This is a genomic window from Streptomyces sp. NPDC001002 (assembly GCF_053599215.1).
Map to the genome: position 1 here is coordinate 1 of NZ_JBSFLV010000020.1, position 57671 is coordinate 57671.

The 57671-nt window shown below is 71.0% G+C and carries 43 protein-coding genes, 1 tRNA gene, 1 rRNA gene and 1 pseudogene (1 of these 46 running past the window's edge); 27 read left to right on the forward strand and 19 right to left on the reverse strand.

The window, feature by feature from the left end:
- The 3 genes from rrf to ACWDR3_RS12090 form a co-directional block, all read left to right on the forward strand.
- Positions 1 to 105: ribosomal RNA gene (rrf, locus tag ACWDR3_RS12080) — 5S ribosomal RNA — on the forward strand; the annotation flags it as partial.
- 114 nt (positions 106 to 219) lie between these two features.
- Positions 220 to 882, forward strand: coding sequence for a DegT/DnrJ/EryC1/StrS family aminotransferase (locus ACWDR3_RS12085; protein ID WP_401722375.1), 663 nt, complete (start codon positions 220 to 222; stop codon positions 880 to 882).
- 94 nt (positions 883 to 976) lie between these two features.
- Positions 977 to 1049 (forward strand) — tRNA-Thr (locus tag ACWDR3_RS12090).
- A 53-nt stretch (positions 1050 to 1102) separates the two neighbouring features.
- On the opposite strand, the gene ACWDR3_RS12095 is transcribed toward ACWDR3_RS12090, so the two are convergent.
- Complete coding sequence (locus ACWDR3_RS12095; RefSeq protein WP_450352374.1) at positions 1103 to 3856, reverse strand: SpoIIE family protein phosphatase; 2754 nt, start codon at positions 3854 to 3856, stop codon at positions 1103 to 1105.
- Between the two features lie 379 nt (positions 3857 to 4235).
- Here ACWDR3_RS12095 and ACWDR3_RS12100 point away from each other — a divergent pair, with 379 nt between their 5' ends.
- The 9 genes from ACWDR3_RS12100 (at position 4236) to ACWDR3_RS12140 (ending at position 18534) form a co-directional block, all read left to right on the forward strand.
- A complete protein-coding gene (locus ACWDR3_RS12100; protein ID WP_450352375.1) occupies positions 4236 to 9692 on the forward strand; it encodes a HAMP domain-containing protein in 5457 nt (1818 codons plus the stop codon).
- Between the two features lie 244 nt (positions 9693 to 9936).
- Positions 9937 to 10620 carry a response regulator gene (locus ACWDR3_RS12105; RefSeq protein WP_402365000.1) on the forward strand — a complete coding sequence of 228 codons (684 nt, stop codon included), beginning with the start codon at positions 9937 to 9939 and terminating at the stop codon, positions 10618 to 10620.
- 124 nt (positions 10621 to 10744) lie between these two features.
- A complete protein-coding gene (locus ACWDR3_RS12110) occupies positions 10745 to 13444 on the forward strand; it encodes a DNA translocase FtsK (RefSeq protein WP_450352376.1) in 2700 nt (899 codons plus the stop codon).
- A 257-nt stretch (positions 13445 to 13701) separates the two neighbouring features.
- Entirely contained in the window at positions 13702 to 14541 is an 840-nt protein-coding gene (locus tag ACWDR3_RS12115) for a helix-turn-helix domain-containing protein (protein ID WP_450352377.1), read from the forward strand.
- Between the two features lie 111 nt (positions 14542 to 14652).
- Complete coding sequence (gene rimO, locus ACWDR3_RS12120) at positions 14653 to 16140, forward strand: 30S ribosomal protein S12 methylthiotransferase RimO (RefSeq protein WP_450352378.1); 1488 nt, start codon at positions 14653 to 14655, stop codon at positions 16138 to 16140.
- Positions 16137 to 16970, forward strand: a complete 834-nt coding sequence (gene pgsA, locus ACWDR3_RS12125; protein WP_450352379.1) for a CDP-diacylglycerol--glycerol-3-phosphate 3-phosphatidyltransferase — start codon at positions 16137 to 16139, stop codon at positions 16968 to 16970. Before rimO ends, pgsA begins: the two co-directional genes overlap by 4 nt.
- Positions 16967 to 17512 carry a CinA family protein gene (locus ACWDR3_RS12130; protein WP_450352380.1) on the forward strand — a complete coding sequence of 182 codons (546 nt, stop codon included), beginning with the start codon at positions 16967 to 16969 and terminating at the stop codon, positions 17510 to 17512. Before pgsA ends, ACWDR3_RS12130 begins: the two co-directional genes overlap by 4 nt.
- Positions 17513 to 17621: 109 nt before the next feature.
- Positions 17622 to 17996, forward strand: a complete 375-nt coding sequence (locus ACWDR3_RS12135) for a helix-turn-helix domain-containing protein (RefSeq protein ID WP_123997328.1) — start codon at positions 17622 to 17624, stop codon at positions 17994 to 17996.
- A gap of 259 nt (positions 17997 to 18255) precedes the next feature.
- The gene (locus tag ACWDR3_RS12140; RefSeq protein ID WP_450352381.1) at positions 18256 to 18534 is read left to right on the forward strand and encodes a hypothetical protein; all 279 of its coding nucleotides are present in this window, start codon (positions 18256 to 18258) and stop codon (positions 18532 to 18534) included.
- On the opposite strand, the gene ACWDR3_RS12145 is transcribed toward ACWDR3_RS12140, so the two are convergent.
- The 3 genes from ACWDR3_RS12145 to ACWDR3_RS12155 form a co-directional block, all read right to left on the reverse strand.
- Positions 18482 to 19246, reverse strand: a complete 765-nt coding sequence (locus tag ACWDR3_RS12145; protein ID WP_450352382.1) for an SDR family NAD(P)-dependent oxidoreductase — start codon at positions 19244 to 19246, stop codon at positions 18482 to 18484. The two genes, ACWDR3_RS12140 and ACWDR3_RS12145, sit on opposite strands and share 53 nt — an antisense overlap.
- 32 nt (positions 19247 to 19278) lie before the next feature.
- Entirely contained in the window at positions 19279 to 20115 is an 837-nt protein-coding gene (locus ACWDR3_RS12150; protein WP_450352383.1) for an Fpg/Nei family DNA glycosylase, read from the reverse strand.
- A 110-nt stretch (positions 20116 to 20225) separates the two neighbouring features.
- The gene (locus ACWDR3_RS12155; RefSeq protein ID WP_450352384.1) at positions 20226 to 25271 is read right to left on the reverse strand and encodes an ATP-dependent helicase; all 5046 of its coding nucleotides are present in this window, start codon (positions 25269 to 25271) and stop codon (positions 20226 to 20228) included.
- Between the two features lie 93 nt (positions 25272 to 25364).
- Between ACWDR3_RS12155 and ACWDR3_RS12160 the strand changes: the two are divergent.
- From ACWDR3_RS12160 to ACWDR3_RS12170, 3 genes and pseudogenes are all read left to right on the forward strand, one after another.
- A pseudogene (locus tag ACWDR3_RS12160) lies at positions 25365 to 26219 on the forward strand (AraC family transcriptional regulator); the annotation flags it as partial.
- A gap of 8 nt (positions 26220 to 26227) precedes the next feature.
- Entirely contained in the window at positions 26228 to 27001 is a 774-nt protein-coding gene (locus ACWDR3_RS12165) for an AzlC family ABC transporter permease (protein WP_450352385.1), read from the forward strand.
- Complete coding sequence (locus ACWDR3_RS12170; protein ID WP_450352386.1) at positions 26998 to 27306, forward strand: AzlD domain-containing protein; 309 nt, start codon at positions 26998 to 27000, stop codon at positions 27304 to 27306. The genes ACWDR3_RS12165 and ACWDR3_RS12170 overlap by 4 nt, the downstream gene beginning before the upstream one ends.
- A gap of 11 nt (positions 27307 to 27317) precedes the next feature.
- Here ACWDR3_RS12170 and ACWDR3_RS12175 read toward each other — a convergent pair whose 3' ends face one another.
- Positions 27318 to 28262 (reverse strand): hypothetical protein, encoded by a 945-nt coding sequence (locus tag ACWDR3_RS12175; RefSeq protein WP_450352388.1) that lies wholly within the window; start codon positions 28260 to 28262, stop codon positions 27318 to 27320.
- An 80-nt stretch (positions 28263 to 28342) separates the two neighbouring features.
- Between ACWDR3_RS12175 and ACWDR3_RS12180 the strand changes: the two genes are divergently transcribed.
- Positions 28343 to 28537, forward strand: coding sequence for a DUF3046 domain-containing protein (locus ACWDR3_RS12180; protein ID WP_123997319.1), 195 nt, complete (start codon positions 28343 to 28345; stop codon positions 28535 to 28537).
- 60 nt (positions 28538 to 28597) lie between these two features.
- The gene (locus ACWDR3_RS12185; protein ID WP_450352389.1) at positions 28598 to 29896 is read left to right on the forward strand and encodes an AI-2E family transporter; all 1299 of its coding nucleotides are present in this window, start codon (positions 28598 to 28600) and stop codon (positions 29894 to 29896) included.
- 54 nt (positions 29897 to 29950) lie between these two features.
- Here ACWDR3_RS12185 and ACWDR3_RS12190 read toward each other — a convergent pair whose 3' ends face one another.
- The gene (locus ACWDR3_RS12190) at positions 29951 to 30766 is read right to left on the reverse strand and encodes a hypothetical protein (RefSeq protein WP_450352390.1); all 816 of its coding nucleotides are present in this window, start codon (positions 30764 to 30766) and stop codon (positions 29951 to 29953) included.
- Between the two features lie 481 nt (positions 30767 to 31247).
- On the opposite strand from ACWDR3_RS12190, the gene recA reads away from it, so the two are divergent.
- From recA to ACWDR3_RS12205, 3 genes are all read left to right on the forward strand, one after another.
- On the forward strand, positions 31248 to 32387 hold the full coding sequence (recA, locus tag ACWDR3_RS12195; RefSeq protein ID WP_123997316.1) for a recombinase RecA: 1140 nt from the start codon (positions 31248 to 31250) through the stop codon (positions 32385 to 32387).
- An 8-nt stretch (positions 32388 to 32395) separates the two neighbouring features.
- The gene (gene recX, locus ACWDR3_RS12200) at positions 32396 to 33430 is read left to right on the forward strand and encodes a recombination regulator RecX (RefSeq protein ID WP_450352391.1); all 1035 of its coding nucleotides are present in this window, start codon (positions 32396 to 32398) and stop codon (positions 33428 to 33430) included.
- A 570-nt stretch (positions 33431 to 34000) separates the two neighbouring features.
- A complete protein-coding gene (locus ACWDR3_RS12205; RefSeq protein WP_450352392.1) occupies positions 34001 to 34975 on the forward strand; it encodes a sugar ABC transporter substrate-binding protein in 975 nt (324 codons plus the stop codon).
- Between the two features lie 19 nt (positions 34976 to 34994).
- On the opposite strand, the gene ACWDR3_RS12210 is transcribed toward ACWDR3_RS12205, so the two are convergent.
- The 8 genes from ACWDR3_RS12210 to ACWDR3_RS12245 form a co-directional block, all read right to left on the reverse strand.
- Positions 34995 to 35396 carry a rhodanese-like domain-containing protein gene (locus ACWDR3_RS12210; protein ID WP_450352393.1) on the reverse strand — a complete coding sequence of 134 codons (402 nt, stop codon included), beginning with the start codon at positions 35394 to 35396 and terminating at the stop codon, positions 34995 to 34997.
- Positions 35393 to 35920: a cysteine dioxygenase gene (locus ACWDR3_RS12215; RefSeq protein WP_450352394.1), complete on the reverse strand. Its 528-nt coding sequence runs from the start codon at positions 35918 to 35920 to the stop codon at positions 35393 to 35395. Before ACWDR3_RS12215 ends, ACWDR3_RS12210 begins: the two co-directional genes overlap by 4 nt.
- Positions 35921 to 35998: 78 nt before the next feature.
- A complete protein-coding gene (locus ACWDR3_RS12220) occupies positions 35999 to 36085 on the reverse strand; it encodes a putative leader peptide (RefSeq protein WP_310875732.1) in 87 nt (28 codons plus the stop codon).
- Positions 36086 to 36187: 102 nt separating this feature from the next.
- Positions 36188 to 37861: an FAD-dependent monooxygenase gene (locus ACWDR3_RS12225; RefSeq protein ID WP_450352395.1), complete on the reverse strand. Its 1674-nt coding sequence runs from the start codon at positions 37859 to 37861 to the stop codon at positions 36188 to 36190.
- A 175-nt stretch (positions 37862 to 38036) separates the two neighbouring features.
- Positions 38037 to 38942, reverse strand: coding sequence for an amino acid ABC transporter permease (locus tag ACWDR3_RS12230; protein ID WP_450352396.1), 906 nt, complete (start codon positions 38940 to 38942; stop codon positions 38037 to 38039).
- Positions 38939 to 39607 carry an amino acid ABC transporter permease gene (locus ACWDR3_RS12235; RefSeq protein ID WP_450352397.1) on the reverse strand — a complete coding sequence of 223 codons (669 nt, stop codon included), beginning with the start codon at positions 39605 to 39607 and terminating at the stop codon, positions 38939 to 38941. The genes ACWDR3_RS12230 and ACWDR3_RS12235 overlap by 4 nt, the downstream gene beginning before the upstream one ends.
- Before the next feature lie 119 nt (positions 39608 to 39726).
- On the reverse strand, positions 39727 to 40584 hold the full coding sequence (locus ACWDR3_RS12240) for a glutamate ABC transporter substrate-binding protein (protein WP_450352398.1): 858 nt from the start codon (positions 40582 to 40584) through the stop codon (positions 39727 to 39729).
- A gap of 93 nt (positions 40585 to 40677) precedes the next feature.
- Positions 40678 to 41454: an amino acid ABC transporter ATP-binding protein gene (locus ACWDR3_RS12245; protein ID WP_450352399.1), complete on the reverse strand. Its 777-nt coding sequence runs from the start codon at positions 41452 to 41454 to the stop codon at positions 40678 to 40680.
- A gap of 299 nt (positions 41455 to 41753) precedes the next feature.
- Between ACWDR3_RS12245 and ACWDR3_RS12250 the strand changes: the two genes are divergently transcribed.
- Complete coding sequence (locus tag ACWDR3_RS12250; protein WP_450352400.1) at positions 41754 to 42440, forward strand: response regulator transcription factor; 687 nt, start codon at positions 41754 to 41756, stop codon at positions 42438 to 42440.
- Positions 42441 to 42449: 9 nt separating this feature from the next.
- On the forward strand, positions 42450 to 43853 hold the full coding sequence (locus tag ACWDR3_RS12255; protein ID WP_450352401.1) for a sensor histidine kinase: 1404 nt from the start codon (positions 42450 to 42452) through the stop codon (positions 43851 to 43853).
- Between the two features lie 10 nt (positions 43854 to 43863).
- On the opposite strand, the gene ACWDR3_RS12260 is transcribed toward ACWDR3_RS12255, so the two are convergent.
- Entirely contained in the window at positions 43864 to 44862 is a 999-nt protein-coding gene (locus tag ACWDR3_RS12260; RefSeq protein WP_450352403.1) for a TAXI family TRAP transporter solute-binding subunit, read from the reverse strand.
- 100 nt (positions 44863 to 44962) lie between these two features.
- On the opposite strand from ACWDR3_RS12260, the gene ACWDR3_RS12265 reads away from it, so the two are divergent.
- Entirely contained in the window at positions 44963 to 45367 is a 405-nt protein-coding gene (locus tag ACWDR3_RS12265) for a pyrophosphohydrolase domain-containing protein (protein ID WP_450352404.1), read from the forward strand.
- 12 nt (positions 45368 to 45379) lie between these two features.
- Here the strand turns inward: ACWDR3_RS12265 and ACWDR3_RS12270 are convergent, their stop codons facing one another.
- The 3 genes from ACWDR3_RS12270 to ACWDR3_RS12280 all read right to left on the reverse strand — a co-directional run bounded on the left by ACWDR3_RS12270 (position 45380) and on the right by ACWDR3_RS12280 (position 48699).
- Positions 45380 to 46771: a hypothetical protein gene (locus ACWDR3_RS12270; RefSeq protein ID WP_450352405.1), complete on the reverse strand. Its 1392-nt coding sequence runs from the start codon at positions 46769 to 46771 to the stop codon at positions 45380 to 45382.
- Positions 46772 to 46997: 226 nt separating this feature from the next.
- A complete protein-coding gene (locus ACWDR3_RS12275; protein WP_450352406.1) occupies positions 46998 to 48209 on the reverse strand; it encodes a cation:proton antiporter in 1212 nt (403 codons plus the stop codon).
- A gap of 4 nt (positions 48210 to 48213) precedes the next feature.
- Positions 48214 to 48699, reverse strand: coding sequence for a cation:proton antiporter regulatory subunit (locus ACWDR3_RS12280; RefSeq protein WP_450352407.1), 486 nt, complete (start codon positions 48697 to 48699; stop codon positions 48214 to 48216).
- A 217-nt stretch (positions 48700 to 48916) separates the two neighbouring features.
- Here ACWDR3_RS12280 and ACWDR3_RS12285 point away from each other — a divergent pair, with 217 nt between their 5' ends.
- Positions 48917 to 49870, forward strand: coding sequence for a sensor histidine kinase (locus ACWDR3_RS12285; protein WP_450352408.1), 954 nt, complete (start codon positions 48917 to 48919; stop codon positions 49868 to 49870).
- On the forward strand, positions 49870 to 50523 hold the full coding sequence (locus tag ACWDR3_RS12290; RefSeq protein WP_401722243.1) for a response regulator: 654 nt from the start codon (positions 49870 to 49872) through the stop codon (positions 50521 to 50523). The genes ACWDR3_RS12285 and ACWDR3_RS12290 overlap by 1 nt, the downstream gene beginning before the upstream one ends.
- Before the next feature lie 12 nt (positions 50524 to 50535).
- Here ACWDR3_RS12290 and ACWDR3_RS12295 read toward each other — a convergent pair whose 3' ends face one another.
- On the reverse strand, positions 50536 to 52515 hold the full coding sequence (locus tag ACWDR3_RS12295; protein WP_450352409.1) for a protein kinase domain-containing protein: 1980 nt from the start codon (positions 52513 to 52515) through the stop codon (positions 50536 to 50538).
- 326 nt (positions 52516 to 52841) lie between these two features.
- On the opposite strand from ACWDR3_RS12295, the gene ACWDR3_RS12300 reads away from it, so the two are divergent.
- Together ACWDR3_RS12300 and ACWDR3_RS12305 are read left to right on the forward strand one after the other, a co-directional pair.
- A complete protein-coding gene (locus ACWDR3_RS12300; protein WP_450352410.1) occupies positions 52842 to 53675 on the forward strand; it encodes an IclR family transcriptional regulator in 834 nt (277 codons plus the stop codon).
- Positions 53676 to 53743: 68 nt separating this feature from the next.
- A protein-coding gene (locus ACWDR3_RS12305) for a SpvB/TcaC N-terminal domain-containing protein (protein WP_450352411.1) crosses the window boundary here: on the forward strand, positions 53744 to 57671 show its 5' portion. Its footprint extends 3296 nt past the window's final position; the window shows 3928 of its 7224 coding nt (coding positions 1-3928); the start codon lies at positions 53744 to 53746; its stop codon lies off the right edge, out of view.

The following is a 57671-nucleotide window of genomic DNA, read 5'->3' on the forward strand; positions in this document are numbered from 1 at the left end:
AGCGTGAGGGAAACGCCCGGTTACATTCCGAACCCGGAAGCTAAGCCTTACAGCGCCGATGGTACTGCAGGGGGGACCCTGTGGGAGAGTAGGACACCGCCGAACGATTATTCAAAGGGTTGGACCCGGAACTTTGGTTCCGGGTCCAACCCTTTTTTGTTGTGCGTAACTTGAAGTTCACGTTCCGCAACAACCATCCAAAGCATGGGTACTGCTGCAATGCTCAGGGCCGCCGGCGTCGGACTCGGTGACGAGGTCGTGGTGCCGGCCTTCGGGAACGTCGAGGTCGCCGAGGCCGTTGCGATGGCCGGAGCGCTGCCGGTGTTCGCCGACATACATCCGGTGACGTACTGCCTCGATGCGTCCGCTGTGGAGGCGGCCGTCACCTCGCGTACGGCGGCGATCGTCGTCGTACACCGCTTCGGGCGGCCGGCCGACATCGCGCGGCTGCATGGGATCGGGCAGCGGCACGGGCTGTTGGTGCTGGAGCAGGGGGAGTCCGAGGCGCCGTACGACGAGATCGCTCAGCGGCGGGAGCGGGCTTCCTATCTCGATGCGAAGCTGCGGGGGGTGCGTACCCCTGATGGTGGGGACGGGCACACCTATCAGCAGTATGTCGTGCGGGTGCCGGGGAACGGGCGGCCGGATCGGGACGCCTTCGCTCGGGCCGTGCGGGGCAGGGGAGTCGAGTGCCGGGTGCCGGTGAAGACGCCTGTGCATCGGCTGCCGGAGTTCCGGCGGTGTGTGGCTCTGCCGGAGACCGAGCGGGCCGCCGACGAGACGCTCGCGCTGCCGGTGGACGCCTCGTTGACGAAGCGGGAGATGCAGCGGATCGTGTCCGCGTGCAACGCGCTCGGGGGACTGTTGCAGCCCGCTTTCTGACCGAGTCGGGGGCAGGCGGCGGAGGTTGGGCCCACGGGTCTGTTCGGGGTATGATCTGTTTCGTCGCCGCGAGGGAAACCTCGAAAGGTGACAGGCCCTCTTAGCTCAGTCGGTAGAGCGTCTCCATGGTAAGGAGAAGGTCAACGGTTCGATTCCGTTAGAGGGCTCAAGCAGTCAGAAGGCCCCGCCCAATTGGGCGGGGCCTTCTGCGTGTTCGGGGTCAGTCCTTCTGGAGGCCCGGGACGCGCATCGCGAGGATCGCCATGTCGTCGGACGGGGCGTCGGACGCGAAGCGTTCCACCGCGCGCATGATGCGGGCGGCGACCGCGCCGGCCGTCAGGCCCGTACAGGTCGTGAGGACGTCGGTGAGACCGTCGTCGCCCAACATGCGGGTGCCTTCGCGGCGTTCGGTGACGCCGTCGGTGACGCAGAGGAGGACGTCGCCCGGGTCGAGGGTGACCGTCTGCTCGTAGAGCTCCAGATCCTCCATGACACCGAGGAGCGGCTGGGGTTCGGCGGCCGGTTCGACCGTGCCGTCCTGGCGCAGGCGGAGCGGGAGGGGGTGGCCGGCGCAGACCACCTTCAGTTCCGCGCTGCCGTCCTCCTGGGGCCGCAACTCGCCGTAGAGGAGCGTCAGGAAGCGGCTGCGGGCGCCCTCGTCGAGGATCGCGGAGTTGAGGCGCTCCAGGACAGCCGGGCCACTGAGGCCCTCCCTGGCGAGCAGCCGCAGGGCGTGGCGGGCCAGGCCCGTGACCGCGGCCGCGTTCGGGCCGGTGCCGCAGACGTCGCCGATGGCGAAGCCGTAGGCGCCGTCGCTGATCGGGAAGAGGTCGTAGAAGTCGCCGCCGACCTCGTTGCCCTCGCCGGCCGCGCGGTAGATGACCTCGACCTCTACGCCGTCGATCTCGGGGAGTTCGGGCGGCAGGAGGCTGCGCTGGAGGGACTGGCTGATGGCCGTGCGCTCGGAGTAGAGGCGGGCGTTGTCGAGGGCGAGGGCGGCCCGGCGGCTCAAGTCCTCGGCCAGTTCCAGGATTTCCTGGCGGAAGTGTTCGTCGGTGGGCTTGCCGAGGGTCAGCATGCCGATGACGCGGTTGCGGGCCACCAGGGGCAGGACGACCGTCTCGCCGCCGACCGCGGAGGCTGTCGCGAGGGTCGGGCCGATGCCCGAGGCGACCTGGCGGGTGGGGCCGCCGGTGAGGCCGAGGCTGCGCATGGAGCTGCGCAGGGCGGCCTGGTGGGCGACCTCTCCGGGCTTCGACCAGACGCGCGCACCCGGGGTCGGTACCGGGTCGGGCGGGGAGATCTTCGACAGCAACGACTTGATGCCGTCGATGAGTTCCTCGTCCTCGTGCAGGACGTACGAGAGATACGGCTCGGAGGCCTGGTCCGCGATCGTGTAGACGGCACACCAGGTGGCCAGTGTCGGGACCGTCATCTGGGCCATCAGGGCGAGGGTCTGGTCGCGGTCCAGGGTGCCGGCGAGGAGGTCGGAGGCTTCGACGAGGAAGCTCAGGGAGCCTCGGCGCAGGCGTTCCAGTTCGCCGAGGCGGGCCGACTCGACGGCCAACGCGATGCGGTCGGCGGCGAATTGGAGGCGCAGGGCCTCTTCGTTCGAGTATCTGCCGGGTGACTCGGCGGCCACGCCGAGGGAGCCGGTGAGGCGGCCCTCGACCTTCAGCGGGACCGTGACGACCGAGCGCATGCCGGTGCCGTTGAGAAGCGGGACGGCGCCGGGTACGGCGGTGAGGTCGTCGTGGACGGCGGGCATGCGGGCCGAGCCGTAGCGGCCGGGGCCGGCCTCGACGGGCACGCGCGCGAAGCGCTGGCGGGCGGAGGGCAGGCCGGTGGAGGCGCGGACCTCCAACTCCGTTTCGTCGTCGGTCGCCAGGAGCAGGAAGGCCGAGTCGGCGTCGAGCATGTCGCGGGCGCGCTCCACCGTGCGCTGGAGCAGACCGTCGAGGTCGTCCGGAGCGGGGGAGCCGATGAACACCTCGAAGGGGTCCGTGCTCTGGCCGTCGGGCGAGGTGCTCGAGTCGGACGAGGGCATCCGCAACGGGGTCTGCAGCACAGCCCGTTCGTGGTCGCGCACCAGGAGGCAGACCGTGGAGGGCTCGCCGCCCGTGTCGCGGACGCGGAGGTGGGAGGCGTAGACGGGGGTGACGCGGCCGTTGGCGCCCCTTATGCCGTAACTGCCTTCCCAGCGCGAGAGTTGGAGTGCCTCCACGATGCCGGTGCTGGTGCCCGGGGTGTGCGGCCAGGCCGCGAGGTCGGTGAGGGGCTTGCCGGTGACCTGGTCGGAGGGGTAGCCGAAGAGTTCCTCGGCGTCCTCGCTCCAGGCGGTGATGGCGCCGCCGCGGTCGATCTGGACGACGGCGACGCGGACCCGGCCGTCGGCGAGGGGGAGGAGGTCGGCGGGCAGGGACGGGCCTGCCGCGCGCGTGCCCACCGCGCGTTCCGGCAGGACCAGTTGGAACCAGACCGTCTTGTGGGTGGGCGTGTACTCGACGCCCCAGCGGTCGGCGAGGGCCGCGCACAGCTGGAGTCCGCGGCCGCCCTCGCGGTCGGGGCTGCCCATGGTGGAGGGGTGGCCCTGGAGCGGGATCTCGCGTTCGGGATAGTGGTCGGCGACTTCGATGCGTACGCCTTCGTCACTGCGTAGGCACAGGACGTCGGCGGCGGTGCCGGCGTGCACCACGGCGTTGGTCACCAGCTCGCTGGTGAGGACCACGGCGTCGTCGACGATGTCGGCGAAACCCCAGCCCTGGAGGGTGTCGCGGACGAAGGAGCGGGCGGTCGCTACCGATCGACCGACGGGCTCGAAGCTGGCGGCCGCGCGCGCGGTGATCACAGAACTCCTCAGCCGGTTGTCGACGGGCAGGGCTGCGTGGCCGACCGGCTCGTGCCGCTGATGCGGCAGGCCGCCCGTCGGCCTACGGTCCGGGGGCTGTCCCCCGGGGATCAGTCCGGTGGTCATGTGTTGCGGCCGCCCCTCCGATGCCCGCTCGTTGTCGTGCCACCGCCCAGGCCGGACGGACCGGTGCGGCTGGACAGCCGCATGCAAGGTTACTTACCTTCGCCGTCCGGGCGGATGCCGGTCTGCAGTGTTTCCGCCCAGAGGGTGTGCGGACGCTGTGCGAAGCTGCCGAACTGTTATGGCCGGGTTCAGACAGGGTGAAACACTGGGCAGGCTTCATGTGAAGGTACGGGCAGGCCGCGTGTCATATCTGTACGGCGGGCAGCAGCCCCTGGGTGTGGCCTGATTACATCGGGCAGAGATATGCAGCAGTAACTGGTACGCCGAACAGTAGTACGCGAGCACAGCAGCAACGGTCGACCCCTTCGGGAGGGACACAGTGGAGTCTGGCGCAGCGACGCGGGGCACTAAAACGCGCGCGAAAGGCGGACAGTCCCTGAAGAACCAGCGCAAACCACGCGCCGGGACGACCGAGGTGGACACAGCCGCCCTCGATCGGTTGCTGACGGCACTCGTCTCCATGCGGGACGGGAATTTCCGTAAGCGGCTCACGGTGTCCGGCGACGGCGTGATGTCGGAGATCGCCGCTGTTTTCAATGAGGTCGCCGACCGCAATCTCCATTTGACGGGTGAATTGTCGCGTGTAAGGCGCGTGGTGGGGCGTGAGGGCAAGCTCACCGAGCGGCTGGAGTCGGGTGCCTACGAGGGCTCCTGGGCGGCCGCCGTGGACGCCTCGAACGCCCTCGTGGACGATCTCGTACGACCTGTCTCCGAGGTCGGCCGGGTGCTGTCGGCGGTCGCTGAGGGCGATCTGTCGCCGCGGATGGAGCTGCGGACGCAGGCGCCGGACGGGACCGGGCATCCGCTGCGCGGGGAGTTCCTGAAGGTCGGCCGGACGGTCAACAACCTTGTCGACCAGTTGTCCACGTTCACCGACGAGGTCACGCGTGTGGCCAGCGAGGTGGGCACCGAGGGCAAGCTGGGCGGACAGGCACGCGTGCGTGGCATGTCGGGTTCGTGGAAGGACCTGACGGACTCCGTCAACACGATGGCGTACCGGCTGACGGCTCAGGTGCGGGACATCGCGCTGGTGACGACGGCGGTCGCGAAGGGCGATCTGTCGCGCAAGGTCACGGTCCATGTCGCCGGCGAGATGCTGGAGCTGAAGAACACCGTCAACACGATGGTGGACCAGCTGTCGTCGTTCTCCTCCGAGGTGACGCGAGTCGCGCGCGAGGTGGGCACCGAGGGCGAGCTCGGCGGGCAGGCGCAGGTGCCGGGTGTGGCCGGTGTGTGGAAGGACCTCACCGATTCGGTGAACCTCATGGCCGGCAACCTGACGGCCCAGGTGCGCGGGATCGCCCAGGTGACCACGGCGGTCGCCAACGGTGACCTGTCGCAGAAGGTGACCGTGTCGGCGCGCGGTGAGATCGCGCAGCTCGCGGACACCATCAACCAGATGACCGAGACGCTGCGGATCTTCGCGGACGAGGTCACGCGCGTGGCCAACGAGGTCGGTGCCGCGGGACAGCTGGGCGGCCAGGCGAACGTGCCGGGTGCGGCCGGTACGTGGAAGGACCTGACGGACTCCGTCAACACGGTCTTCCGCAACCTCACCACCCAGGTGCGGGACATCGCCGCGGTGACCACGGCCGTGGCCAGTGGTGACCTCTCCCAGAAGGTCACGGTCGACGTGGCCGGCGAGATGCTGGAGCTGAAGAACACCGTCAACGGGATGGTGGACCAGCTGTCGTCCTTCGGTTCCGAGGTCACGCGCGTGGCGCGCGAGGTCGGTGTCGAGGGTGAACTGGGCGGCCAGGCGCAGGTGCCGGGCGCGGCCGGTACGTGGAAGGACCTGACGGACTCGGTCAACACCGCGTTCCGCAACCTCACCGGGCAGGTGCGCAACATCGCCCAGGTGACGACGGCGGTGGCCAACGGCGATCTGTCGCAGAAGGTCACCGTGGACGTCTCCGGCGAGATGCTCCAGCTGAAGAACACCGTGAACACGATGGTGGACCAGCTGTCGTCCTTCGCCGACCAGGTGACGCGGATGGCCCGGGACGTGGGCACGGAGGGCCGCCTCGGCGGTCAGGCGGTCGTACCGGGGGTCGCGGGTACGTGGAAGGAACTCACCGACTCCGTCAACGGCATGGCGGGCAACCTCACCGCCCAGGTGCGCAACATCGCCCAGGTGACCACCGCGGTCGCGCAGGGTGACCTGTCGCAGAAGATCACCGTGGACGCGCGCGGGGAGATCCTGGAGCTGAAGAACACCGTCAACACGATGGTCGACCAGCTCTCCGGGTTCGCCGAGCAGGTGACCCGGGTGGCCCGTGAGGTGGGCACGGAGGGCCGCCTCGGCGGGCAGGCGCAGGTGCCGGGTGTGGCCGGTGTGTGGCGGGACCTGACCGACTCCGTGAACGGCATGGCCGGGAACCTCACGGCTCAGGTGCGCAACATCGCCCAGGTCGCCACCGCGGTCGCCCGGGGTGACCTGTCGCAGAAGATCACCGTGGACGCGCGCGGGGAGATCCAGGAGCTGAAGAACACCCTGAACACGATGGTCGACCAGCTGTCGTCGTTCGCGGAGGAGGTCACCCGGGTCGCCCGCGAGGTGGGCACGGAGGGCCAACTGGGCGGTCAGGCCGAGGTGCAGGGGGTCTCCGGCACCTGGAAGGACCTCACCCAGTCCGTGAACTTCATGGCGAACAACCTGACCATCCAGGTCCGCAACATCGCCGAGGTCACCACCGCGGTCGCCAAGGGCGACCTGTCGAAGAAGGTCACCGTCGACGCGAAGGGCGAGATCCTCGAACTCGTCACCACCGTCAACACGATGGTCGACCAGCTGTCGTCCTTCGCCGAGCAGGTGACCCGGGTGGCGCGCGAGGTGGGCACCGAGGGCATCCTGGGCGGCCAGGCGCACGTACCCGGCATCACGGGCATCTGGAAGGACCTCAGCGGCAACGTCAACCTGATGGCCAAGAACCTGACCGTGCAGGTGCGGAACATCTCGCAGGTCGCCGCGGCCGTCGCCAACGGCGACCTGACCCGGACGGTGACGATCGAGGCGCGCGGCGAGGTCGCGCAGCTCGCCGACACCATCAACACCATGGTGAAGACGCTGAGTTCGTTCGCCGAGCAGGTCACCAAGGTGGCCCGCGAGGTGGGTACGGACGGCATCCTGGGCGGGCAGGCGCGGGTGCCCGGCGTGGCCGGCACGTGGAAGGACCTCACCGAGTCGGTGAACCAGATGGCGTCCAACCTGACCGGTCAGGTGCGCAACATCGCCATGGTCACCACCGCCATCGCCAAGGGCGATCTCACCAAGAAGATCGACATCGACGCGCGCGGGGAGATCCTCGAACTCAAGACGACCATCAACACCATGGTCGACCAGCTGTCCTCCTTCGCGGAGGAGGTCACCCGAGTAGCCCGCGAGGTGGGCACCGAGGGACAGCTCGGCGGCCAGGCACGCGTGCGTGACGTCGACGGCACCTGGCGCGACCTCACCGAGTCGGTGAACGAGATGGCCGGGAACCTGACCCGGCAGGTGCGTGCCATCGCGCGCGTGGCGACCGCGGTGACCCGCGGCGACCTGAACCTGAAGATCGACGTGGACGCGTCCGGGGAGATCCAGGAACTGCAGGACTACATCAACAAGATGATCGCCAACCTGCGCGACACCACCATCGCCAACAAGGAGCAGGACTGGCTCAAGGGCAACCTCGCCCGTATCTCCGCGCTGATGCAGGGCCGCCGCGACATGCAGGACGTGGCCTCGCTGATCATGAGCGAGCTGACGCCGGTGGTCTCCGCCCAGCACGGCGCGTTCTTCGTCGCGATGCCCGTGGCGGACGCGGAGGGCGAGGAGGCGTACGAACTGCGCATGCTCGGGTCGTACGGCTACTCCATGGGCTCCATGCCGACGTCGTTCAGGCCGGGCGAGGCGCTGATCGGGACGGCCGCGCAGGAGAAGCGCACGATCCTCGTGGAGAACGCGCCCAGCGGCTATCTGAAGATCTCCTCGGGGCTCGGCGAGGCGCCGCCCGCGCAGGTGATCGTCCTTCCGGTGCTCTTCGAAGGGCAGGTGCTCGGCGTCATCGAGCTGGCCTCCTTCACGCCCTTCACGCAGATCCAGAAGGACTTCCTGAACCAGATCGCCGAGATGATCGCGACCAGCGTCAACACGATCTCCGTCAACACCAAGACGGAGCAGCTGCTGAAGCAGTCGCAGGAGCTGACCGAGCAACTCCGGGAGCGGTCGGCCGAGTTGGAGAACCGGCAGAAGGCCCTCCAGGCGTCCAACGCCGAACTGGAGGACAAGGCCGAGCTGTTGGCCCAGCAGAACCGCGACATCGAGGTGAAGAACACCGAGATCGAGGAGGCCCGGCAGGTCCTGGAGGAGCGCGCCGAGCAGCTCGCGGTCTCCATGCGCTACAAGAGCGAGTTCCTGGCCAACATGTCGCACGAGCTGCGTACGCCGCTCAACTCGCTGCTGATCCTGGCCAAGTTGCTCGCCGACAACGCGGACGCCAACCTCACCCCGAAGCAGGTCGAGTTCGCCGAGACCATCCACGGCGCGGGATCCGACCTGCTCCAGCTGATCAACGACATCCTCGACCTGTCGAAGGTCGAGGCGGGCAAGATGGACGTCTCCCCGACGCGCATCGCCCTGGTCCAGCTCGTCGACTACGTGGAGGCCACCTTCCGGCCGCTGACCGCGGAGAAGGGCCTGGACCTGTCGGTGCGGGTCTCGCCGGAGCTGCCGGCCACGCTGCACACCGACGAGCAGCGTCTGCTCCAGGTGCTGCGCAACCTGCTGTCCAACGCGGTCAAGTTCACCGACTCCGGGGCGGTGGAGCTGGTGATCAGGCCGGCCGGCGCGGACACACCCGCGTCGATCCGGGAGCAGTTGCTGGAGGCCGGTTCGCTGCGGGACGCGGACGCCGACCTGATCGCGTTCTCCGTGACCGACACCGGGATCGGCATCGCGGCCAGCAAGATGCGGGTGATCTTCGAGGCGTTCAAGCAGGCGGACGGCACGACCAGCCGCAAGTACGGCGGTACGGGCCTGGGGCTGTCGATCTCCCGGGAGATCGCCCAGCTGCTCGGCGGCGAGATCCACGCGCAGAGCGAACCGGGACGCGGCTCGACGTTCACGCTGTATTTGCCGCTGCACCCCAGCGAACTGCCGCCGCAGGGCTATCAGCAGCCGATGCCGGCCCTCGGGGCCAGCGATCTGGTGGCCGCGGCGGACCTGGCCCAGCTCACCGAGTCGGCGATCGAGACGCCGGCCGAGGTGAAGTCGTACCAGGAGACCCAGAACGGGGCCGCCGCGCTCTTCCGGCGCCGTCGACGGCCGGGGCTCGACACCGAGTACCGCAACGGCGCCCTGGAGCCGCGTACGGCTCTGGAGCCGAGCGCGGTGCTGCAGCCGCACCGCAACATCCGCTTCGCCGGGCAGAAGGTGCTCATCGTCGACGACGACATCCGCAACGTGTTCGCGTTGACCAGCGTGTTGGAGCAGCACGGTCTTTCGGTGCTGTACGCGGAGAACGGGCGCGAGGGCATCGAGGTGCTGGAGCAGCACGACGACGTGGCGGTCGTCCTGATGGACATCATGATGCCGGAGATGGACGGGTACGCGACGACGAACGCCATCCGGCGGATGCCTCAGTTCGCGGGTCTGCCGATCATCGCGCTGACCGCGAAGGCGATGAAGGGCGACCGGGAGAAGGCCATCGAGTCGGGCGCCTCGGACTACGTCACCAAGCCGGTCGATCCCGATCATCTGCTGGCTGTGATGGATCAGTGGATGCGAGGGGAGTGAGGGGAACCTTTGATGTTCACACGGAGTTGCTGACTGAGTGTGCCCGTAGCGGTGTAGAAGTACGGGAAGCGGGGAACCTTCTGGTCTCCCACTGCGTTTCTGCTACGTGCACAGTGACATCGCGGTGACAGGGTGTGGCGACAGGCGGGGTGCGGCTACGATGACCGGCACAAGGACGGGCGGCGAAAGGGAGTCGTCCCCAGGGGCGGCGCCCGGTGCACATCCGGGGCGAGGAGGGCGGGCCATGGTGCAGAAGGCCAAGATCCTCCTGGTCGATGACCGGCCGGAGAATCTGCTGGCGCTGGAGGCCATCCTCTCCGCGCTCGATCAGACACTGGTGCGGGCATCGTCCGGGGAGGAAGCACTCAAGGCACTGCTCACGGACGACTTCGCGGTCATTCTGCTGGACGTGCAGATGCCGGGCATGGACGGATTCGAGACGGCCGCGCACATCAAGCGGCGGGAGCGGACCCGGGACATCCCGATCATCTTCCTCACCGCGATCAACCACGGTCCGCACCACACCTTCCGCGGGTACGCGGCGGGCGCGGTCGACTACATCTCCAAGCCGTTCGACCCGTGGGTGCTGCGCGCGAAGGTCTCGGTCTTCGTCGAGCTGTACATGAAGAACTGCCAACTGCGGGAGCAGGCGGCGCTGCTGCGGCTCCAGTTGGAGGGCGGCGGCGGCAAGGCCGCGGTCGGTGAGGCCAAGGAACCGGCCTCTCTGCTCGCCGAGCTGTCGGCGCGGCTCGCGGCCGTCGAGGAGCAGGCCGAGGCGCTGTCCAAGCAGCTCGACGACGAGTCGGCGGACGCGGCGGCGGTGGCCACGGCGGCCCATCTCGAACGCAAACTCACCGGCCTGCGACGGGCGCTGGACGCCCTGGAGCCGGGCGCCGGGAACACGTCGACGGTGCCTTCGCAGAACTGACGCCCGCGCGCGGCACAGTTGCGGATGAGGACGCGTCAGTTCCGCGTACACCCAAGGACGACACGAACGGGTGAAGCAGTGGGCACACGTGTCCCTTGTCGTCTCCACCGGTAACCTCACACCTATGGCCTCACGTCCCTCCGCTGCCAAGAAGCAGCCCGCGAAGAAGGCGGCGGCTCCGGCGAAGAAGGCCGCTGCGAAGAAGCCCCCGGCGAAGAAGGCGCCCGCCAGGAAGGCGGCGGCCAAGAAAGCCGCGCCCCCGAAGCCGGCGCCGAGTCCGACCGGCGGCATCTACAGGCTCGTACGCGCCGTCTGGCTGGGCCTGGCGCACTCCGTGGGCGCGGTGTTCCGCGGCATAGGGAACGGCGCGAAGAACCTCGACCCGGCGCACCGCAAGGACGGGGTCGCGCTGCTGCTGCTCGGCGTCGCCCTGATCGTCGCCGCGGGCACCTGGGCCGATCTGCGCGGACCGGTCGGGGACCTCGTCGAGATCCTGGTGACCGGCGCCTTCGGCCGCCTCGACCTGCTCGTGCCGATACTGCTCGCGGTCATCGCCGTGCGGTTCATCCGGCATCCCGAGAAGCCCGAGGCCAACGGCCGCATCGTGATCGGGCTTTCCGCGCTCGTCATCGGCGTGCTCGGCCAGGTCCACATCGCGTGCGGCGCGCCCGCTCGCAGCGACGGCATGCAGGCCATAAGGGACGCCGGCGGTCTCATCGGCTGGGGCGCGGCGACCCCGCTGACGTACACCATGGGCGAGGTGCTGGCCGTACCGCTGCTCGTGCTGCTGACGGTCTTCGGGCTGCTCGTGGTGACGGCCACCCCGGTCAACGCGATCCCGCAGCGGCTGCGGCTGCTCGGCGTGAAGCTCGGTGTCGTGCACGCGCCGGAGCTCGAAGAGGACGAGTTCGCCGAGGACGAGCAGCGCTACGACGAGCAGTGGCGCGAGGCGCTGCCGGCACGCGCGCGTAAGCGCGGTTCGAGCCCTGAGGCGTACGACCCCGACAGCGCGGAGCAGGAGGCCCTCTCCAAGCGCCGTGGCCGCCCCAGGCGCTCCGCCGTGCAGCAGCCCGACATGAACCGGCCCATGGACGCCGTGGACGTCGCCGCGGCCGCCGCTGCCGCGCTCGACGGAGCCGTGCTGCACGGGATGCCGCCCTCGCCGATCGTCGCCGACCTCACCCAGGGCGTGCGCGTCGGCGACCGGGAGGAGACGACGCCCACCCCGACGCCGGTGCCGGCCGCGCGGCCCAAGCAGGAGAAGCTGAAGGTCGAGGTCGCCGACCTCACCAAGCCCGCGCCCGAGGCCCCGAGCGACCTCCCGCCACGCGCCGAACAGCTCCAGCTCTCCGGCGACATCACGTACGCGCTGCCCTCCCTCGACCTCCTCACCCGCGGCGGCCCCGGCAAGGCGCGCTCCGCCGCCAACGACGCGGTCGTCGCCTCGCTCACCAACGTCTTCGCCGAGTTCAAGGTCGACGCGGCCGTCACCGGCTTCACACGCGGGCCGACGGTCACGCGCTACGAGGTCGAGCTCGGCCCCGCCGTGAAGGTCGAGCGAATCACCGCGCTCACCAAGAACATCGCGTACGCCGTCGCCAGCCCCGACGTCCGGATCATCTCGCCGATCCCCGGCAAGTCCGCGGTCGGCATCGAGATCCCGAACACCGACCGCGAGATGGTCAACCTCGGTGACGTACTCCGGTTGGCGGCCGCCGCCGAGGACGACCACCCCATGCTGGTGGCGCTCGGCAAGGACGTCGAGGGCGGCTATGTGATGGCCAACCTGGCGAAGATGCCGCACGTCCTGGTCGCCGGAGCCACCGGTTCCGGTAAATCGTCGTGCATTAACTGCCTGATTACGTCAATCATGGTCCGCGCGACTCCCGAGGACGTGCGCATGGTCCTCGTCGACCCGAAGCGCGTCGAGCTGACCGCGTACGAGGGCATCCCGCACCTGATCACGCCGATCATCACCAACCCGAAGCGGGCCGCCGAGGCGCTCCAGTGGGTCGTACGCGAGATGGACCTGCGCTACGACGACCTCGCGGCGTTCGGCTATCGGCACATCGACGACTTCAACCAGGCCATCCGGGACGGCAAGCTCAAGACGCCCGAGGGCAGCGAGCGGGAGCTCAAGACCTATCCGTATCTCCTGGTGATCGTCGACGAACTCGCCGACCTGATGATGGTGGCCCCGCGTGACGTCGAGGACTCGATCGTGCGCATCACGCAGCTCGCGCGCGCGGCCGGCATCCACCTGGTGCTCGCCACACAGCGGCCCTCCGTCGACGTCGTCACCGGTCTGATCAAGGCGAACGTGCCCTCGCGGCTCGCCTTCGCCACCTCCTCGCTCGCCGACAGCCGCGTCATCCTGGACCAGCCCGGCGCCGAGAAGCTCATTGGCAAGGGCGACGGGCTGTATCTGCCGATGGGTCAGAACAAGCCCACGCGTATGCAGGGCGCCTTCGTGACCGAGGAGGAGGTCGCGGTCGTCGTCCAGCACTGCAAGGACCAGATGGCGCCCGTCTTCCGGGACGACGTCACCGTGGGCACCAAGCAGAAGAAGGAGATCGACGAGGAGATCGGCGACGACCTCGACCTGCTGTGCCAGGCGGCCGAGCTGGTGGTCTCCACCCAGTTCGGGTCGACCTCCATGCTCCAGCGCAAGCTGCGCGTCGGCTTCGCCAAGGCGGGGCGGCTCATGGACCTGATGGAGTCCCGGGGGATCGTCGGACCGAGCGAGGGCTCCAAGGCGCGTGACGTTCTTGTGAAGGGTGACGAGCTGGATGGTGTGCTCGCGGTGATCCGCGGGGAGGCGTAAAGGGAGTCCGGTACGGGTTCCGGACCGGGTGCGGTCACCGATGTTCGATCGTGATCCACCCGTAAGGGATCATTGAGCAACCGTTTCCCTTCGGCGTACGTCAAGTTGAGGGAAGCGACAGGAAGTACCCCCACCATCGGCGTGTCCGGCCATACCGATGGGCTACAAAGTCCCACCGCCCGGTTGCCCCACCCTTTCGTACCCCCCCTAGACTGAACCTCCAGCACAGGTGGCTTAAACGCTCGAAAGGCGCCCCCGTGTCCATCGGCAACTCTCCTGAAGACGAGCGTCCGTTCGAAGACGATCGCGAGGAAGCCCGCCCCTCCATCGGCCGCGCCCTTCAGCAGGCGCGTATCGCGGCCGGGCTCACCGTCGACGATGTCAGCAATGCCACCCGAGTCCGCATCGCCATCGTGCACGCCATCGAGGCGGACGACTTCGCTCCCTGTGGCGGAGACGTCTACGCGCGCGGGCACATCCGGACCCTGGCCAAGGCCGTCCACCTCGATCCCGCACCGCTGCTCGAACAGTTCAGCGAGGCGCACGGCGGTGGCCGTCCGGCCCCGACGCCGGCCGCCCCGCTCTTCGAGGCGGAGCGCATCCGCCCCGAGCGGCGCGGGCCCAACTGGACCGCGGCGATGGTCGCCGCGATCGTCGCCGTGATCGGCTTCGTCGGCTTCACCGCCTTCAAGGGCGGCGACGACGGTGCGAAGACGCAGGTGGCCGAGGGCTCCACGCCCACGGTCAGCAAGTCGGCCTCGCCCACCCCCAAGAAGACCCCCTCCGAGAACCCCAAGAGCGACCCCTCCGACAGTGCCATCGCGGCCGCGCCCCAGGACAAGGTGACCGTCCAGGTCAGCGCCGCCGACGGACGCAGCTGGATCTCCGCCAAGGACCACAACGGCCGGCTGCTCTTCGACGGCCTGCTGGAGCAGGGCGACTCCAAGACCTTCCAGGACAGCGACAAGATCAACCTCGTCCTCGGTGACGCGGGCGCGATCCAGCTGTTCGTCAACGGCAAGAAGATCGAGGACGACTTCCAGCCGGGCGCCGTGGAGCGCCTGACGTATACGAAGGGCGATCCGCAGGTCGGCTAGAGACGACGGTCGTACCGTCGAGCGGGACCTGATGCGTGTTCATGCGGGGCTGGCGATGATCGCCAGCCCCGTCGACGTGGGGTGTCAGTGGGACGAAGTAGTCTTGAGCCCATGCCTGAACGCCGTACCGTCGCACTCGTCACCCTTGGCTGCGCCCGTAACGAGGTGGACTCGGAGGAGCTCGCAGGCCGCTTGGAGGCGGACGGCTGGGACCTCGTGGAGGACGCCGCGGACGCGGACGTGGCCGTCGTCAACACGTGCGGCTTCGTCGACGCCGCCAAGAAGGACTCCGTCGACGCCCTCCTGGAGGCCAACGACCTCAAGGGGCACGGCAGAACCCAGGCCGTGGTGGCGGTGGGCTGCATGGCCGAGCGGTACGGCAAGGACCTCGCCGAGGCCCTCCCCGAGGCCGACGGCGTGCTCGGCTTCGACGACTACGCGGACATCTCCGACCGCCTGCAGACCATCCTGAACGGCGGCATCCACGCCTCCCACACCCCCCGCGACCGCCGCAAGCTGCTCCCGATCAGCCCGGCACAGCGTCAGGAATCGGCCGCCGGCGTCGCGCTGCCCGGACACGGCCCGGCCGCGCCGGTCGCCCCCGCCGACCTCCCGGAGGGCCTCGCCCCGGCGTCCGGCCCCCGCGCGCCCCTGCGCCGCCGCCTCGACGGCTCCCCGGTCGCCTCGGTGAAGCTCGCCTCCGGCTGCGACCGGCGCTGCTCCTTCTGCGCCATCCCGTCCTTCCGCGGCTCCTTCATCTCCCGCCGCCCCAGCGACGTCCTCAACGAGACGCGCTGGCTGGCCGAGCAGGGCGTCAAGGAGGTCATGCTGGTCTCCGAGAACAACACGTCCTACGGCAAGGACCTGGGCGACATCCGCCTCCTGGAGTCCCTCCTGCCCGAACTCGCCGACGTCGACGGCATCGAGCGCGTGCGCGTCAGCTACCTCCAGCCGGCCGAGATGCGCCCCGGCCTCATCGACGTACTGACCTCGACGCCCAAGGTCGCCCCGTACTTCGACCTCTCCTTCCAGCACTCCGCCCCCGACGTGCTGCGCGCCATGCGCCGCTTCGGCGACACCGACCGCTTCCTGGAACTGCTCGGCACGATCCGCTCCAAGGCCCCGCAGGCCGGCGTGCGCTCCAACTTCATCGTGGGCTTCCCCGGCGAGACCGAGGCCGACCTGGCCGAGCTGGAGCGGTTCCTGAACGGCGCGCGGCTGGACGCCATCGGCGTCTTCGGCTACTCCGACGAGGACGGCACGGAGGCCGCCGGCTACGAGAACAAGCTGCACGAGGACGTCGTCGCCGAGCGGCTGGCCCGTGTCTCGAGGCTCGCCGAGGAACTCGTCTCGCAGCGCGCCGAGGAGCGCCTGGGCGAGACCGTGCAGGTACTCGTGGAGTCCGTGGACGACGAGGGCGTGTACGGGCGCGGGACGCACCAGGCGCCGGAGACGGACGGCCAGGTGCTGCTCACGAGCGGCGCGGGACTGAGCGTCGGCCGTATCGTCGAGGCCAAGGTGGTCGGTACGGAAGGTGTCGACCTGGTGGCCGAGCCGCTCGCGGGCTCGCTCGACCGTAGTGAGGAGGCGGGCAGATGACCGGAGTGCCGGCATCGGCGGCGAACGGCTCCTCCGGCGCGCAGGGTGCGCCGGCGAGCGCGGCGTCCGGGGCCCTCTCCGATCCCGAGTCCGTATCGATGTCAGAGCCCGAGTCGCTGCCCGAGGCCGTGGCGTACGCCGTGTCCGACGGCAAGCCCGCGGTCACGCCCGAATCCGGTGCCGCGTCCGAGGCCGGGGTGAAGCCGGTGCGCGGCGGGAAGCTGGCCGCCGCTGCCGTCAACGAGGCCAGCGTCTGGAACATCGCCAACCTGCTGACCATGCTCCGGCTGGTCCTGGTCCCCGGCTTCGTCGCCCTGATGCTGGCAGACGGCGGGTATGACCCGGCCTGGCGCGCGTTCGCCTGGGCGGCCTTCGCGATCGCCATGATCACCGACCTGTTCGACGGTCACATCGCCCGGACGTACGACCTCGTCACCGACTTCGGGAAGATCGCCGACCCCATCGCCGACAAGGCGATCATGGGGGCGGCGCTGATCTGTCTCTCCTCGCTGGGTGATCTGCCCTGGTGGGTCACGATCGTCATCCTCGGCCGGGAACTGGGGATCACCCTGCTGCGTTTCCTGGTCATCCGCTACGGCGTCATCCCCGCGAGCCGGGGCGGCAAGCTCAAGACCCTCACGCAGGGCGTGGCCGTCGGGATGTACGTCCTCGCACTGACGGGCTGGCTGGCCACCCTGCGGTTCTGGGTGATGGCCGCGGCGGTCGTCCTGACCGTGGCGACCGGGCTCGACTATGTGAGACAGGCCATTGTGCTGCGCCGGCAAGGAATCGCCGAGCGCAAGGCCGCGTTGGAGGAGGCGGAAGCGTGAGTTCTCCGGCCGCCGACGTGGTGCGACTACTGACAGTGAAGGGCTGGACCCTCGCGGTCGCCGAGTCGCTGACCGGCGGGCTGGTTGCGGCGGACATCACATCGGTGCCCGGGGCCTCCAAGGCCTTCCGCGGCTCGGTCACGGCGTACGCCACTGAGTTGAAGCACGAACTCCTGGGTGTCGACGCCACCCTGCTGGCACAGCGCGGGGCGGTGGATCCGCAGGTCGCGGCCCAGATGGCGGCCGGAGTCCGCAAGGCGCTCGGCGCCGACTGGGGCATCGCGACCACCGGTGTGGCGGGGCCTCAGCCGCAGGACGGCAAGCCCGTCGGGACGGTTTTCGTGGCCGTGGACGGCCCCTTCGCGGGCGATTCCGGTTCCGCCGGTGGCGGAAAAGTAGAGGCCCTGCGGTTGAACGGCGACCGTGAGGAAATTCGTAGAGAGAGTGTACGGAGCGTACTCGCACTGCTTCTGGCGGAGCTCGTGAGCGAACACACCGGGAATGAGCGGGCACAGGATACGGAACAGAACGGGGGGTTTTGATGTTTACAGCCCTGAGTGAACACGACATCGCTCCCCGCACGGCCGCGGCGCAAGGCGGTACGGTGGGGCGTGAAGGATGCGGCTACGCGGTCCGAGGAGGGAGCCACCGATGATTCTGCTCCGTCGCCTGCTGGGTGACGTGCTGCGTCGGCAGCGCCAGCGCCAGGGCCGTACTCTGCGCGAAGTCTCCTCGTCCGCCCGAGTCTCACTCGGCTATCTCTCCGAGGTGGAGCGGGGGCAGAAGGAGGCATCTTCCGAGCTGCTCTCCGCCATCTGCGACGCGTTGGACGTACGGATGTCCGAACTCATGCGGGAAGTGAGCGACGAGCTCGCTCTCGCCGAACTGGCCCGGTCCGCCGCGGCCCCCGAACCCGTACCCACGCCGGTTCGCCCGAGGCTGGGTTCCGTGTCGGTGGCCGGTGTGCCACCGGAGCGGGTGACCATCAAGGCGCCCGCCGAGGCGGTCGACGTCGTCGCCGCGTGACGCTCACGCTGGTGTGCGGCTGATCAGGCGCTGACCGGCGTCGAAGATGTGTACGAGCCCCGGCCGGGGTCTCTCCCGAGAAGATCGGAGAGGCGCCGCCGGGGTTTTCGCGTTCGGTGACCTGCGCGGCTGCGGTGGTCCGTTTGCCGGGGTGGCCCGGTGCGGTCATGGTTGAGGCGTGTGATGCGTCCGTGTGCCGTCGATGCGCCCTTCTGGCGGGTGACGGAGCCGGTTTAGCGTCGGGCTGGAGGTGGCGGCCATGGCGGGGCGGATAGTGCGCTGGGGGGCTGCGCTGGGACTCGGGGCGCTGTGGTGGTGGGCCGTGCTGCGGCTCGCGCTGGCGCCCGGTGCCGGGGTGCTGGAAGGGGCGGTCGCCGCCGGTGGGTGGGGGCTGAGCCTGCTGCCGGTGCACTGCGTGCCGAAGGCGCGGGCCGCGGGGGCGCTCGGGGCGGGCCGGTGGCGGGCTGCCTGGCGAGGCGCTCAGGTCACCACGGCATCGCCACTCCGCCGTTCGGACGCAGGATCTGGCCCGTGGTGAAGGCCGACGCGTCGCAGGCCAGGTAGAGCACGGTGTGCGCGACGTCCTCCGCCTCGCCGACCCGGCCGAGCGGTGCCATCCGGGCCATCACGGCCTCGGTCTGTGCCTGTTCCTCGGCCTCGTGGCGTGCGGTCATCGGGGTGCGGATGAATCCCGGCGCGACCGAGTTGACGCGGATGCCGTGCCGGCCGACCTCGTTGGCGAGGGTCTTCGTCAGCTGGACCACGGCCGCTTTCGCCGCGCCGTAGCAGAGCAGGCCGGGGCGGCCGGTGTCGACGGCGCCCGAGGCCATGGTGACGATGCTGCCGCCGTTCTTCCCGTCGAGCATCCGGCGGGCCGCCTCCTGGCAGGCGTAGAGCACGCCCTTGAAGTTGACGGCAAGGACGCGGTCGAGGTCCTCGTCCAGGGTCTCCAGGACCGTGCTGCTGTGCATGATCCCGGCGATCGCGGCCATCACGTCCAGCCGCTCGCAGGACGCGACGGCCTGCCGCAGTTGCGCCCGGTCGGTGACGTCGAGGGGGTGGGTGCGGGCGGTGCCGCCTGCGTCCTTGATCAGGGTCGCCGTCTCGTGCAGACCGTGTTCGTCACGGTCGGCGCAGTGGACGACGGCGCCCGCCTCGGCGAGCAGTACGGCCGAGGCGCGGCCGATACCGCCGGCGGCCCCGGTGACGAATGCGGTGCGTCCGGTGAGGTCGTACGCCTTGAGGGGCATGAAGGGACGGTACGAGGGTTTCTGACGGGTCGTCAATTGGCTGTGCGGCGTGGAGTTCCGCGGGCCGGGGCGGTGGTCGGGGCCGGGCCGGTCTGGCACCTGGGGCACCAGTAGGTGGGGCGTTCGCGGGAGCCGTCGCCCTGGTCGGCCACGCGGACCGAGGTGCCGCAGCGCAGGCAGGGGCGGGGTGCGCGGCCGTAGACGAACAGGTCCTGGCCGCGGCGGCCCGTCGTACTGCGGACCGGGCGGTCGCGGTTGGCCTCCAGGAGCTTCTTGGCGAGGGCCGGGAGCTTCGCAGCGCGGTCGGCGGGCAGCGCGCCGAAGGGGAGCCAGGGAGTCGCGCCGAGCAGGAAACAGAGCTCGCTCTTGTAGATGTTGCCGATGCCGGCGAGGTTGCGCTGGTCGAGGAGGGCCTCGCCGAGGGGGCGGGCGGGGTCCGCGAGGAGGTTGGCGAGGGCCAGGTCGGGGTCCCAGTCGGGGCCGAGGAGGTCGGGGCCCAGGTGGCCGACGGCGCGCTGCTCGTCGGCGGTGCGCAGGAGCTCCAGGACGGGGAGGCGGTAGCCGACGGCCGTGGTCTCGGCGGTGCCGAGGATCACGCGGATCTGGTGAGCGGGGCCGCCGCTCCAGCGCCGGCCGTTCTCGTAGACCTTCCAGGAACCGTCCATCCTCAGGTGCGTGTGGAGGGTCAGGCCGCCTTCGACACGGGTGAGGAGGTGCTTGCCGCGCGGGGTGACGTCCAGGACGGTACGGCCCGTGAGATCGGCCGTGGCGTACTTGGGGACGCGGAGGTCGCTACGGGTCAGCACCTGGCCCGCGAGGGCGCTGTGCAGCCGCCTCGCGGTCTGCCAGACCGTGTCTCCTTCGGGCATGGGTCAAGGGTGGCACGGGTGGGTGGTGAGGGGGCGGGCGGTGAAAGACAGGGGCCGAGGGTGCGGGTCGGAGTGGGGCTGGGTGATCACTTGCGTAGGCACAGGGGCGCTCACGCGCGTAGGCGCAGGCCGCGGGGCGTGGCGATGAAGCCTGCTCCTTCCAGGAGGGTGCCGATGGGGGAGGTGAGGGCGGAGGCGCCGTTGACGCGTTCCACGGTGACCGTGCCCAGGGAGCCCGCGCGGGCGGCCGCCGCCAGGGCTGTCGCGGCCTCTTGGAGGCGTGGGTCCTCGGTGGCCGTGCTGTCTGGCTCGGTGGGCCAGGCCAGCAGGGTCTTGCCGCCGCGCTCCATGTAGAGCGTCAGCTCGCCGTCGACCAGGACGACCAGGGAACCCGCCTTGCGGCCGGCCATGTGGCTCGCACCGGTCGGGGGCTCGGGCCAGGGGAGGGCCGCGCCGTACGCGTTCGCGGGGTCGGCGGCGGCCAGGACCACGGCCCGGGAGTCGGGGGCCGGGCGGGGGCGGTGGCCGGGGAAGGTGGATGCGCCGGCGCCTGGGCCGTAGGAGCCGTGGGAGTCGTACGGGGAGTTGGAGCCGCCTCGTGGGCCGCCTGCGCCAGGGGAGGCCAGGTCGCGGGGGGAGATGTACTCGTCGCGGGACCTGGGGGTGGCGGTGGGCGTGGGCGGGAAGGAGAAGTCGCCGTCGAAGCCGTCCCCGCTGCCGTCCTTGGAGCCGCTGAAACCGTCGCTGAAGCCGTCGTCGAGGTCGGAGAGGTCGAAGGCGGCGTCCTTCGCGTCGAAGGGCTGGGCGAAGTCGTCCGGCTGCGGTGATTGTGGTGACGGCAGCGACGGTGGCCAGTCCGGGGACGGGAAGTCGTCCGCGAGGGGACGCGGCGGCACGGGCTCGCCCCGGTCGCGGGCGTTCGACACCGCGCGGAGGCGGTCCACCGCGCCGTCCATCGCGAACTGGGCCGCGCCCAGCCCCTCCACCACATAGCCGCGCCGGGCCTGACCGCTCTCCTCGAAGACGGACAGGATGCGGTACGTCGCCGAGAAGCCGCCTTCGACGCCCTCCGCGGCGACGGCGCCCCGGGTGACCACACCGTGCCGGTCGAGGAGGGTGCGGGCGAGGGCGTGCGCGCGGACTGTCGGGTCGGCTTCGCGCGCGGGGAGCAGGGACCAGCGGCCGGCGACCGTGGGCGGGCCGGTGCGGGAGGCCGGGCGGGCGGCGGCGGTGAGCGAGCCGTAACGGCCGCGCGGGACCGTGCGCTTGGCGCGGTGGGCCGTGGAGCCGGCGGTGCGGCCCGAGCCCAGCAGGGAGCGCATGGGGGCCAGCGTGTCGTTCGTGAGCCGTCCGGACCAGGCCAAGTCCCAGACGGTGTCGGCGAGTTGGGGATCGGTGGCGTCGGGGTGGGTCGTCGCGCGGACCTGGTCGGCGATCTGGCGGAAGAACAGGCCGTAGCCCCCGGAGAGGATGTCCAGGACGGACTGGTGCAGTGCCGTCAGCTCCAGAGGGTGGGGCGGCGGGAGGAGCAGCGGGGCCGCGTCCGCCACGTACAGGGAGATCCAGCCGTCCTTGCCGGGGAGGGCGCCGGCGCCGGCCCAGACGACCTCGCCCGCGGCGGTCAGCTCGTCCAGCATCGCGGGCGTGTAGTTCCCGACGCGAGACGGGAGGACCAGTTTCTCCAGGGCGGAGGCGGGCACGGAAGCGCCCTGCAACTGCTCGATCGCGCGCACCAGTCCGTCGATGCCGCGCAGTCCGTGTCCCTTGCCGATGTGCTGCCACTGCGGGAGGAACTGGGCGAGCGCGGCCGGGGCCACCGGCTCCAGTTCGTGCCGCAGCGCGGCCAGGGAGCGGCGGCGCAGGCGGCGCAGCACGGTCGCGTCGCACCACTCCTGGCCGATGCCGGCCGGATGGAACTCGCCCTGGACGACCCGGCCGCCCGCGGCCAGCCGCTGGAGGGCGCCGTCGGTGACCGCCACGCCCAGGCCGAAGCGGGCCGCCGCGGTGGCGGACGTGAACGGGCCGTGGGTGCGCGCGTGCCGGGCGAGGAGGTCGCCGAGGGGGTCCTTGACGGGTTCCATGAAGGCTTCCGGGACGCCGACCGGCAGCGCCGTGCCGAGGGCGTCGCGCAGGCGGCCCGCGTCCTCGATCGCCGCCCAGTGGTCGGTGCCGGCGATCCGGACCTTGATCACTCGGCGGGCGCCGGCCAACTCCTGGGCCCACTGCGGCTCGGCGCCCCGCTCGGCCAACTCGGCGTCGGTGAGCGGGCCGAGCATCCGGAGCAGGTCCGCGACGCCCTCGGCGTCCTTGATGCGGCGGTCCTCGGTGAGCCACTGGAGTTCGCGCTCCAGCTCGGTCAGCACCTCGGCGTCCAGCAGCTCGCGCAGCTCCGCCTGGCCCAGCAGCTCGGCCAGCAGCCTGGAGTCCAGCGACAGGGCGGCGGCGCGGCGCTCGGCGAGCGGCGAGTCCCCCTCGTACAGGAACTGGGCGACGTATCCGAAGAGGAGGGAGCGGGCGAACGGGGACGGTTCGGGGGTGGTGACCTCGACCAGGCGGACCTTGCGGGACTCCAGGTCGCCCATCAGCTCGACCAGGCCGGGGACGTCGAAGACGTCCTGGAGGCACTCGCGGACCGCCTCCAGGACGATCGGGAACGAGCCGAACTCGCTTGCCACCTGGAGCAGTTGGGAGGCCCGCTGGCGCTGCTGCCACAGCGGGGTGCGCTTGCCGGGGCTGCGGCGCGGGAGCAGCAACGCGCGCGCGGCGCACTCACGGAAGCGGGCCGCGAACAGGGCCGAGCCGCCGACCTGGTCGGTGACGATCTGGTCGACCTCGCCCTTGTCGAAGACGACGTCCGCCGCGCCTACGGGGGCCTGCTCGGCGTCGTACTCCGTGCCCGCCTTCATGGGCTCCTGGTCGAGGAGGTCCAGGCTCATCAGGTCGGCGTCCGGCAGGCGCAGGACGATGCCGTCGTCGGCGTGCATGACCTGGGCGTCCATCCCGTAGCGCTCGGAGAGCTTGGCGCCGAGGGCGAGGGCCCAGGGGGCGTGGACCTGGGCGCCGAAGGGGGAGTGCACGACCACACGCCAGTCGCCCAGCTCGTCGCGGAAGCGCTCGACCACGATCGTGCGGTCGTCCGGGATGTGACCGCAGGCCTCGCGCTGCTCGTCGAGGTACGAGATGACGTTGTCCGACGCCCAGGTGTCCAGGCCTGCGGCCAGGAGGCGCAGGCGGGCGTCGTCCTTGGGCAGGGAGCCGACCTCGCGCAGGAACTGCCCTACCGCGCGGCCCAGTTCGAGCGGGCGGCCGAGCTGGTCGCCCTTCCAGAAGGGGAGCCGGCCGGGTACGCCGGGTGCGGGGGAGACCAGGACGCGGTCGCGGGTGATGTCCTCGATGCGCCAGGAGCTGGTGCCGAGAGTGAAGACGTCGCCCACGCGCGACTCGTAGACCATCTCCTCGTCGAGCTCGCCGACCCGGCCGCCGCCCTTCTTGGGGTCCGAGCCGGCCAGGAAGACGCCGAACAGGCCGCGGTCCGGGATCGTGCCCCCGGAGGTCACCGCGAGGCGCTGGGCGCCGGGGCGGCCGGTGACCGTGCCGGCGACGCGGTCCCACACCACGCGCGGGCGCAGTTCGGCGAACGCGTCGGACGGATAGCGGCCCGCGAGCATGTCCAGTACGGCGGTGAAGGCGGACTCGGGGAGCGAGGCGAAGGGCGCGGCGCGGCGGACCGTGGCGAGCAGGTCGTCGACCTGCCAGGTGTCCAGGGCGGTCATCGCGACGAGCTGCTGGGCCAGGACGTCCAGGGGGTTGGCGGGGACCCTGAGGGACTCGATGGAGCCGGTGCGCATGCGCTCGGTGACGACGGCGGCCTGGACGAGGTCGCCGCGGTACTTGGGGAAGACCACGCCGGTGGAGACCGCGCCGACCTGGTGGCCCGCGCGGCCCACGCGCTGGAGGCCGGAGGCGACCGAGGGCGGCGACTCGACCTGGATCACCAGGTCGACCGCGCCCATGTCGATGCCGAGTTCGAGGCTGGAGGTGGCGACCACGGCCGGGAGGCGGCCTGCCTTGAGGTCCTCTTCGACGAGGGCTCGCTGTTCCTTGGAGACCGAGCCGTGGTGGGCGCGGGCGATGACCGGCGGGGCGCCCTGGGCCGCGCCCGAGCCGCCCATCAGCTCGGCGGGGGAGTGGTGCTCGTCCAGGGGCTCGCCGGTGGCTCGCTCGTACGCGATCTCGTTGAGGCGGTTACACAGGCGCTCGGCCAGGCGGCGGGAGTTCGCGAAGACGATCGTCGAGCGGTGGGCCTGGACCAGGTCGGTGATGCGCTCCTCGACGTGCGGCCAGATCGAGGGGCGTTCCGCCGCCCCGGAGTTGTCGGAGGCGTCGGCCACGGGCGAGCCGCCCAGTTCGCCCAGGTCCTCGACCGGGACGACCACCGAGAGGTCGAACTCCTTGCCCGACTTCGGCTGGACGATCTCCACCTTGCGGCGGGGAGAGAGATAGCGGGCGACCTCGTCCACCGGGCGGACCGTCGCCGAGAGGCCGATGCGGCGGGCCGGCTTCGGGAGGATCTCGTCCAGGCGCTCCAGGGTGAGGGCCAGGTGGGCGCCGCGCTTGGTGCCGGCCACCGCGTGGACCTCGTCCAGGATCACCGTCTCGATGCCGGTCAGCGCGTCGCGGGTGGCCGACGTCAGCATCAGGAACAGGGATTCCGGGGTGGTGATCAGGATGTCCGGGGGGCGGGTGGCCAGGGATCGGCGCTCGGCGGGCGGGGTGTCGCCGGAGCGGATGCCGACCTTGACCTCCGGCTCGGGCAGACCCAGGCGCACGGACTCCTGGCGGATGCCGGTCAGGGGGCTGCGGAGGTTGCGCTCCACGTCCACCGCTAGGGCCTTGAGGGGGGAGACGTACAGGACGCGGCAGCGTTTCCTGGGGTCGGCGGGTGGGGGAGTGGCGGTCAGCTGGTCAAGCGCCGCCAGGAAGGCGGCCAGGGTCTTGCCGGAGCCGGTGGGGGCCACGACCAGCACGTCCGAGCCTTCTTGGATGGCCTGCCACGCGCCGGCCTGGGCCGCGGTGGGCGCGTTGAAGGCCCCCGTGAACCAGCCGCGGGTCGCGGGGGAGAAGCCGTCCAGGGCTCGGTGTGCGGAACTGACCATGTGTCCATCCTGCACCCAGGCACTGACAATGCCTCTGAACAGGGCAAACGCTTCGGTGGGGGTCGGGTGGGGCGGTGGGCGGAGAATGGGGTCATGGCTGGATCGGGTGAGGTGGCGCGGCACTGGCGCTACGCCGAGTTGCCGGGGGTCGATCTGCTGCGGGCCCGGTACGTCCGAAAGACGTTCGTGCGGCACACGCACGAGCACTTCGTGATCGCCGCCATCGCGGACGGGGTGGACGTCTTCCACCACGGCGGGGGCGATGTGGCCGCGGGCCCGGGGGAGGTCGCGTTGGTCAATCCCGACACCGCGCACACCGGGCGGGCCGGCGGGCCCGAGGGGTGGCGGTACGGGGCCGTCTATCCGTCGCCCGAGGTGGTGGCCGAGATCGCGGCCGAGACGACGGTCATCCGCGGTACGCCAGGGTTCGTCCGGCCCGTGGTCGATGATCCGTACGCCGTGGGGCTGGTCCATCAGGTGCTGCGGGCCGCCGATGAGGGCAATGCGCTCGCCGCCGACACGCTTCTGCGGGTTGCCGTGACTCGGTTGCTGCGGTTGAACGGTGGGGCCCTGCCGCAGCGGGAGGTGCGGTCGGCAGGGGCTCGGGTTGCCGTACGCGCGCGTGCCGTTCTGGAGGAGCGGATGGTGGAGCCGCCCACCTTGGAGGGGCTCGCGGGGGAGCTGGGCGTCGGGCCGTTCTCCCTGCTGCGGGCGTTCCGGGATGTGTACGGGATGCCGCCGCATGCCTGGCTGACGGATGCCCGGGTGCGCCGGGCGCGGCGGCTGTTGGACGCGGGGACGGTGCCCTCGGAGGCGGCCGTCGCCGTGGGGTTCACGGACCAGCCGCACTTGAACCGGCATTTCGCGCGGATCGTCGGGGTGCCGCCCGGTGCCTATCAGCGGGAGCGCAAGAACGTACAAGACGCGGGTGGGCCGCTGCTCCTACCGTCTGGGGCGTGCCAGAACAGACAGCTCCCGTAGACATACGTTCGGAAGAAGCAGGAGGGAAACCGGATGCGGCCGTCATTCGGGACGCCCTCGGGGTCGGCGTCGCCGTCGGGCTCTCCGGGTTCGCTTTTGGGGTGACCTCGGCCGGCAGTGGGCTCAGCGTGTTGCAGAGCTGTGCGCTGAGCCTGTTGGTCTTCACCGGTGCGTCCCAGTTCGCGCTCGTGGGGGCGCTCGCGGCCGGGGGGAATCCGTTCACCGCCGCTGCGGGTGCCTTCTTCCTGGGGGTGCGCAACGCCTTCTACGGGCTGCGGCTGTCGCAGTTGCTGGCTCTTCCGCGCGTGCTGCGGCCGTTCGCCGCTCAGTGGGTCATCGACGAGACGACCGCCGTCGCGCTGGCGCAGCCCACGCGGCGTGCCGTGCGGATCGGCTTCGGTGTCACCGGGCTCACCCTGTATGTGCTGTGGAACCTGACCACCCTGGTGGGCGCGCTGGGCGCGGAGGCCATCGGGGACACCGACGCCTGGGGGCTCGATGCCGCCGGGCCCGCCGTCTTTCTGGCGCTGCTCGCGCCGATGCTCACCTCTGCCACCGAGCGTGCCGTGGCCGGGCTCGCCGTGCTGTTGGGGCTCGGGCTGCTGCCTGTGCTGCCGGCCGGGGTGCCTGTCCTGGTGGCCGCGCTCGCCGCGCCGGTCGCCCTCTTTGTGAAGGGGTCCTTGGCGGGGCGCCGCGGTGGTCGCGGGCGTAGTGAAGACGCGAACGACCTGTCAGGGGGAGACCGTTGAACACCTGGATCGCGATCGGCGCGACCGCGCTCGGTTGCTACGCAGTCAAGCTGGCCGGGCTGCTCGTGCCCGGGAGCGCTCTGGAGAGGCCGCTCGTCAGGCGGCTGGCGGCGCTGTTGCCGGTGGCTCTGCTCGCCGCACTCACGGCCCAGCAGACCTTCGCCGACGGGCACGCCCTGGTGCTCGACGCGCGGGCCGCGGGGTTGGCCGCGGCCGGCCTGGCGCTGGTGCTGCGTGCTCCGTTCCTGGTCGTCGTGGCGGCCGCTGTCGTGGTGACGGCGGGGGTGCGGGCAGTGGGCGGGTGAGCGGGCCGGGGTCAGCCGATGGGGCGGCCGTGCGCCCTCAGGGTGCGCAGTGCCTCGATCGTCACCATGGGGCGCGCTTCCAGGGCGACCACCGGGGTCCACTGGCGCCAGCGGACGGGCCAGCCGCCGTCCTCCTGCTGCGCGGCGGCGAGGAAGTCCAGGGAGCGGGTCATCTCCTCGTCCGTGAACCACGCGCGCGCCAGGGAGCTCGGGGTCTTCGCGTAGTCGTGCGGGAAGTGGTGCTCGCCGGGGGCGTAGCCGGGCGCGACCGGGTACTCGTCGAGGTGGTCCGGATCCAGGGCCGCGAGCCGGTGTTCGCGCACCAGGCGGCCGAGGCGGTCGGCGGCGGCCTCCGCGCGCGGGCGGTCGGGAGCGGAGTCCAGGAAGGCCACGGCGGCCTCGACTTCGTAGGGATGGGACTTCTCCAGGGACTCGACCGCCTGCCAGCAGAAGTCCGTGGCCCGGAACAGCCAGGCGTGCCACACCTCGTTGCGGTGCAGCAGGCCCACCACCGGTCCCGTGGCGAGGAGTTCGCTCGGCGGATCGTCCACGATCGGGACGAAGGGGGCCGCCGGATAGCCGCGCTGGCTGGGATGGACCGCCGGCAGCGCGCCGTCGGACGTGGAGACCGAGGTCAGATACCGGCACACGCGTTCCACCCGCTGGCCGCCGCAGCGCCCGATCCAGTCCAGGACGCGCAACGCGTGAGCGGTGTGCAGCGGCTGGCTGACCGGACCGCGCAGATCGGGCTCCAGCGCGTGACCGTACCCGCCGTCCTCGTTGCGGTAGGCGTCCAGCGCGGTCTCCACGGGATCAGCGCCGCCGTTGAGGAAGTCGTGCGCGAAGAGGTGCTGTTCCAGCACGCGCGCGGTGAGCCACACGAAGTGCTCCGCGCGGAAGAGCGGGGAGCGCGCCGGTGGCGTGGCAGGGAGTGGGGAAGCTCCTGTTTCGGACATGCGACAGACCGTAGGACGGAAAGCGGTCTCGGCAAGGGGTCCCGGCTCAGGCCCACTCTCAGGGGCGGGATACTGGAGTCATGCGGTTGACGGTCTTCTGGGAACGGATGACGGATCACTTCGGTCCGGGATACGCCGACACCTTCGCGCGCGACCACGTGATGACGGAGCTCGGCGGACGCACGGTGCACGAGGCGCTGGACTCGGGCTGGGCGGCCAAGGACGTGTGGCGCGTGGTCTGCACGGTCATGGACGTTCCGGGAGAAAAGCGCTGACCTGTCACGAAGATCGCAGGACGGCAGCAGATTGTCAGTCCCGTGGGCGAGACTGGCACCGTGGCACCCACTGACGAGACCGGGCAGGTCGCCCAGCACGCATCACCGTTCGGCACGACGCCGCCCGAGCGGCCCCCGGCCGACGGTCCGGGCACGCGCATGCCGCGCTGGCTGCCGCGTGCCGTGGTGCTCGTGCTCGCCCTCTACGCCACCTTCCAGCTGGGCACGTGGGCCTTCCATCAGCTCACCGGTCTGCTGATCAACATCCTCATCGCGTTCTTCCTGGCCCTCGCCATCGAGCCCGCGGTGAGCTGGATGGCCTCGCGCGGCATGCGGCGCGGGCTGGCCACCGCTCTCGTCTTCCTCGGCGTGATGATCGCGGCGGCGGGCTTCGTCACCCTTCTCGGCTCGATGCTCGCGGGCCAGATCATCAAGATCGTCGAGGACTTCCCGGACTACCTCGACTCCGTCATCAACTGGGTCAACACCCACTTCAACACCGACCTGAAGCGGGTCGACGTCCAGGAAGGCCTGCTCCGCTCCGACTGGCTGCGCAACTACGTGCAGAACAGCGCCACCGGCGTGCTCGACGTCTCCGCCCAAGTCCTCGGCGGGCTCTTCCAGTTGCTGACGATCACGCTGTTCTCGTTCTACTTCGCCGCGGACGGCCCGCGACTGCGCCGCGCGATCTGCTCCGTACTGCCGCCCGCGCGCCAGGCGGAGGTGCTGCGCGCCTGGGAGATCGCCGTCGACAAGACCGGCGGCTACATCTACTCGCGCGGTCTGATGGCGCTCATCTCCGGCATCGCGCACTACATCCTGCTGGAGGCCCTGGGCGTGCCCTACGCGCCCGTGCTCGCCGTCTGGGTGGGTCTGGTGTCGCAGTTCATCCCCACCATCGGTACGTATCTGGCGGGCGCGCTGCCGATGCTGATCGCCTTCACCGTCGATCCCTGGTACGCGCTGTGGGTGCTCGTCTTCGTCGTGATCTACCAGCAGTTCGAGAACTATGTGCTGCAGCCGAAGCTGACGTCCAAGACGGTCGACATCCACCCCGCCGTCGCCTTCGGCTCGGTCATCGCCGGCACCGCGCTCCTCGGTGCGGTCGGCGCGCTGATCGCCATCCCCGCGGTCGCCACGCTGCAGGCGTTCCTCGGGGCGTACGTGAAGCGGTACGCCGTCACGGACGACCCCCGTGTCCAGGGGCACCGGCGAGGGGGCTCGCGCAGATCGGGGCCGGGGTTGTTCACGCGCGCGCGGCTGCTGTGGGAACGGCGGCCGGGGGAGCGGGAGGAGAGCGGGGAGGGCTCTCCTGGAGAGGGCTCTTCCAGAGAGGGCGACGGAGGGGGTTCGTCATGAGGGACCCGCGGGTTCCGAGGCCCTGAGGGGTGGGCCGATCAGTGTGCGAGGACGTCAGTACGTGAGCACGGCCCACACCCCGGCGCCGGCGACCGCCACCACGTAGCAGCCGGTCGCCGTGGCCACGATCCGGCGGCGGGTCGTCCCGCTCCAGGACGTGTACGACAGCAGCCAGGCCAGTGCGGGCAGGACCAGGACGGCGTGCAGGCTGACTCCGTGCAGGGGCTTGAGCGGGGCCGTCGAGTGATAGGCGGTCTCCTGGTGACCGGTACGGGTGAGCACGACACCGCGCGCGATCATCGCGGCGCCCGAGGCGAGCCCGACGAGCAGGATCGCGAAGCCGGAGCGCACGGCGAGCGCCATCCCGGCGGGGCCGGTGGGGCGGTGCCGGAACGAGGCGATCGCGAACACGGTGAGCAGTACGACGAGGACACCGCCGCCCACCGCGAGGGTCATCGACACCGCGGTGTCGAAGGGCGTCTCCATGTCGAGGTGCGACGGCACCCGGCGCCACGCCTGCAGGGTGATGCCCCCGACCTCCACGACACAGTCGGCGGCGAACACGGTGAGCAGCAGGGCGCGGAGTCGTGGCTGGACGCTCAGATACGACGTGACCCAGGTGACCGCGATCAGGGTCGCCCCGAAGGACAGCCCGAACGTCACCGGTTTGCGCCAGGAGACGGGTCCGTCCCAGGGACCTCCGTCGACGGCGAACACCACCAGGTGCACGAGCCCGGAGAGGACGAGGAGAAGACCGGTCGCGTGGCAGAGGCGCTCGGCGGGTTGCGTTCCGGGCAGTAGCTTCCTCGCGGCCGACAGTCGGGCCCCGGCGGTCGGCGGCTGCGCCGGGGCGGCGGACGACGGCGTCATCGTGTCTGCGCCTGCGCCTGTGTCCGCGCCCGCAGGGGAACGTGTCGTGCCGTCCGCTCGGGTGATGTTCTCCGGCTCCATGCCCTCAGCCTCCCGGGACGGCTCCGCCCGGTCGTCGTCCCGTCGAAGACACCCGTCGTACGCCGACGGAAGTAGCCGCAGGCCTTGCGGGAGCGGCCGCGTGCCTCACGGACGTGGCCGCTCCTTCGGGGGGAAGTGGCCGGTGTTCGTCGGGCCGGTGGGCCGGGAAACAGGTCACTGGAGTGCCGCGTGGTGCGCTTGACACGAAAATCGAACATCCATTCTTATGGGGGTTCCGGCGAGGTTCTCGACAGGGATCCCGACGGGGGTTTCGACACGCTTTCGATGCAGAAGTCCCCGAGTTATCCACAGGCTGGACGGGCGTCGGGACGCATTGTCAGTGGCAGGCGTTAGCGTCTTTGACGTGAAGCGATCGACTCAAGCAAATCGGGTGGAACCCATGGCAGGAACCGACCGCGAGAAGGCACTCGACGCCGCTCTCGCACAGATTGAACGGCAGTTCGGCAAGGGCGCGGTGATGCGCCTCGGTGAGCGGCCGAACGAGCCCATCGAGGTCATCCCCACCGGGTCGACCGCACTCGACGTCGCCCTCGGTGTCGGCGGTCTGCCGCGCGGCCGAGTGGTGGAGGTCTACGGCCCGGAGTCCTCCGGCAAGACGACCCTGACCCTGCACGCGGTGGCGAACGCACAGCGGGCCGGTGGCCAGGTCGCGTTCGTGGACGCGGAGCACGCCCTCGACCCCGAGTACGCGAAGAAGCTCGGCGTCGACATCGACAACCTGATCCTCTCCCAGCCGGACAACGGTGAGCAGGCTCTGGAGATCGTGGACATGCTGGTCCGCTCCGGCGCCCTCGACCTCATCGTCATCGACTCCGTCGCGGCGCTCGTCCCGCGCGCGGAGATCGAGGGCGAGATGGGCGACAGCCACGTCGGTCTGCAGGCCCGGCTCATGAGCCAGGCGCTGCGGAAGATCACCAGCGCGCTCAACCAGTCCAAGACCACCGCCATCTTCATCAACCAGCTCCGCGAGAAGATCGGCGTGATGTTCGGCTCCCCGGAGACCACGACCGGTGGCCGGGCGCTGAAGTTCTACGCCTCGGTGCGGCTCGACATCCGTCGTATCGAGACCCTGAAGGACGGCACCGACGCGGTCGGCAACCGCACCCGCGTCAAGGTCGTCAAGAACAAGGTCGCGCCGCCCTTCAAGCAGGCCGAGTTCGACATCCTCTACGGCCACGGCATCAGCCGCGAGGGCGGCCTGATCGACATGGGCGTGGAGAACGGCTTCGTGCGCAAGGCCGGCGCCTGGTACACGTACGAGGGCGACCAGCTCGGCCAGGGCAAGGAGAACGCGCGCAACTTCCTGAAGGACAACCCCGACCTGGCCAACGAGATCGAGAAGAAGATCCTCGAGAAGCTGGGCGTCGGTGTGCGGCCGGAGGAGCCGAAGCCGACCGCGGCACCGGGCGCGGACGCCGCCACCGTCACCGCCGGTGCCCCCGCGGACGACGCCGCGAAGGTGCCCGCTCCGGCGGCCGCCAAGGCGGCGAAGGCCAAGGCCCCGGCTGCCAAGGGCTGACCCGTACCGTGCGTGACGCAGAAGCATGGCTCGCCGACTTGGCCGAGCGCGCCGACTCCGACGCCCCGCGTGAGCGGGGAGCGGACGGGGGCGGCGACGGGGGCTCTGCCGAGCCGGACGGCGATGCGTACGGGGACGGTTCGGGGCAGGGCGCGGACGGGGGACACGGCCGCGTGGCGAAGGACGGCGACGGCAGGTCGGACGGCACGAGCAGGTCCGACGGCGGGGGCAAGGCGTACGGCGCGGGCAGGTGGTCGTACGGCAGCGGCGGATCCCATCGCGACGAGCCGGGTTACGGCGCGGACGAGGGCTTCGGCGGCGCGGCAAGGCGCGGCACCGGGGCCTCGCGCGGCTCCGAAGTCTCGTACGGCAGTGACGGGCCGCACGAGGGTGACGGGGCGTTCGGCGAAGGCGGCGACGGGCGTGGTGCTCGGGCGTCTCGTGGCGGCACCCGTGGGCGTCGGCAGCGGCGTCGTGGTGGAGCCGTCGGTGAAGACGGAGGCTCCCCCTCTTCGTCGAGGGCCGAGCAGGAAGGGCCTTCAGGGGACCCGGTCGAGCGGGCGCGGGCGATCTGTCTGCGTCTGCTCACCGGGACCCCGCGCACGCGCAAGCAACTCGCGGACGCCCTGCGCAAGCGGGAGATCCCGGACGAGGCCGCCGAGGAGGTGCTGTCGCGGTTCGAGGAGGTCGGACTGATCAACGACGGTGCGTTCGCGGACGCCTGGGTGGAGTCCCGGCATCACGGCCGGGGTCTGGCCCGGCGGGCGCTCGCGCGGGAGTTGCGGACCAAGGGAGTCGACTCGACGCTGATCGACGAAGCCGTCGGGCAGCTCGACTCCGAGCAGGAAGAGGAGACCGCGCGCGAACTCGTCGCCCGCAAGCTGCGCGCCACGCGTGGCCTCGACCGCGACAAGCGGCTGCGCCGCCTCGCCGGGATGCTCGCGCGCAAGGGCTACCCCGAGGGCATGGCCCTGCGGGTGGTCCGGCAGGCGCTGGAGGAAGAGGGCGAGGACGTGGAGTCCCTGGGGGACGAGGGGTTCTGAGCCAAGGAGTTCTGAGGCAGGGGCTTCTGAGGTTCTGCGGTAAAGGGTTCTGAGCCCGGAGGGACGACCGGTGTGACCGACGTGATCGGTGAGACCGGTGTACCCGGACCGGGGTCAGGGACGGGCCCGGCCCTGGGCACGGTGGACGCGCGGGGGCGCCGATCGCGTTCAAGGGCCGGGCGGAGACGCGGGGTTCGCGTTCACGACGTTCCTGCTCGGCATGACAGGCAACGCTCCGACAGGACACGCCCACTCCCTGGGCACGCCGGCCAGGGCTGACGACTCGTCAACCAAGGCCTGTCTTCCGGTCGTTGAGCGGCGCCGCCCTGGACGGCTCCGGAAGACAGGCCCTGGGCTCTCCCCCCGAGTTGTCCGACGCTAGGGCCTTGTGGCCGGGTTCGAGCATGCCGCGGTGCGCAGCATTAGGTTGCGCGCCTCGAAGGGTTGAGGTGCGCCGGTTCCGGGTACCGTCTGCTGCCGTCGCGGGCCCGGGCCGTTCCGCCGCAACCGCACGTGCCCGCCCGCACTCCCCGCACACAGCCTCCGTACGCCACGAAAGGCGGCCCCGCCGTGTCCGAAGCTGTCCGCTTACGAAGAACGTCCGCGGTGACGGCCCTGAGCACGGTCCTGCTGCTGAGCGGCTGTGGGCTGGTGCCCAGTGACGGGGACACCGGCGCGGCGGTGCAGGGCACCATCACGCTCGGTTTCGTCAACGGCGGCACCACCAGGTTCCACACCTGTCTGGAGGAGTCCGTCGAGCAGGCGACGAGGGCCAACTTCGCCCGGATCCGCACCGCCAACTCCCATCAGAAGGCGGGCGCGGAGCTGACCAACATCGACGACATGATCGCCGCGAAGGTGAGCGCGCTGATCGTGCAGACCGTCGATGTGAAGGCGCTCGCGGACGACATCGCGCGGGCCAGGAGCGCGAAGATACCGATCTTCCTCACCTCGGTCGTACCGGCCGACACCTCTCACATCCTGGGTGCCGTCGTGGTCGACCTGAAGAAGGTCGGCGGCCTGGACGCCGACTGGATCGAGCAGGACGCGGGTGGCAAGGACGTGCAGGTCGGGGTCGTCGCGGGTGCTCCCGGTGCCGCGTCCGACCTGCTGGTTGGCGGGTTCACGGCCGAACTGCCCGCCTCCGCGAAAGTGGTCGCGAACCAGCCCGGCATGTTCGACCCGGTGAAGGCGGGCGCGGTCGCCAAGGACATGATCGAGGCCCACCCCGACCTGGACTACGCCTTCGTCGCCAACGAGGAGATGGGCTTCGCGGTCCGCAAGGCCTTCGACGTGGCCGGCGCCAAGCGCGTGAAGATCGTGACCGTCAATGGCACCGACGAGGGGCTGGCGGCCCTGAAGGACGGCCGGTTCGCGGCGACGGTCTCCAACTCGGCGGCGGACACCGGGGAGTTGGCGGTCACCAACGCCATCGACCTGCTGCGCGGCCGTAAGGCGGAGAAGATCGCCAAGACCCCGGCCGAGCTGATCACCAAGGACAACGCGGACACCGCCCCGCTGTACTGCCCGCCCGACCTCTACTGAGCGGACCTCCAGCGAGCCGCTACGCCGTCACCGGCAGCCCCGCCGCCTTCCACGCCTGGAACCCCCCGACCAGATCGGTGGCCCGGCGCAGCCCCAGCTGGTGCAGCGACGCGGCCGCCAGGCTCGACGCGTAACCCTCGTTGCAGATCACCACGATCCGCAGGTCATGGCCGGTGGCCTCGGGGAGGCGGTGGCTGCCCTGCGGGTCGAGCCGCCACTCCAGTTCGTTGCGCTCGACGATCACCGCGCCGGGGATCACGCCGTCCTGCTCGCGCAGGGCGGCGTACCGGATGTCGACCAGGAGTGCTTCGCCGGCGCGGGCGGCCTCGTATGCCCGCGTCGGTTCGATCCGTTCGTATCCCTCGCGCACCCGCTCCAGCAACTCGTCGATTCCGACGGGCCGTTGGGTCGTGTCGCTCACTGCCAGTCCTCCGGGCGCTCCACGTGCTCCAGGCGCAGGACCTGGCCGGTGCGGCTGTAGCGGCGGATCTGGGGGAGGGGCGGGTAGTAGGCGTGGACGGAGATCGCGTGGTGTTCGGTGGACTCGTTCAGGACCTCGTGGACGTGGTGGTGGCCGAAGGCGCGGCCCTTGCCGGCGGGCAGCCTGCGCTCGCGGTCCACGCCCTCGGTGAGTTCCAGGGTCTTCCAGCCGTCGGCGGGCAGCCGGGCGGCGAGTGAGTGCTCCTTGAGCTCACCGGCCGCCGTGATGAACGCGCCGACGGACTCGGCGTGGTCGTGCCAGCCGGTGCCCGTGCCGGGCGGCCAGCCGATCAGCCAGGCCTCGCTGCCGCCGGGGCCTTCCAGCCGGACCCAGGTGCGGCCCTCCGGGTCGAGCGGGAGGGAGGAGATCAGCTCGGCGTCGGCGGCGGTGCGCCGTACGAAATCGAGGAGGTCGGCCTGGGTCGGTGCGGCGACGGCAGGGGAGGCGGAAGGAGAGACAGACACGGGTACCGTCCTGATGTGCGTTCGCGGAGCGCGCGCGGCGGCACGACAGCGGCGCGCGCGGGAGAAAGGGATGCGAATTCAGCAGGACGGGCGACACACGCAGCCCGCATAGCGGATCAGGTCCATATGGACCCTCCGCCACAGGCGCACACAGGTGTCGGTCACGATCCGGAGTACACCATGGCGGTGCCGACCGGTCAACTCACTGTCACTATGTGGACCGCACAGTGACAGTGAGTACGACGATCTCAGCGGGACGCGGCTTTCTCAGCGGGACCCTGCCGCCGCACCCGCCGCACCCGCCGCACCCGCCGCACCCGCCGCACCCGCCGCACCCGCCGCACCCGCCTCCGCCGTCGAGGTCTGTGCCTTGGCCGGTCCGCCCAGGGCCGCCTCCGCGGCCGCGTACAGATCGGCCGGGCGGACCCCGTTCAGCGAGGTCACCAGGTGGCCGTCGGGTCGGACCAGCAGCACGGTGTGCGCCGCGGCGCCCGGGTAGCTCTCGGCGACCAGCAGTTCGGCGGGGTGCGGCAGCGCGGCCACCGCGGCCGCGAGGCGGGGCATGATCCCGGCGGTCACCCAGTGCTTGCGGTCCCACACGCCGGTGCCCGGCGCGACCAGGACGACCAGCAGCGCACCGCGCCCGAGCCGCTCCCGCAGCCCCACGAACGTGCCGTCCTCCGCGGTCACCCGCACATCGTCGACCGGCGCCCCGGCCGGCGTGTCCACCGGCACCTCGCCTTCGAGATGCCGGGGCGCCAGCGGCGACGCGGCGTACGCCCCCGGCGCGCCGAGTGCCCCGTGCCCCAAGTGACCGTCCGTGAGCAGCGCGTCGTTCCCGCGGGCCGCGCCAGGGACGTACGCGCGCAGTCCGCCGCCCCCGCGCAGCAGCGGCAGCACCTGGTCGGCGGCGCGCAGCCGGGCGGCGACCGCCCCGCGCCGCTCGGCCTGGTAGCTGTCGAGGAGCGCCTCGTGCGGCCCGTGGTGCCAGGCCAGCGCCAGCTTCCAGGCGAGGTTGTCGGCGTCCCTGAGCCCCTCGTCGAGCCCTTGCGTGCCGAGCGCCCCGAGCAGGTGTGCCGCGTCCCCGGCGAGGAAGATCCGGCCCCTGCGCCAACGCCGGGCCAGCCGGTGGTGCACCGTGTGCACGCCGGTGTCGAGGAGTTCGTACGACGGTGTGCCGCCGCCCGTCCAGCCGGACAGGGTCTCGCGGATGCGGGCCAGCAGCAGCTCGGGTGTGACCAGGTCCTTGCCCGGCGGCAGCAGCCAGTCCAGGCGCCACACCCCGTCCGGGAGCGGGCGTCCGGTCACCTCCCCGCCCGAGGGGCCCGACGTCCGCCACGGCGGCATCCGATGGAGCAACGCCTCACCGCCCCACGGAAGTTCCGTGCGCAGCGCGGCCACGGCGTGTCGCTCCACGGCGGTGCGGCCCGGGAAGCGGATGTCCTGGAGTTTGCGGACCGTGGAGCGCGGGCCGTCGCAGCCGACCAGGTAACTGCCGCGCCACCAGGTGCCCTTCGGGCCGCGGGTGTGCGCGGTGACGCCCGAGGGCTCCTGCTCGATGCCGTCGAGGCGGCTGTCCACGGCGACCTTCACCAGCCGCTCACCGGCCAGTGCCTCGCGCAGCGCGCCGGTCAGCACATGCTGGGCGATGTGCAGGGGGGCCGGCTCGTCGGGGGTGCCGAAGGTGACCTCGCGCATCACCTGCTTGCGCCGCAGCGACCGCCATCCGGCCCAGTGGACGCCCAGGTCGGCGAGGCGGGCGCCGGTCAGCCGCTCGACGAGGGCGGTGGTGTCCTCCCGCAGGACGACCGTGCGCGCGGGGCGGGGTTCGTCCTTGCCGGGGCCCTCGTCGAGTACGACCGAGGGGACTTCCTGACGCGCCAGGGCAAGGGCGAGGGTGAGCCCGACGGGCCCCGCCCCGACGATGATCACCGGGTCCACGGCGCGGCGCCCCCTGCCCGCGACGGTGTCCCCAGGGACGCATGTGAACAGGAAGGTGGAGCAGGGTGCACGATCACAGAACGTATGCAACCCATTGCCGGTGCTTGCGTCAAGTGACGGAGGCAGTGGCGATCACGCCACTGCCTCCGTGTGGGTCAAGCGAGTTGACCGATCATCAGATCCTGTCGGTGCCGGCCCCGAAGGAACCGGACACTCCTGCCGGGTTGAGGTCCTCGATCTGCTCGGCGCCCAGGACAGCGCCCGTGCTGCGCTTGCTGCGGCGCAGCCTGCCCTCCAGCCAGCTCGCGAAGCTGGTGAGGGCGAAGTTGACGACGATGAAGACGATCGCGACCACGATGAAGCTCTGGATCACGTTGGCGTAGTTGGCCGCCAGCGTGCTGCGCGCGGTGAGCAGCTCGCCGTAGCCGATCATCACGCCGCCCAGCGCGGTGTCCTTCACGATGACCACGAGCTGGCTGACGATGGCCGGCAGCATGGCGGTGACGGACTGCGGCAGCAGGATGCTGGTCATCGTCTGGCCCTTGCGCAGACCGATCGCGTAGGCGGCCTCCGTCTGCCCCTTGGGCAGCGCGAGGATGCCGGCCCGGACGATCTCGGCGAGGACCGAGGCGTTGTACAGCACCAGGCCCGTCACGACCGCGTACAGCGGCCGGTCCTCGCTGCTCACGCCGGAGGAGCGGGCGTAGACCTCGTTGGCGAACAGCATCAGCAGCAGGACCGGGATCGAGCGGAAGAACTCGACGATCACGCCGGCCGGCACCCGCACCCACCGGTGCTCGGACATGCGCGAGATCCCGAAGAACGCACCCAGGGGGAGCGCGATGACCATGGAGAGCGCGGCGGCCTTCATGGTGTTGCCGAGGCCCGGCAGCAGATATGTCGTCCAGGCTTCCGAGGTGGTGAAGGGCTCCCACAGGGTCCACTTCAGCTGCTGCTTGTCGTCCATCTTCTGCCAGACCCACCACAGGACCAGGGCGAGCAGGACGACGAAGACCGCCGAGAGGACGACGTTGCGCCGTCTGGCGCGGGGGCCGGGGGAGTCGTAGAGGACGGAACTCATCGCTTCACCGCCAGTCGCTTGCCCAGCCAGCCCAGGATGAGGCCGGTGGGCAGGGTCAGGACCACGAACCCGAAGGCGAACACCGCACCGATGAGCAGCGTCTGTGCCTCGTTCTCGATCATCTTCTTCATCAGGTAGGCCGCCTCGGCCACGCCGATCGCGGCCGCCACGGTGGTGTTCTTGGTGAGTGCGATCAGTACGTTGGCCAGCGGGCCGATGACCGAACGGAACGCCTGCGGCAGTACGACGAGCCGCAGTGTCTGACTGAAGCTCAGCCCGATGGCGCGGGCCGCCTCGGCCTGGCCCAGGGGCACGGTGTTGATGCCGGAGCGGATCGCCTCGCAGACGAAGGCCGCGTGGTAGGCGACGAGGCTGAGGATCGCGAGGCGGAAGCCCTGGGCGGTGAAGTCGTCGGACGCCCCCAGTGTCATGCCGAAGACGTCGGCGAGACCGAGCGAGGAGAAGACGATGAGGACCGTCAGGGGGATGTTGCGGACGATGTTGACGTAGGCGGTGCCGAACCCGCGCATCAGCGGGACCGGGCTGACCCGCATCGCGGCCAGCAGGGTGCCCCAGACCAGGGAGCCGAGGGCGGACAGAGCGGTGAGTTTCACCGTCATCCAGAACGCCCCGAGGACGTCGTAACCTTCAAGAAAGTCGAACACGATCTCCCGCGCTTCCGGGTGTGTGGCGTACGAAGAGGGCGGGGCGCGCCGCCGCCGCGAGCACGGCGACGGCGCGCCCCGGGAACCCTGCGGTGCCCGGACCTATGGCCTGTCCGGGACTACTTGACGATGTCGCCGATCTTCGGGGCGGGGTCGTTCTTGTAGCCGGCCGGGCCGAAGTTGGCGTCGACTGCCTTCTGCCAGGAGCCGTCGCTGACCATCTTCGTCAGGGCGTCGTTGATCTTGCCGAGGGTCGCGGAGTCGCCCTTCTTCAGACCGATGCCGTAGTTCTCGTTGCTGAGCTTGAGGCCGGCGAGCTTGAACTGGCCCTTGTACTTGTCCTGCGCGGCGAAGCCCGCGAGGATCGAGTCGTCGGTGGTCACCGCGTCGACGGCGCCGTTCTGCAGGGCGGCGATGCACTCGGAGTAGCCGGCGAGCTCCTTCAGCTGGGCCTTCGGGGCGATCGACTCCTGGACGTTCTGCGCCGAGGTCGAGCCGGTCACGGAACACAGCTTCTTGCCGTTGAGGTCCGTGCCCTTGGCGATGTCCGAGTCGCTCTTGACCAGCAGGTCCTGGTGGGCCAGCAGGTAGGGGCCGGCGAAGTCGACCTTCTGCTTGCGCTCGTCGTTGATCGAGTAGCTGGCCGCGATGAACTTGACGTCGCCGCGGGAGATCGCGTTCTCCCGGTCGGCGCTCTTGGTCTCGGTCCACTCGATCTGGTTCGGCTCGTAACCGAGCTGCTTGGCCACGTACGTCGCCACGTCCACGTCGAAGCCGGAGAAGGAGCCGTCCGGCTCCTTGAGGCCGATACCGGGCTGGTCGAACTTGATGCCGACCTTGATCTTGCCGCCGCCCCCGCTGCCGCTGCTGGCGGAGGAGCCGCTGTCGCTGTCGTCGTCGCTGGAGCCGCACGCGGTGGCGGCGAGGCCCAGGGCGAGCACGGCGGCCGTGGCGGCGGTGATCTTGCGGAGCTTCATGGGGAACATCCTTTGGCTGGTGAGGAGAAGAGCTGAAGGCCGTCCGGGACGGTATGGCGGTACGTCGGGTGACGGTGCGTCAGGCGGGGTGCGTCAGTGGTGCAGGATCTTCGACAGGAAGTCCTTGGCGCGGTCGCTGCGCGGGTTGCTGAAGAACTGGTCGGGCGCAGCCTCCTCGACGATCCGGCCGTCGGCCATGAAGACCACGCGGTTGGCCGCCGATCGGGCGAACCCCATCTCGTGGGTGACGACGATCATGGTCATGCCGTCGCGGGCGAGCTGCTGCATGACCTCCAGGACCTCGTTGATCATCTCCGGGTCGAGCGCGGAGGTCGGCTCGTCGAAGAGCATCACCTTCGGGTCCATGGCCAGGGCGCGCGCGATGGCGACGCGCTGCTGCTGGCCGCCGGAGAGCTGTGCGGGGTACTTGTCGGCCTGCGTGCTCACGCCGACCCGGTCGAGCAGCGAGCGGGCCTTCTCCTCGGCCTTCTTGCGGTCCGCCTTGCGGACCTTGACCTGGCCCAGCACCACGTTCTCCAGCACGGTCTTGTGCGCGAAGAGGTTGAAGGACTGGAAGACCATCCCGACGTCGGCCCGCAGCCGGGCCAGCTCCTTGCCCTCCTGGGGCAGCGGCTTGCCGTCGATCGCGATCGAGCCGGAGTCGACGGTCTCCAGACGGTTGATGGTGCGGCACAGGGTGGACTTACCGGACCCGGAGGGCCCGATCACGACGACGACCTCGCCGCGGGCGATCGTCAGGTCGATGTCCTGGAGTACGTGCAACGCGCCGAAGTGCTTGTTGACGCTCTTCAGGACGACCAGTTCGCCGGTTGGGACCAGGTCTTCCTTGGCCACCGATACTTCGGTCATCGCTATCGGGCTCCGTCCTCCTCGGTTGCGGAGGACAGTAATGAGGAGGTAATGCCAGCGTCAGTAGATCTGAGCGGAATCTGAGCATCACGATCCGATAGCAATCGGACACGTGTCGTAGCACTTGGCGCCCGCCGGCCGCGGTGGCTCGTATCGGCCGGGTAACGGAAGGGCGCCGCAACCGGAACCGGCTTGACGGCGTCCTCGTCCATCAGCGTGACTGCCTTGGTGCACGCGCGCGTACGCACGCGTTTTGTACCCATCCTGTTCGTACGGCTGGTGAACCGAAGGGGGCCCGGATGAGACTGCTCCTCGTCGAGGACGACAACCATGTCGCTGCCGCTCTGTCCGCGGTCCTCGCGCGGCACGGCTTCGAGGTCACGCACGCGCGCAGTGGCGAGGAGGCCCTCCAGGCGCTCGTCCCCGAGGTGGACGGCTTCGGGGTCGTCCTGCTCGACCTCGGCCTGCCCGACCAGGACGGCTACGAGGTCTGCGGCAAGATCCGCAAACGCACCAGCACCCCGGTGATCATGGTCACCGCGCGCGCGGACGTCCGCTCCCGCATCCACGGCCTCAACCTCGGCGCCGACGACTACGTGGTGAAGCCCTACGACACCGGGGAGCTGCTCGCCCGGATCCACGCCGTCAGCCGGCGCACCGTCCACGAGGACGCCGCCGGTGGCGCCGAGACGTCGCTGCGCCTGGGCCCGGTCCTCATCGAACTGCCCACCCGACAGGTCAGCGTGGACGGTTCGGTCGTCCAGCTGACCCGCAAGGAGTTCGATCTGCTGGCCCTGCTCGCGCAGCGCCCCGGGGTCGTCTTCCGCCGGGAGCAGATCATCAGCGAGGTGTGGCGCACCAGTTGGGAAGGGACCGGGCGCACCCTGGAGGTGCATGTCGCGTCCCTGCGCGCCAAGTTGCGCATGCCGGCGCTGATCGAGACCGTGCGCGGGGTCGGCTACCGGCTCGTCGCGCCCGGCGCGTAGCGGGCACGGGTGCGTACACGGCTCCTCCCGCTGCTCATCGTCCTGATGGCGGCGATGCTGCTCGCGCTCGGCATCCCGCTCGCCGTGAGCGTGGCCGCCGCCCAGCAGCAGGACGTGATCGTCGACCGGATCGACGACACCGCGCGCTTCGCCTCGCTCGCCCAGTTCGTCACGGACGCGTGCAGTTCCACGGCCACGTCCTCGGACGAGCGCCTCGACACGCTCAGCAGCGAACTCGACAGCTACTACGGCGTCTACGGCATCCGGGCCGGGGTCTTCTGCCGTACCGACATTCCGATGGCCAAGGCGCCACCGACCTTCTACCTGCCCGAAGCGGGCGTGGTCCGGGACGCGTTCGAGGAGGCGCGGCTCAGCCGCCGCAGCCACGACCCGAAGCAGGTGTGGCCCTGGCAGCGGAACCGGCTCGTCGTGGCCTCACCGGTGATCCGGGACGGCGACGTCGTCGCGGTCGTCGTCACCGACTCGCCCACGGGGCACATGCGTTCACGGATCCTGCACGGGTGGCTGATCATCGGGGCGGGCGAGATCGCGGCGATGCTGCTGGCCGTCGGCGCCGCGCTTCGGCTGACCGGGTGGGTACTGCGGCCCGTACGGGTTCTGGACGCCACGACCCACGCGATCGCGAGCGGGCGGCTGAAGTCCCGGGTCGCGGCGGCGGGTGGACCGCCGGAACTCCGGCGCCTGGCCGGGGCGTTCAACGAGATGGCGGACAACGTCGAGGAGGTGCTGGAGCAGCAGCGCGCCTTCGTCGCCGACGCCTCGCACCAGCTGCGCAACCCGCTCGCGGCGCTGCTGCTGCGCATCGAGCTGCTCGCCCTCGAACTGCCGGAGGGCAACGAGGAGATCGCCTCGGTCCGCACCGAGGGCAAGCGGCTCGCCGAGGTCCTCGACGACCTGCTCGACCTCGCGCTCGCCGAGCACACCGAGGCGGATCTGAGGATCACGGACATCGGTGCGCTGGCCGCGGAGCGGGTCGCCGCCTGGACGCCGACCGCCGAGGCGAAGGGGGTACGGCTGGTCGCGGACTGTCCGGCCACCACCGCGTGGGCCGATCCCATCACCCTCTCCAGCGCACTGGACGCGGTGATCGACAACGCGATCAAGTTCACGCCGGAGGACGAGACCGTGGAGGTCGTGGTCGCGGTCGACGGGGCCGTGTCGAAGGTCGTGGTGACGGACGACGGGCCCGGACTGACGGAGGAGGAACTCGCCCGGGTCGGGGATCGTTTCTGGCGCAGCGGACGGCATCAGAACATCAAGGGATCGGGGCTCGGTCTGTCCATCTCGCGCGCGCTGCTCGCGGCGGGCGGCGGCGCGATCTCGTACGGCCCGCACGAGCCGCACGGGCTGACGGTGACGGTGTCGGTGCCGAGGAGCGGGCCTGCGGCTTGAGTGAGCGGGTCTACGGCTTGACCGACTCGTAGTAGCGGCGGGCGCCGGTGTGCAGGGTCAAGGGGTCCGTGTAGATCGCCGTGCGCAGGTCCACCAACTGCGCGGAGTGGACGTTCCTGCCGATGTCGTCCCGGCTCTTGATCACCGCACGGGTCACCCACTCGGTGAGCCGGGCGTCGACGTCCGAGCGGGTCATCAGCAGGTTGGACACCGCGATCGTCGGTACGGCGACGCCGTTCTGGATGCTGGGGTAGGCCGACTCCGGCATGTTGGTGGCGCGGTAGTAGCGGGTCGCCCCGCCCTGCTCGTGCAGCTTGGCCACGAGGGTCGCCGGGATCGGCACGAAGCGGAAGATGAAGCTGTCGGCGAGGCTCGCCAGGCCCTGGGTCGGCAGGCCGCCCGACCAGAAGAACGCGTCGATGTCGCCCTTCTTCAGCCGCTCCGGACCGGTGTCGATGCCGTCGGCGAACGGTGTGATGTCGTGCTTCGCGTCGAGGCCCGCGGCCTTGAGCACCCGGTTGGCGATCAGGCGGACGCCGGAGCGGGGGCGGCCGATGGCCACGCGTTTGCCCCGCAGGTCCGACACGGAACGGATGTCCGAGTCCCGCGGGACGATCAGCTGTACGTAGTCGTCGTACAGGCGGGCCACTCCGCGCAGTCGGTCGGCGCCGGGCTGTTTCCCGAGCGCGTACGTGTCGACCGCGTCCGCCGCGGCGATGGTGAAGTCGGCTCCGCCGGTCGCCACGAGCCGGACGTTCTCCTGGGAGCCGTCGCTGGTCTTGAGCGTGACGCGCAGGTCCGGCATGTCCTTGTCGAACTCGTTGCGCAGGAGCTTGCCGTACTGCTGGTAGACGCCGGCCTTCGTGCCCGTGCTGAACGTGATCGTTCCGCCCGGTGGGGCCTCGCCCAGGGGGAGCAGCCACCACAGAAGCAGCCCGAGGACCACGAAGCCGGCAGCTGCGGCTTGGAGGGCCCGGCGGTTGCTGATCCGGGTGAGCACGGTGGGCATGCGGGCGATCCTGCCAGGCGGGAAGGGCGCTGACCAGGGTGGGACGCCTGGGGTGCGGTCGTCGTCCGAGGGTGTCCGTGGTGATCGGTAGGGTCGCCGTATGAGTTCTTCGCCTGCTGAACTGGTTCGTGCGTTTCACGTTGCCGTGGGGCTTGATGCCCGTGGGACGCCTACTGAGGTGTCGGCTCAACTGGCTGCTCATCGGCGGGAGTTGCTCGTCGAGGAGGCCGCTGAGGTGGCCGAGGTGTCGGTGGAGGGGCCGCTCGACAAGCTGGCGCATGAACTGGCCGATGTTGTTTATGTCGCCTACGGGACCGCCCTTGTGCACGGCATCGATCTCGACGCGGTGATCGCCGAGATCCATCGGTCCAACATGACCAAGCTGGGGCCCGACGGGAGTGTCGTACGGCGGGCCGACGGCAAGGTGTTGAAGGGGGAGCACTACGAGGCTCCCGACGTGTCGGCCGTGCTGCGCCGCCAGGGGTGGGTGCCCGGCGGCGCGTGACGGGGGCGGCGGTTATGGCGTGCCGGCCAGTTTCCATTCGCGGTGCAGGGCGCCCAGGGGGATGTCCTGTCGGAACACCGGCGTGCCGAAGATCGACAGCTGGAGGCGGAGCGTGCCGGTGAGGTCCACGCCGCCGTACACCGCCCAGGTGGCCGTGGGGGCCGGGAAGGTCGCTGCGGCTTCGCCGCGTACGTACGGGGCGAGGTCGGCCACGACACCTACGGCGCCGTAGAGGCCCACGGAGGCCTCCGCGCCGAGCGCCGCCTTGACGTTGCCGGCGGTCGAGAGGGAGGTCCGTACGGGGGTGCTCGTCATGTCGGAGGAGTTGACCGGCGTCCAGCCCTGCGCGGTCCCGAAGGTGCCGCCCGCCTTGAAGTCGCCCTTGATGTCCTGTGCCACGTCCACGGTGACGCTGCCGTCGCCGCTGATCTGGAGGTAGCAGGTCAGGTCGAGGTTGACGACGACCGGGACCGGCCCGACCTGGAGCACCGGGTCGGCGTGCAGCTTCGCGAACGGGATGCGGAGCGGGGCTCCCGTGCTCGCGGCGGCCCGGCCCTTCAGAGCCCAGCCCGAGGTCCAGTCGCCGGAGACGCCCAGGTACGCCGAACCGGGCGCGGTGCCGGTGCCCTCGCCGCCGTACTTGAAGTCGACCTGCGGGGCGATCTGCGCGTAGCCGGAGACCGAGGCCTTGGCCGATACGGGGGCGTTCGCGGGTGTAGGGATCTCGGCGCGTACGTCGAGGCGCAGGCTGCCGAGCGGGACGGTCGCGCCCTCCGGGCCCACGTGGACGTCACTGGTCCTGGACCAGGACACGTCCACGTCGGGCAGGAGCTTGTCGACGTCGAAGGCGGCCGGCGCCACCGGCACGCTGCCCTTCGCCGTCTCGTCGCCCAGCACGGAGTCGAGAGCGGCCGGCTCGGTCTGCACCTCGGTGCCCTCGGGGGTCTCGCCGAGCACCTTGGTGACCTTGGCCAGCAGCCCGTTCGGGGCACCGGGCGCCGGGGCGCTGGCTATGACGTCACCGACGGATGTCGGTTGCGACGGGGCGCTCGGAGACGGGGACTTGGTTCCTTCCGGCGGTGAACTCGCCTTCGGCTTTGTCGAGATGACGGCTCGTCGGGTCTTCGCGTCGTACGCGTGCACCGCGAGTGTCGTGCGGTGGGCCTTCCCGGCCGAGGCGGAGCCCGGGTGCGCCGCCGCGGTCGCGGTGTCGGCCGGGGCCGCCGCCACCGCGAGAGGGCGGTCGGCTGCCGTGGGCTTCTCAGTGCTGGTGTCGGTCGAGCGGGCGGGCTTCGCGTCGGCGTGGTCGGCCGCCGGTGCCGAGGAACAGCCGGCCGTCAGGAGGAGCGCGGCGGTGGCGAGGGCGGGCAGCAGGGCACGCGTGTGCCGCTTGCGTCTTTGCAAGGTCAGTCCTGGGGAGGGTGGGGGGTGGCCAGGGATTACTTACTCACGGGTTGGGATTACTTACTCACGGGTTGGGATTACTTACTCACGGGTTCTACTGGTGAGTAGTAGTGCATGAGCATGCCAGTGCGGTCCCACCGGAATTCCGCACTCCGGCCACCTGGTGATGTGACGTGGGCCACCTCTCCCCTGAGCGCGGTGGGCCACCAGCCCCAGGGCGCCTCGGTCAGTCGCCCACCGACACCTCCGCCTCCACCGGCTCGGCCGTGCGCCTGTGGGCTGCCGCGCGGTCCGTGAAGTAGCGGGCCAGGGGTTCCGTGTAGCGCGCCGTGAGGGGGCCGACGACGACCAGGATCAGGACGTATGCCGTGGCCAGGGGGCCCAGGGACGGTTCGATCCCGGCGGTGACCGCCAGGCCCGCGATGACGATGGAGAACTCGCCGCGGGCCACCAACGCGCCGCCCGCGCGCCAGCGGCCCTTCACCGAGATGCCCGCCCGGCGGGCCGCCCAGTAGCCGGTGGCGATCTTCGTCGCCGCGGTGACCAGGGCCAGGGCCAGGGCGGGGAGCAGGACCGGCGGGATGCTCGCCGGGTCCGTGTGCAGACCGAAGAAGACGAAGAAGACGGCCGCGAAGAGGTCGCGCAGGGGGCTGAGGAGGGTGTGGGCCCCTTCCGCCACTTCGCCGGACAGGGCTATGCCGACCAGGAACGCGCCGACTGCCGCCGAGACCTGGAGTTGTTGAGCCACGCCCGCTACGAGGATCGTCAGGCCGAGGACCACGAGCAGCAGCTTCTCCGGGTCGTCGCTGGAGACGAAGCGGGAGATGACCCGGCCGTAGCGGACCGCGACGAACAGGACCAGGCCCGCCGCGCCCAGGGCGATCGCGAGGGTGAGGCTGCCCGCCATCAGGCCGGCGCCTGCCACCAGGGCGGTCACTATCGGCAGGTACACCGCCATCGCCAGGTCCTCCAGGACCAGGACGCTGAGGATGACCGGCGTCTCGCGGTTGCCCACGCGGCCCAGGTCGCCCAGGACCTTCGCGATGACACCGGACGACGAGATCCAGGTGACGCCCGCCAGGACGACCGCCGCCACCGGGCCCCAGCCCAGCAGGAGGGCCGCGGCGGCGCCGGGCAGGGCGTTGAGCGCGCCGTCGACCAGCCCCGCGGGGTAGTGCGACTTGAGGTTGGTGACCAGGTCGCCGGCCGAGTACTCCAGGCCGAGCATCAGGAGCAGGAGGATGACGCCGATCTCGGCGCCCGTGGCCACGAACTCCTCGCTCGCCCCGAGCGGGAGCAGGCCGCCCTCGCCGAAGGCCAGGCCGGCGAGGAGATAGAGCGGGATGGGGGAGAGCCGGAAACGCCCGGCGAACCGGCCCAGCAGGCCCAGGGCCAGGAGGATGGAGCCGAACTCGATCAGCAGGACCGCGGAGTGCACCGGTTCACTCCCGCCCGAGTATCGCCGCGGCGGCGTCGACGCCTTCGCGGGTGCCGACGACGATCAGGATGTCACCGCCCGCCAGCCGGAAGTCCGGCGTCGGGGAAGGGATGGCCTCCGCCCGGCGCAGCGCGGCCACGATCGAGGCGCCCGTGGCGGTACGCATCTTGGTGTCGCCCAGCACGCGTCCGTTCCAGTACGAGGTCGCCCGGATCTCGATCCGCTCGGCGACCAGGCCCAGGTCGGAGGTGTAGAGCAGGCTCGCGCTGTGATGGGACGGCTTCAGCGCGTCGATCAGCGCGCCCGCCTCGGAGCCGGTCAGGCGCAGCGAGTGGGCGCAGGAGTCGGGGTCGTCGGTCCGGTAGACGTTCACCGTGCGGGCGCCGTCGCGGTGCGCGACCACGGACAGATGGCGCTGGTCGCGCGTGACCAGGTCGTACTGGACTCCGATGCCCGGCAGAGGCGTCGCCCTCAGGCGTGGCGCAGACACGTTTCTCCCCTTGAATCGGCAGTTGTGTGAATCAGCAGGTGGGTGATGAGCGGGCAGTGGCTTGATCGGCGGTGATCATGCGGCCCCCTCGCATGCTGTCACTCCGCCGTACCGTGGCGACATGGGTGACGTCACGGATATACGCGGCCCGGCGGCTCGGGAGAGGCTGGTCGCTTCGGGGTCGGACACCAGGAGAAGGGCGGGGAGAGGGAGCACCGTGTCCTTGTTCTGGCGGATCTTCTCGTTCAACGCGGCCGGGCTGGTGCTCGCCGCCGCCCTGTTGCTGGGGCCCGTCACCGTGTCGACCCCGGTCGCGCCCGCCGAGGCGCTGGTCGTCGTCGTGGGCCTCGCCCTGCTGCTGGTCGGCAACGCGATCGTGCTGCGCCTCGGACTCGCCCCGCTGCGCCGGCTGGGGAGCGCCATGGCCACCGCCGATCTGCTGCGGCCCGGCGCCCGGGCGGTCGTCGCCGGTCCCGCGGAGACGGCCGAGCTGATCCGGACGTACAACACGATGCTCGACCGTCTTGAGGGCGAGCGGGCCGCGGGGGCGGGGCGGGCGCTGTCCGCTCAGGAGCGGGAACGGCACCGGATCGCCCGCGAGCTGCACGACGAGGTCGGACAGACGCTGACCGCCGTGCTGCTGCAACTGAAGCGGGTCGCCGACCGGGCTCCGGAGGGATTGAGGCAGGACGTGGAGCAGGCTCAGGAGGCCACGCGGGCGGGGCTCGACGAGATCCGGCGTATCGCCCGGCGGCTGCGGCCCGGGGTGCTGGAGGAGCTCGGGCTGTCCAGCGCGCTGCGGTCGCTCGCCGCCGAGTTCACCACCCACGGACTCACCGTGCGCCATGACGTATCCGGCGAACTGCCGCCGCTGACCGAGGAGTCGGAGCTCGTGGTCTACCGTGTGGCCCAGGAAGGGCTCACCAACACCGCACGGCACGCGTCCGCCGACCGCGCCGAGGTCCGCCTCCGACCCGTCGCCGACGGCCTCGAACTCCTCGTACGGGACAACGGCAAAGGCATCGGTACGGCGGTGGACGGCGCCGGCATCAGCGGGATGCGGGAGCGGGCGCTGCTGATCGGCGCTCGGTTCTCGCTCGCGCCCGCTCCCGGGAAGGGCACGGACGTACGCCTGCTCATCCCTGTCGCCGTCGCCGAGGGAGGCCGCTGATGGCACTCCCCGCGCGCGTGCTGCTCGCCGACGACCACGCGCTCGTACGGCAGGGTGTGCGGCTCATCCTCGACGGCGAGCCGGATCTGACGGTGGTCGCCGAGGCCGGTGACGGTGCCGAGGCGGTCGAGCGGGCCCGGGCCGGTGACATCGACCTCGCGGTCCTCGACATCGCCATGCCCCGCATGACCGGGCTCCAGGCGGCCCGCGAGCTGTCCCGCCGGCTGCCCGACCTGCGGATCCTGATCCTCACGATGTACGACAACGAGCAGTACTTCTTCGAGGCGCTCAAGGCCGGGGCCAGCGGGTATGTCCTCAAGTCCGTCGCCGACCGCGACCTGGTCGCGGCCTGCCGGGCGGCCGTCCGAGACGAACCCTTCGTCTACCCGGGCGCCGAACGGGCCCTCGTCCGCTCCTATGTCGACCGCCTTCACCGCGGCGACGACCTGCCCACGCGGGCCGTCACCGAGCGCGAGGAGGAGATCCTCAAACTCGTCGCCGAGGGCCACACCTCCAAGGAGATCGGCGAACTCCTCTTCATCAGCACGAAGACGGTCGAACGCCATCGCGCCAACCTGCTGCAGAAGTTGGGGCTGCGGGACCGATTGGAACTCACGCGTTACGCGATCCGAGTCGGGCTGATCGATCCCTGAAGTCGCAGGGTTCTAGGCCGCGTTGCGCCAGACCTTCACGTCCAGGACGGCGTACGTCGTCCCCGAGGAGCCGCGGTAGGTCACCAGGCCCACGTGTCCCGTACCGCTGATCACACACATCTGCTGACCGACCGTCAGGTCCTTCACCCAGATGTAACTCTTGTAGCCCGTCGCCGCCTTGCACGCGTCCAGGCCGCCCGATCGACCCGCCGGCAGCAGCGCCAGGGAACTGCCCGAGTCGGTGCCGGGGGCCAGGACCGCGCCGGAGGAGTAGACGGCGTAGGTCAGGTCCTCGTCGGAGGTCCCGGTGTCCGCCTTGGACCGCACCGGGCTGTCCGCCAGGTAGATGTCGTGGCTCTTGGTCATCTGGATTCCGGTGTACGTCACCGGGGTTGGTGCCGTCGGCGCCGCGGGCCCGCTGGACGCGGTGGTCGGGGTGGGCTGGACCGCGCTCCGCGTGGGTGTCGGGGGGCCCGAAGGGCTGGGCGGTACCGCCGACTTGGCGGCCTTCGGCTTCTTCGGCGTGGAGGGGGAGGGCGAGGGGGACGGGGAGCGCGGTGACGAGGCTTCGGTGGGCGTGGCCGACCGGGACGCGGCCACGTCCTGGGTGTGGCCTTCGGCCTTGTCGCCTGGGGCGAGCAGGAGGGCCGCGCCGGCTCCGGAGGCGACGAGGGCCACGGCGGCCGCCGCCAGGATCCAGGTGCGCTTGCCGCGCTTCTTGCCGTCCGGGTCGTTCGTGCGGCCCGTGTCGACCGAGGAGGTGTGTGCGGTGGACGGGTCCTGGGGGTTGGCGTGGGCGGGGGCCTGGGGCTGCTGCCAGGCGGGTGGGGCCTGGCCCAGGAGGACGGGGTCGGGGAGGGCGGAGGGCGCGGGGGAGTAGGCGGGTGAGGCGGTGGCCGGGGTGGACGGGCCGTACGGCGTGGGGATCGGGGGGCCGAAGGCGCCGGGAGGGGGCGGCGGGCCGTAGCCGGCGGGTGTGGGCGTCGGTGCCGCGGGGCCGTAGGTCTCGGGTGTCGCGTCGGTGGCGTGGGGCGTGCCCGGCGTTCCCGGCGTCGAGCCCGTCCGAGGTGCGCGGGCCGCGTCCTCGGTGCGGGCCGCTATGCCCGCGGCCAGTTCGCCGGGCAGCCAGGCGCCGGACGCGTGGTGGGCCTCGTCGCCGCGCTGGGTCTGGAGGGTCTGGACGGTACGGATGACCTCCTCGACGGAGGGGCGTTCGGCGGCGGGCTTGCGCAGGCAGGCGGCCACCAAGTCCCGTATCCCGTCCGGTACTTGGGTGAGGTCGGGTTCCTCGTGCACAACCCGGTACAGCACTGCGTGCGGGTCGCCGGTGCCGAAGGCGGCGCCGCCCGTCGCCGCGAAGACCGCGGTCTGGCCCAGCGCGAACACGTCGGCCGAGGAGGTGGCCTCCGCGCCGAGCACCTGCTCCGGCGCCATGTAGGCGACCGTGCCGAGGGCCGTGCCGCTCTGGGTCACCGAGGTGGCGTCCGCGGCGCGTGCGATGCCGAAGTCGATGACGCGGGGGCCGTCGGCGGCGAGCAGGACGTTGGACGGCTTGAGGTCGCGGTGCACGATGCCCTCGCGGTGCACGGCCTGCAGCGCCTCCGCGACGCCGGCGATCAGCCGCAGCACGGTGTCGACGGGCAGCGGACCGTGCTCGCGCACGGCGTCTTCGAGGGAGGGGCCCGGTACGTACGCGGTCGCGCACCACGGCACGGGTCCCTCGGTGTCGCTGTCCACGACCGGGGCCGTGTAGAGGCCGTGCACACGGCCGGCCGCCGCCACCTCGGCCCGGAACCGCCTGCGGAACTCGGGGTTCTCGGCCAGCTCCGGCCGGATCACCTTGACCGCGACGGCCCGTCCGCCCGGCGTGTGCGACAGGTAGACCCGCCCCATGCCACCGGACCCGAGCCGTGCCGTCAGCCGATAACCGCCCACGACCTGCGGATCGCCGTCCTCCAGCGGCCGCGGACCGCCCCCACCGTTGCCCAACACCCTCACTCCGCCCCGAGACCACTCTGTGGCCGCCCATTGCATCACGGGCCGCTGTGGGACCGGGGGTCGCTTCCGGCCGCGGGCTCGGGATCGGGGGCTGTGCTGCCGGGGCCCGACTGCCCTGGCGACAGGCGCGCGAATGTGCGGATGGCAAGTGCGCCGTTCTGCGCGGGCACTTCGAGGGATCCGGTCCCGTGCCGGGCACCGATGCATACCAGCCGGTGGTGCACCGTATTTGACCTGGGACAGCCGTGATTATCGGGCGTTTATCGACGCATGATTCCGTGGGGTGGGAGCGGGAGCCGCAGCGAGACGGAGGACGGGGCATGAGCAACACCGGACGGGGGGTGCTGGAAGGGGCGTTCGCCCTGCTGGGCGCCCTCGAAGAGGTGGGAGAGGCGGGGCTTGCCGAGCTCGCGTCGCTCAGTGGCCTGCCGAGGAGCAGTGCGTACCGGTTGCTTGAGCAACTCACCGCCCTCGGTGCCGTCGAGCGTTCCCGGGGCGCGTACCGCGTGGGTCCCCGGATCTTCCGTATGGGACGGGACTGGCAGCCCTATCCCGGCCTGCTGGCGGCGGCGAACGGGACGGTGCGGCGGGTGGCGGAGGCCACCGGCGCGACCGTGGCGATCTGCGTGATGGCCGAGGGCCGCACGATGGCCGTGGCCGGTGTGCAGGGCGAGATCGCCGAGCTGGCTCCCATGCGGCCCGGCGCGACCTGGCCGGTCTCGGCCGCCGCGGGCCGGGTGCTGATGGCCTGTGCGCCGGAAGTGCCGCCCCCCGACTCCCTGCCGGACCCGTTGCGGAGATCCTGGCGGCGGTCGATGACGGAGATCCGCGAGCGCGGGGTCGCCTTCGACCGCGAGGAACTGGTGACTGGCGTGGTCTGTGCGGCCGTTCCGCTGTTCGGTCCGCACGGCGAGGTCGTCGCGTCGCTCGCCGCGATCATGCCGGCCGGGCGGGAGCCGGAGCGGGTGGCGGCCGTGCTGGGCCGCGCCGCCGCCGCGATCGGTGACACCCTGCGCCGCACCCCGCACCCGCACGGCGGCCCGCCGGCCGTTCCCCCTGCGCCCGTACCGGGCGACCCTGTGCGGCAACTGCCGGGTGCGACGCTGAAGGGTGCGGCATATCGGCCCAACGTCAAGGCCGATTCGGCAAGTTAACCCCAACGAGGTAACGCAGTCCCACTGGGCGGAATCCTGCTCGACAGCCCCATGAACCACTCGCGACCGTGGACGGAAACGGGCGGGTCGACGGGGAGTTCGGGGAAGCCGTGGTGGAGAACAACGTTGTCAGTGGCTCCGGGGTCGACGGCGGGCGAGGCCGGGACACCCAGGCCGGTGCCGGTGCATCCACCCAGGTCGGGACGGGCGCAGCCACCCAGGCCGGAGCCGGCGCACCCACCCGGGACGCGCCCTCGCTCTCGCTGCCGAAGGCGGGCGGCGCCCTCCGCGGCATGGGCGAGAAGTTCGCCGCCAACCCGGTGACCGGCACCGCCTCCGTCTCCGTCCCCCTCGCCCTGACCGAGGGCCGCGGCGGCTTCGGCCCCTCGCTCCAACTGGCGTACGACTCCGGAGCGGGCAACGGCCCGTTCGGACTCGGCTGGTCGCTGGACGTACCGTCCATCTCCCGCCGTACCGACAAGGGCGTGCCGCGCTATCTCGACGACGGCTTCGGCGCGTACGGACCGGCCGGCGCCGAAGGACCGGGGGGCCCGTACGACTCCGAGGGCGCGGACGTCTTCCAGCTCAGCGGCGCCGAGGACCTGGTGCCGGCGGTGTTCCCGGCCGCGCGCACGGAGGGGACGTACGACATCACCGCCTACCGGCCCCGTACCGAGGGGCTGTGGTCGCGGATCGAGCGCTGGCGCGACCGTGTCTCGGGTGACACGCACTGGCGGGTGACCTCCAAGGAGAACGTCACCAGCGTCTACGGCCGCAGCCCCGCCGCGCGGATCACCGACCCGGCGGACACCTCGGGGCGGCGCCGGGTGTTCCGCTGGCTGCTGGAGGAGGTCGCCGACGACCTCGGCAACATCACGGCGTACACGTACAAGCAGGAGGACCGCTCCGGCGTCGACGACACGCTTCCGCAGGAGCGCAACCGGGCCGGGACCGGTTCGGCGAACCGCTATCTCAAGCGGGTGCGGTACGGCAACGCGCGGCCCGGTGTGGCCGACGACTTCGCCTTCGAGGTGGTGCTGGACTACGGCGAGCACGACCCGGAGAGCCCGGCCCCCGACGAGATCCGGCCGTGGCCGGTCCGTCAGGACGTGTTCTCCAACCGCCGGGCCGGCTTCGACATCCGCACCTACCGGCTGTGCCGCCGGATTCTGATGTTCCATCACTTCCCCGAACTCGGCCCGGATCCGGTACCGGTGCGGGCCACCGTGCTCGACCACCAGCCCGACCCGGTGGCCACCAAGCTGACCGCGCTGCGAGAGCGGGGCTACGTACGGGACGGCTCCGGCTACCGCCAACTGGACAATCCCGCCCTCACCTTCACCTACTCAGCTCGTGTCGTCTCCGCCGCGCCGGGTCCGCTGACCGCCGAACTCGGCGACAGCGTGCCGCAGTTGACCGGCGGCCACCGGTGGACCGACCTCGACGGCGAGGGCATCCCCGGGCTGCTGGCCGAGCAGGGCGGCACCTGGTACTACCGGCCCAACCTCGGCGGCGGACTGCTCGGCGCCCCGCGCCCGGTCGACCCGCTGCCCTCCGGCGCCTCGCTGTCCCGTGGCTGGCAGTTGATGGACCTCGCCGGTGAGGGCCGCCCCGCGCTGACCGCGCTGGCCACCGCAACACCCGGCTTCCACCGGCGCCAGGACGACCTGGGCTGGGGTGCGTTCACGCCCTTCGACGCCCTGCCCGACCTGCCGTGGAACGATCCCGCCCTGCGCTTCGTCGACCTCACCGGCGACGGGCTCAGCGACGTGCTGCTGACCACCTCCGAGGGCTTTCGCTGGCACCCCTCGCGCGGCCCTGACGGCTTCGGCGACAGCACGGTGGTGGCCGCCGAACTCACCGAGGAACGGGGGCCGTTGCTGGTCTTCGCCGACGCCGCGCAGAGCGTCTACCTCGCCGACATGACCGGGGACGGCCTGACCGACCTGGTGCGGATCGGCAACGGCGAGATCGCCTACTGGCCGAGCCTGGGGCACGGCGTCTTCGGCCCGAAGGTGTCGATGGCTGGCGCACCGGCGTTCGACCACCCGGACCGCTTCGACCAGCGCCGTGTGCACCTGTCCGACGTGGACGGCAGCGGCCCCGCCGACCTGCTGTACGTCGGTCCGGACGGCTGCCGGGTCTGGTTCAACGAGTCCGGCAACGCCTGGAGTTCGCCCGAGCCGATCGACGCCTTCCTGCCGTCCGACCAGACCTCCGGTTCCGTCTCCGTGGCCGACGTGCTCGGCAGGGGCACCGCCTGCCTGGTGGTCGCCGAGCCGCGCCCCGACGGCGAACCGCAGCTGCGCTACCTGGACCTGATGGCCGCGGGCAAGCCGCATCTGATGACGGCGATGGACAACGGGATGGGGCTGCGCACCAGCACGCGGTATGCGTCCTCGACCGCCTTCTACCTGGCTGACAAGGCCGCCGGGCAGCCCTGGTTCACCACCCTGCCGTTCCCCGTCATGGTCGTCGCCGAGACCCGCGCCGAGGACACCGTCGCCGGCACCACCCTCGCGACGACGCACCGCTACCGGCACGGCCACTACGACGGCGTGGAACGGGAGTTCCGCGGCTTCGGCTACGTCGAGGACCGCGACGACCTGTCCGCCGTCGGCCCGACCGACCCGCTGCGCCAGCCGACTGCGGTGGTGCGGCGGTGGCAGCACACCGGGTGGTACGGCGAACTGGGGCGGGTGTCAAGGCAGTTCGAGACGGAGTACTGGGGCGCGGGCACGGATGCGGGGGTCGGGCCGCTGCTGCCGGACACGGTGTTGCCCGCGGGGCTCAGTGCGGCGGAGGAGCGGGAGGCCGTGCGGGCGTTGCGGGGGCACACGCTGCGCGAGGAGATCCATACCGAGCCGATGGCGGACGGGAGTTGGGGGAGTCCGTACAGCGTCACGGAGCACAGCTACACGCTCCACGTGACGCAGCCGCGCGGATGGGGTTCGTACGCCGTGCTGTTCGCCACCCCCGCCGAGACACTGACCGTGCACACGGAGGGCGATCCGGCCGACCCGCGGATCGAGCACCAACTGCAACTCGACGTGGACGACTGGGGCAACGTGCTGCGCTCGGCGCACGTCTCCTACCCGCGCCGCGCGGCCACCGACCCCGAGCAGCTGCGGCTGCACATCACCTCGGGCGAGCAGGACGTCGTGAACGACATCGGGGAGACCGGCCGTTGGCGGGTGGGACTGCCGGTGGAGCACCGCGACTACGAGATCGGCGGCGCGCCGCAGCCCGCCGATACCGCGCAGGGCGTGTTCACCGAGACCGAGGTGCGTGCCGCACTGACGAGGGCGGCGGCTGCTCCTGAAGTGCCCTACCAGGATGCGCTGTCCGGAGGGCCGCAACGGCGACTGATCGCCCGGAACCTCCAGACGTACTACAGCGACGACCTGTCCGCCGAACTCCCGCTCGGCTCCGTGGGGTTGCGAGCGCTGCCCTGGCGCGGCCTCCAACAGGCCTACGCCCCAGGCCACATCGCCGCGCTGTTCGGCGACCGGGTGGACGACGCGGCGCTGGCCGCGGCGGGTTATGTGGCGCGCGACGGAGGCTGGTGGGTGCCGTCGGGACGGCAGGTGCCCGACCCGGAGCACTTCTATCTGCCGGTCGAGACCGTCGACCCGTTCGGCAGTGTGTGGACGACCGGGTACGACGTTCATTGGTTGCGGCCGGTGCGGGTGGCGGATCCCGGGGGCAACACCGTCGAGGTCGAACTGAACTACCGGCTGCTGGCGGCATGGTTGATGACCGACGCCAACGGTCTGCGGAGCGGGGTGCGGTTCGACGAGGTCGGTCGGGTCGTCGCCACCGCGGTCATCGGCAAGAACGGCGACGGCGATGTACTCGACCTGGACTCCGCCGAGGTATCGGACTCCGACGACCCGACCTCGTCCGTGACGTACCACTTCGACCGGATCCCCGTGTCCTTCCGCACCTCTTCCCGGGAGCGGCACGGCGCGGCCAACCCCCGGTGGCAGGAGAGTT

Excerpts from the sequence above, each read along its gene's own strand:
- ACWDR3_RS12085 (WP_401722375.1), top strand. The coding sequence starts at position 220 with ATGCTCAGGGCCGCCGGCGTCGGACTCGGTGACGAGGTCGTGGTGCCG.
- ACWDR3_RS12095 (WP_450352374.1), bottom strand. The coding sequence starts at position 3,856 with ATGACCACCGGACTGATCCCCGGGGGACAGCCCCCGGACCGTAGGCCG.
- ACWDR3_RS12105 (WP_402365000.1), top strand. The coding sequence starts at position 9,937 with ATGGTGCAGAAGGCCAAGATCCTCCTGGTCGATGACCGGCCGGAGAAT.
- ACWDR3_RS12110 (WP_450352376.1), top strand. The coding sequence starts at position 10,745 with ATGGCCTCACGTCCCTCCGCTGCCAAGAAGCAGCCCGCGAAGAAGGCG.
- rimO (WP_450352378.1), top strand. The coding sequence starts at position 14,653 with ATGCCTGAACGCCGTACCGTCGCACTCGTCACCCTTGGCTGCGCCCGT.
- pgsA (WP_450352379.1), top strand. The coding sequence starts at position 16,137 with ATGACCGGAGTGCCGGCATCGGCGGCGAACGGCTCCTCCGGCGCGCAG.
- ACWDR3_RS12135 (WP_123997328.1), top strand. The coding sequence starts at position 17,622 with ATGATTCTGCTCCGTCGCCTGCTGGGTGACGTGCTGCGTCGGCAGCGC.
- ACWDR3_RS12140 (WP_450352381.1), top strand. The coding sequence starts at position 18,256 with ATGGCGGGGCGGATAGTGCGCTGGGGGGCTGCGCTGGGACTCGGGGCG.
- ACWDR3_RS12145 (WP_450352382.1), bottom strand. The coding sequence starts at position 19,246 with ATGCCCCTCAAGGCGTACGACCTCACCGGACGCACCGCATTCGTCACC.
- ACWDR3_RS12150 (WP_450352383.1), bottom strand. The coding sequence starts at position 20,115 with ATGCCCGAAGGAGACACGGTCTGGCAGACCGCGAGGCGGCTGCACAGC.
- ACWDR3_RS12155 (WP_450352384.1), bottom strand. The coding sequence starts at position 25,271 with ATGGTCAGTTCCGCACACCGAGCCCTGGACGGCTTCTCCCCCGCGACC.
- ACWDR3_RS12175 (WP_450352388.1), bottom strand. The coding sequence starts at position 28,262 with ATGTCCGAAACAGGAGCTTCCCCACTCCCTGCCACGCCACCGGCGCGC.
- ACWDR3_RS12180 (WP_123997319.1), top strand. The coding sequence starts at position 28,343 with ATGCGGTTGACGGTCTTCTGGGAACGGATGACGGATCACTTCGGTCCG.
- ACWDR3_RS12190 (WP_450352390.1), bottom strand. The coding sequence starts at position 30,766 with ATGACGCCGTCGTCCGCCGCCCCGGCGCAGCCGCCGACCGCCGGGGCC.
- recA (WP_123997316.1), top strand. The coding sequence starts at position 31,248 with ATGGCAGGAACCGACCGCGAGAAGGCACTCGACGCCGCTCTCGCACAG.
- ACWDR3_RS12230 (WP_450352396.1), bottom strand. The coding sequence starts at position 38,942 with ATGAGTTCCGTCCTCTACGACTCCCCCGGCCCCCGCGCCAGACGGCGC.
- ACWDR3_RS12240 (WP_450352398.1), bottom strand. The coding sequence starts at position 40,584 with ATGAAGCTCCGCAAGATCACCGCCGCCACGGCCGCCGTGCTCGCCCTG.
- ACWDR3_RS12245 (WP_450352399.1), bottom strand. The coding sequence starts at position 41,454 with ATGACCGAAGTATCGGTGGCCAAGGAAGACCTGGTCCCAACCGGCGAA.
- ACWDR3_RS12250 (WP_450352400.1), top strand. The coding sequence starts at position 41,754 with ATGAGACTGCTCCTCGTCGAGGACGACAACCATGTCGCTGCCGCTCTG.
- ACWDR3_RS12260 (WP_450352403.1), bottom strand. The coding sequence starts at position 44,862 with ATGCCCACCGTGCTCACCCGGATCAGCAACCGCCGGGCCCTCCAAGCC.
- ACWDR3_RS12265 (WP_450352404.1), top strand. The coding sequence starts at position 44,963 with ATGAGTTCTTCGCCTGCTGAACTGGTTCGTGCGTTTCACGTTGCCGTG.
- ACWDR3_RS12290 (WP_401722243.1), top strand. The coding sequence starts at position 49,870 with ATGGCACTCCCCGCGCGCGTGCTGCTCGCCGACGACCACGCGCTCGTA.
- ACWDR3_RS12300 (WP_450352410.1), top strand. The coding sequence starts at position 52,842 with ATGAGCAACACCGGACGGGGGGTGCTGGAAGGGGCGTTCGCCCTGCTG.